The following is a 56047-nucleotide window of genomic DNA, read 5'->3' on the forward strand; positions in this document are numbered from 1 at the left end:
ACCTTGTTGATGTGTCTGTATTACCTCAAATGGGTACTTTTAAACCTACCGGAGTTTGTCCTCAGTTGGTTTTAAATGTCCGACAGGCTCTCGACCGTGAAGGCTTTAGCCATGTAAAAATTATGGTGTCAGGTGGATTTACTGCTGATCGCATAGGGCAATTTGAAGCAGCTAATTTGCCTGTTGATGTGTATGCAGTAGGCAGCAGTTTGTATAACGATAATGTCAATTTCACCGCAGACATTGTTATGTTAGATGGAAAACCATCTGCTAAAGTTGGCAGGAGCTACCGCCCTAACTCCCGTTTGACATTAGTGGAATGAGGATTAAAAAAGTGAAACAACCTTTAACGGTTGTTTCACTTTTTTTGTTCATTATTTAAGTTAGATGCTAAACTAGCAAGTTGTTCAGACATCGCCATAAGCATTTGACTATGTGCCGTCAGGTCTTGAATAGTATTTGCTTGGTGCTCCGTAACTGCATCGATCTGGTTTATTTCAACGCCAATTTTTTCAATCGATTTTTTAATATTATTCAAAATTGTAGTAATCTGAGTTGCCGAACTGGCGCTATTAGTAGCAAGCTTACGGACTTCTTCGGCTACTACACCAAACCCTCTGCCCATCTCACCAACCCTAGCTGCTTCAATTGCGGCGTTCAGCCCTAAAAGGTTAGTCTGACTGGCGACATTTTTAATAAATCCAACAACGGAATCAGTGTCTGCCACCTCTTTATTGGCGGCGACTGACATATCTTTAAGGACTCGCCCGCTGGCAGCCAATTCTTCAGCCTGAGCCAGAATAGACTGGATAGAAGAAGACATATGTGTAGCCGAATTAGATAACTGTTTAGCTGCAGTGGCAAGCATATTTTGGCGTTCCATTGACTCGTGGACAGCAACAGCACCAATAACTACTCCCTGATCGTCAATTACCGGCAGGCTGATAGCAATATAAGGAATACCGTAAACCTCGCTGCTAACTTCAACAACCGCCCGTTGTTTCTGTTGCATTGCTTTGTATGCAGCAGATCCCGATTTAAGTGGTTCACCAACAACAACTTGACCTTCGAGCTCAGGAATCGAGTAAGATACTAACCATTTTTCCCGGTCGCTAACCACCATACCAACTTTTCCGCTTACTAGCTGCGGAATATACTTAGCAATCTTGGTAAAACAGTCCAACATGGAAACTTCTGCCATGTAAATCCCTTCCTTTGTTCCCACAATCGCTATAAACTTCTAAATCACGCTACCATTTACGGCTGGAACCACCGCCGCCACCTGAGCCGCCGCCGTAACCTCCACCCCCACCCCCGCCGCCACCACGGAATCTTAAGAGGGAAAGAATAAGATATGTAATACTGCCGCCAAGAAACACCCAGTCAAAAATGAGTAATGCCAATGCACCCGCTGCCATCGCAAGCTGAGCCCACCATGGCAGAGTGTCCCACCACGATTGATTAGCCGCAGAACGCACTTTAGCCGATTTGGCATCGGTGCTTATATCAAGCTGATACTCTTTGGCAGTTGTACTGACCAATGCCTGATAGCCGTTCCAGATACCTTTATTATAATCATTTGCAGCAAAATAAGGTATCATGTACTCATCTTGTATAGCACCGGTCTTGGCGTCATTAAGCACCCCTTCCAAGCCATAGCCTACTTCTATTCGTGACTGACGGTCATTTACTGCAACCAACACCAGCACACCATTATTTAGCTGCTTATCCCCAATACCCCATCGTCTTAGCACTTCCAGAGCATACTCATCTAAAGATGCTCCTTCCAATGACTTGACTGTCAGCACTACAATTTGAGCCTTAGTCTTAGCAGCCAACTTGCCGCCTAGATTGTTTATTTTACTTTTAGTGTCTGAATCCAATACTCCGGCGTGGTCTTGGACATATACACCTTGCGTCGGCGCCGGAGGGATTTGGGGCTGAGCCGAAGCACAGGTCATTAGTAATAAATATATTACTAAAACAAGCCAAGCCAACCTTTTATTCATAAGTTACCCCCTCGCTCGGCAATTAGAATTTTACTTGGGGAACTTGTTTTGCGCCTTCTTCTGCCTTAAAATATTCCTTTGGCCCAAAGCCCATCATTCCGGCAAATAGGCTTGTCGGGAATGAACGTATTTTTACATTATATCCTTGCACTGCATCGTTATAATCTTTACGAGCTACAGCGATTCGATTTTCAGTTCCGCTAAGTTCATCCATAAGTGCCCGGAAATTTTTATCGGCCTTAAGATTTGGATAGTTTTCCGCAACAACCAATAATCTGCTGAGTGCCGAATTTAGCTCGCTGTTGGCCTGTGCTTTGCCCACTGGTCCCTGTGCCCCGGCTAGCTTCGCACGCGCGTCAGCGACAGCTTGAATGGCCTGTTGTTCGTGCGCAGCATATCCTTTTACAGTATTAACTAAGTTGGGAATTAAATCGGCCCGCCGCTGCAGTTGGTTTTCAATCTGGCTCCATTTACCATTAACATTCTCGTTAATACTAACCAATGTGTTGTAGCTGAAAATAGCACTTACCAATAATGCTCCTACTATGGCGATAATAATCCATACTGCCTTATTCATATAAAAACCTCCTTTGCATTTTAAAGAGAGATACACTATTTATTATATCTAACAGAGTTGAATATATCATGGACTAATAGGTATTTATTTCCTGGAAATATTTTGAAAATCATTACGAAATTGAATGGCTTCCGCAATGTGTCTTGCTTCAATTTGCGCTGCGCCACTCAAATCAGCAATTGTTTGAGCCACTTTAATTATCCGATCATAACCACGGGCGCTTAGATTCATCTTAGTAAAAGCCTGCTTGAGAAGACTCACAGCATCAGACGTTAGATGGCATAGGTTTTTTATATGTTTGTGTTGCATTTGTGCGTTGGCATAGAACCCGAACCTTTTAAGACGTTCATGCTGAATAAGTCTAGCAGCCTCTACCCTGCGGCGAATAATGGCAGACGATTCTTGAGGTATATTTTTTACTAAATCATTATACTCAAGGCGTGGCACATGAATTGTTATATCAAGCCGGTCCAAAAGCGGTCCTGAAATTTTTTTCTGATAACGGCGTATATCACCTGGTGTGCACGAGCAATCCCTGGACGGATCTGAACTAAAGCCGCAGGGACACGGATTTAATGCCGCAATAAGCATCAACTTAGACGGGTACGATAAGGTGGCGTTAACCCGGGAAATGGTAACCTCCCCGTCTTCAAGCGGCTGACGGAGCACTTCCAGCACTGTCCGTGGAAACTCAGGCAACTCATCCAAAAACAATACACCATTATGGCTTAACGTAACTTCACCCGGCCTTGGCATACTCCCACCGCCGATCATCCCAGCAGTTGACACAGTATGATGCGGACTGCGAAACGGTCTATCTGTAACTAAGCCAACATTATTCTTAAGTAATCCGGCAACACTACAAATTTTTGTTACCTCAAGAGCTTCCTGCGGCGTCATATTCGGCAATATTGATGGAATGCGCCTAGCAAGCATTGTTTTACCTGAACCTGGCGGTCCAACCATCATTACATTATGAAAGCCCGCAGCAGCAATCTCAAGAGCCCGTTTTGCAACAATCTGTCCTTGCACGTCTGCGAAATCGAGCGCTACATCGCGGGATTGGTTTTCCGGTAATTGTGGAACTTCTGGAACCAGTAAGTTCTCACCTTTAAGATGACCAGCAACCTCAGCCAGAGTCTCCGGCGCATAGACTGTCAATTCTCCGGCTAATAATGCTTCCTGGGCATTTTCTCGAGCCACAATCATTTCTGCTATATTGTAACCCCGGCAGTTAGCCGCAATTGATATTATGCCCGATATGCCCCGCAGCCTGCCTTCTAAAGACAGTTCGCCAGCAAATACCTGACTGCGACAACTCATTGGATTAACCTGGCCGCTTGCCGCCAGTATTCCTACAGCGATAGGCAAGTCAAGACCTGAACTGTCTTTTTTAATATCTGCGGGTGCTAAATTTACCGTGATTCGACGTGCAGGAAACTCAAATCCGCTGTTTTTAATAGCCGCTCTTACTCGTTCCCGCGACTCACGCACTGCCGTATCAGGCAATCCCACTATATCAAGTCCGGGAATGCCGTTTGCAATATCAACTTCAACTGTTATTAATACACCGTTTAATCCTAATGTAGTTGAGCCATAAGTTTGTGCAAACACTGCTTACCCCCGCAGCTGTTTAGCTGCCAAACGCATTTATAATGTGATTACAATGAACTGTATCCTTCAGCAAGTATATTTCCAGAATGTCAAATCTGCAGGCCATGTCTGTAAAACCACGATGATTTAAAAAGCATAGTGCAGTATTTATTATTTTTTGCTGCTTTCTGAAATTAACAGCTTCAGCAGGAAAGCCGTAAACAGTTGAGCGTCTGGTCTTAACTTCAACAAAAACTAGGTACTCTTTATCCTGCGCTATGATATCTATTTCGCCAGTTTTAGCGCGATATTTGGTAGTGATAATTTTATAACCCAGTTTACTCAAATAGATTGCAGCAGACTGTTCCCCTTTATCACCAACGCCAATATGGTTCATAGTCTCCTCCGCAACCGCTTACTTAGGCTTTTTCCCTAATCGCTGGTCCAAACGGTAAATATACGCCAAAACCTCAGCTACCGCTTGATATAGCTCTGGTGGTACTTCACGATCCAATTCAACAGCCATCAGCATACCGGTAAGCGTTTTATTCTGATATATGGGAATTCCATGTTCTTTTGCGGAATTTAAAATTCTTCCAGCAACAACGCCGGTTCCCTTTGCTACAACAATAGGCGCTTTATTCTCATCATCATAAGTGAGAGCAACTGCTTTAGGTAGCTTGTCACGTTCCGGATCAGTCACACTATCATCTCCTCGGTGGCAAAACAGTTGTCCTATCTGCTAGCTGCTTCAGCAGCCTTAACCGGAGCAAAGCTCCGCCGATGATGTGGACACGGTCCGTATTTTATAAGTGCTTCCATATGTTCTTGTGTGCCGTATCCTTTATGGCGGGCAAATCCGTACTTTGGATACTCGCAGTCAAGCTCATTCATTATTTGATCTCGTTCTACTTTAGCAATAATAGATGCTGCAGCAATCGAAGCGCTAACCTGATCACCACCAATAATTGCTTGATGCGGTACAGCAAGATTAGGCAACGGCACGGCATCAACTAGTACTGCCTGCGGTATCGGAGACAGGCCAGAGGCTGCGCTATACATGCCACCTACAGTGGCCTGGTATATATTAATATCATCAATTGTTTCAACACTGACTATACAAGAGTTTACTGCAAGAGCAGCCTTTTTTATTTCTTGATACAGCTTTTCTCGCTGCGCGGCTGTAAGCTTTTTGGAATCATTTAAGCCTGGGAGATAACAGTCAAGCGGCAAAATAACAGCAGCAACAAGTACAGGGCCTGCTAACGGCCCCCTGCCAGCTTCGTCAATACCTGCAACCAAACAATAACCCTCAGCTTCTAGTTGACGCTCGTACTCATATAGCGCCTGAATTCGCTCCCGCTCGCGCTGAGCTGCCTGGCGACGAGCTTCCCATTTATCCACAAGGCGTTTTACTGAGAGACGGGCATCTGTTTTAAGGCTATTCGTTATATGTAGTGAAATATCGTGCTGAGATAATAGCGCCGTAATCTGCGCCACCGTCATCTGTGTTGTATCCAAAAACGTACTACCTCCAAATCCAGATGCTTTAGTTATTCTTGATAAACCCAACAAATCCTGCCTATTTTCAGACAAAATAATAGAACGGCCACAAATTGTTAGCCGTTCACTTTATGACTTTGTATCAAAAATGTCTTTCATCTGCTGGTACTGTATCAAATTCAGGAGCATCCAGCTGTGCAGGGGTGTCAAGGGTAAATTGGCCAAGCTTGCCTGAACGAAAATCCGTTAGAATAATTCTTCTGACCTTTTCGTAATCTACCACACCGCCGATCTTCAAGCAACCTCGCTTAGCCCCAATTAGTGCTAATAGCTCGCCTGTGTCTTCCGGCAATTGCTCTTCGCTTAGCTTGTATCGTTCACGTAGACGAGAGGAATAGTTCTCTCTGAGTATTTCTAAAAGTTTTAGGATAACTTTCTCCATATCATAGATATCGTCTTTAATTGCACCAGTCACAGCTAATTTAAAGGCGACTTCCTGATCATCCATCCTTGGCCACAATACACCGGGAGTGTCCAGTAACTCAAGGTTCTTACCGACTTTGAGCCACTGCTGCCCGCGCGTTACTCCGGGCTTATCACCTGTTTTAGCTGTTGCTGTGCCTAACAGCCGGTTGATTAGCGAAGACTTCCCCACATTGGGAATTCCCAGAATCATAGCTCGTACGGCCCGGCCTTTTATACCTTTAGCTGTAAGTTTGGCAATTTTTTCACTAGCCTCTAGTTCAACCTTATTTACCAGTTCTTTCGAACCTTTGCCGCTGGCTGCATCTAAAGGGACTGTAGTAAACCCCAAGCCCCGAAAATGTTGAATCCACTCGGTCGTACGCGCCGACTCGGCTAAGTCTGACTTATTCAGCGCCACTACCCTAGGCTTGGTGCCAACAAGTTCGGCAATAATAGGATTTGCACTGCTTATCGGGATACGCGCATCTAACAGCTCAATTACTACATCAATAAGACTTAACTGTTCACGAATCATACGCTGGGCTTTGGCCATATGGCCAGGGAACCAATGAATGTGCATTAAGTCACACTCCTTACCTAAGAACCGGATACTATAGTGTATAGCTACGGCAATGTTTTTATGTGGTCAAGCGGCCAGAAAACCGTAACTGCTTTACCTTTAATTAACTCCAAGGGCACAAAACCTACATCTTTAAACCGACTGTCTTCGGAGTTATTACGGTTATCGCCCATTACATAAATGTGTCCTTCTGGAACTGTGGCCGCAGGATAGGAGCCTCGGGTACGTTCTAATATGTATGACTCGTTCAAAAGCTGTCCATTAAGAAAAACTCTACCATCTTTTATCTCCACAGTATCCCCAGCTACTGCAATTACACGTTTAATAAAATCACGACTGGGATCACGTGGATAACGAAATACTAGCACTTCACCCCGTTCGGGAGTCTTAAACCGGTATATAAATTTATTTACAATAAGTCGTTCGCCGTTTACCAACGTTGGCCGCATAGACGGCCCCTCGACCATGTATAGTTCTACAATAAAATACCGGATAAAAAACGCCAGAACTATGGCTATGAGAATAGATATTATCCAGTCTTTTATTTCTTCACCCAAGTTGGTATTACTCACAGCCTTCCTCCTTTCGGTATAGGAATGCCTTCAATTCACCCCTGTGGGAGATATGAAGAAAAGGGACTGAAATCAGTCCCTGAACACATCAGTTTTTAGCGTTTTTCCCTAATACGAGCTGCCTTACCGGTAAGGTTGCGCAGATAGTAAAGCTTCGCTCTACGAACAATACCGCGACGCATTACTTCAATTTTCTCAATACGCGGAGAATGTACCGGGAAGGTACGCTCAACGCCGATGTTGTAAGAAACACGTCTTACAGTAAAAGTTTCGCGCACACCACTGCCCTGACGGTTAATTACCACACCTTCAAAAACCTGAATACGCTCACGAGTTCCTTCAACAACCTTTACATGCACGCGTACGGTGTCGCCTGCCTTAAAAGAAGGGATATCTTGCCGCAGTTGTTCTTGCTCCAAAATTTGAATAATATTCATTTATATTTCCTCCTTATATCAGACGTTCGTACCATTTGCAGAGGACCGTCCGTATTACACAAAAAATAGTATACCACATATTACCCGGCAACTCAAACTAAAATGCTGTGATTTAAGCATTTTTCCACCAAAATTCGCCTAACAGGCGATCAAGAATGATCGCAACCGCCGCACGAACAGGTAAATGATTATAGCTTCCTGGTCCATAAATAGGTTCTAGTATATAATCGAACTGCTGCATTACTGAATTCTCCATGCCCCAGCCAGTACCGAACAAGAGTAGGCACGGCCTGCCCGTATCACTTATTTCCTGCCGAAGTCCGATATACGAAACAGTATTTGCATACTTACGAGCATCGGTAGTAACAACTAACGGTTTCGCACCTTCCTTAGCCGTAATATAATCAACTGCTGCAGCAATATCTGGAATAACTTCCACTATGCTTAACGCCTCTTTACGGTCAGGATTATACTGTCCACCATAACCTTCCTGCCAATAGTTGATAATTTCCTCAGCTAGCGCCTTTTGGCTATCAAGTGGATGGATAATAAAATATTTCAGCAAGTCATATGTCCGGGCCGTACGGGCAATATCATGGATATCAAAATTAGTAATAGCAGTCGTAACTATCTCGTTATTTTTATTATAAATAGGGTAATGCACTAAACCCAAATATACAGGCAATGCCATATTCAGCCTCCGGCCTGCTCAGACTTTATTTCCTGCAACAGTTTATGATCTTGAGGACTTAATTCAACTTTATCCATCAAGTCCGGTCGACGCTCAAGTGTTGCCTTAAGCGATTCTTTCCGCCGCCATTTCTCAATTTTGGCATGATCACCTGAAAGTAGTATTTCAGGCACTTCCCAGCCGTTAAATTCTCGCGGCCTGGTATACTGCGGGTATTCCAGCAGTCCGTTATAGAAGGAGTCTTGTTGCGCTCCGTCATCGGCACCAAGTACTCCCGGAATCATACGTGCTACTGCATCGGTAATGACCATCGCAGGCAGCTCTCCACCTGTCAGAACATAGTCACCAATTGAAATAGCTTCATGAACTACATGTTCGCGGATCCTCGCATCGATGCCTTCATAGTGACCGCAAATAAATATAAGCTGTTCATACCCGGCAAGCTCCCTGGCTTTAGCTTGATCAAAAGCTTGTCCACCCGGACACATTAGAATTATCCGCTTGCGTGAAACATTACTCGCACTCACGACACTTTCCACAGCGCGAAATACCGGATCTGGTTTCATAACCATACCTGACCCGCCGCCAAAAGGACAATCGTCTACAATATGATGCTTGTCATAAGTAAAATCCCGGGGATTGGTTACATGAACAGATATAAGCCCGCTGTTCTGCGCCCGTTTTAGAATACTATGGCCTAACGGACCGGTAAACATCTCGGGAAACAGCGAAATAATGTCAATACGCATAAACGCCCTCTGTTTAGTCCATTTCTTCCTGAAGTTTTACAACCATCTGCTTGCCGGCAATATCAATTTTCTTAACAACGTCTTTAATAGCCGGAATCAGCAATTCACGCTTGCCTTGCTGCTCAACAACATACACATCATTGCTGCCTGGCTGCAACACATCGGTTATAACTCCTAGCTGCTCGCCTTCTTCAGTAAATACATTAAGGCCAATAATATCGAAAATATAATATTGTCCTTCAGGCAATTTTACTACATCTTCCCGCCCAATTTTAATCAGCTTGCCGCTCAGACGTTCGGCGTCATTCATGGTATTAATTTCAGCAAATTTAAGTAAGATAAACTTTTTATGCGGTCGGGCTGACTCTAGTTTCAATTGGCCTACATCGTCAATAAATACTGTTTTAAGATCATGGAAACGGTCAGGGAAATCAGTAAGCGGGAATATACGAACGTCACCCCGCACACCGTGCGGGGCAACAATTTTACCGATGGTTATCAGATCAGTTTCAGACATATTAACTACGGAAAGCGACGATTTTGCCATCTTCCAGCAAAATTTCGGTTGCCATCAGTTTATGCAAGTCATCACCAACACTTACTGTAACGACTCGATCCATAGTACCCTGAACTATTTCCGCACCGATTTCCAGTTGTGCTGTTTCTTTTAGCTTTTCCAGCATATGATTTTTAAATTCAAAGCGTTTTTGACGTTCAGCATCAATCTGCTGACGTAGACCGACAAGTCCTTGCGCGTCTTGTTTCGCCTGTTCAGTCATCATGCGTTTGGCATGAAACTCAATTTGCTGGAGTTCTAAATCTGCTTTCTTTATGGCTTCCTGAATTTCGGCCGCCAAGTGCGCTTTGAGGTCTTCTGTTACTTTAGCTTTAATGGTCACCGGACACTTAATTGTCAAATTCTCAATGCTAGCCATTTAGTTCCACCCCTTTGGTTGTCAGATTAACAGCTTAATTATAATATTTCCACCATTACTCGTTTGTTTTCCCGGGTGGCGGCAGCTTTAACTACAGTGCGGATAGCTTTGGCGATACGTCCTTGCTTGCCAATTATTTTCCCCATATCATCCGGGGCCACATGCAGTTCATAGACTGTACCCGAATTATCGGTTGTCTCATTAACATTGACTTGTTCCGGGTTTTTCACTAATGCTTTGGCGATAACTTCGACTAATTCTTTCATGTAGTTATCACGCCTCGTTTCTACGCTTCTTTCTTAGTGCGCTTTACTTCATCCCATTTTTTCAGGATGCCTGTTTTACTGAACAGATTTTTAACAGTATCAGTAGGTTGAGCGCCTTTTTGCAGCCACTCAATGGCTTTTTCTTCATCAATCTTGATCACTGCCGGTTCAGTAGTAGAGTCGTAATGACCCAGATTTTCAATAAAGCGTCCGTCCCGCGGCGAACGGGAATCAGCCACTACTACACGGTAAAAAGGACGTTTTTTAGCGCCCATACGCTTTAAGCGGATTTTAACTGCCATTATAAGTCACCTCCTTTATAAAATATCCCAATTTATATTTAAGATGAGTTAAGGCATAAAAGGAAGTTTAAAGCTTGGTTTTTTTCCGCTTTTTTGCATTTCCTGGATGCGTTTCATCATCTTTTTGGCTTCGCCAAACTGCTTTAACAATCTGTTAACATCTTGAACCCGTGTGCCGCTACCAAGAGCAATACGTTTTCGCCGGCTGCCATTAATGATTGATGGGTCGCGCCGCTCTTTAGCCGTCATGGAGCGGATAATAGCAATAATATGCTTTACTTCTTTATCATCAATATCCATCCCTTGAAGCTGTTTAAGCTTACCCATGCCAGGGATCATCCCCAAAATCTGGTCAAGCGGTCCTAATTTGCGAACTTGTTCAATTTGCTCTAGAAAGTCATCCAGCGTAAACTCTTCTTTACGCAGCTTCTTCTGCATTTCCTGAGCTTTTTCTAAATTTATTGCAGACTCAGCCTTTTCAATAAGACTAAGTACATCGCCCATGCCCAAGATGCGCGAAGCCATACGATCAGGATGAAAGGGCTCCAAAGCATCAAGTTTTTCGCCCATACCGGCAAACTTTATCGGTTGGCCGGTAACTGCTTTAATAGAGAGCGCAGCACCGCCACGAGCGTCACCGTCAAGTTTGGTCAAGATAACACCATCAAGGCCAAGATCATTGTTAAAAGACTCAGCTACATTAACCGCGTCCTGACCAGTCATAGCGTCAACTACCAGCAGTATTTCGTGCGGCTTGACAGTCTGTTTAATAGATTTGAGCTCATTCATGAGCTCTTCATTGATATGCAGACGACCGGCCGTATCAATAATCACTATGTCACGGGCCATCATAAGTGCCTGATCAACAGCTTTTTTTGCAATGTTGACCGGGTTTTCCTGCCCCATAGTAAATACGGGAATTTCAAGTTTTTCTCCTAAAACTTCCAACTGCTTTATAGCAGCAGGGCGATAAATATCGGCAGCCACCATGAGTGGTCGTTTGCCTTGGCGTTTTAGAAGATGAGCCAGTTTACCGGCTGTGGTAGTCTTACCTGCCCCCTGTAGACCAACAAGCATAATGACTGTCGGCGGCCGGGACGCAATAGCAATACGGCTTTGCGTCCCCCCCATCAGGTTGGTGAGTTCTTCATTTACAATCTTTATAACATGCTGGGCAGGTGTCAGGCTCTCAAGCACTTCCTGACCTACTGCACGTTCTTTAATTCTAGACACTAAGTCTTTTACTACTTTAAAGTTAACATCAGCCTCCAAGAGGGCCATCCGTACCTCTTTGAGTGCGTCAGCAACATCATTCTCCGACAGTTTGCCTCTGCCACGCAGCTTCTTAAAAGTCTGCTGAAGTTTATCTGCCAAACTTTCAAAAACCATGTATATGTCACACCTCCCGGGTGTCTTCTAGCAACGAATTTAACTTAAGCAAAGCCTGACTCAACTCAGGCATATTACGTACAGTAATCGGCAGTTGTTCTAAACTGCTGACAACTTCAGCAAGCAGCTTGCGCTCATCACTGTAACGAGCAGCTAGTCCAAGCTTTTCTTCATATTCTTCCAATGTTTGTTCAGCCCGTCGCAGGATGTCATGTACGGCTTGACGCGATACACCGAATTCTTCCGCGATTTCTGCCAGCGATAAGTCCTGCAAGTAGTGCATATTAAGGCAATCGCGCTGTTTATCAGTTAAAAGCGCATTATAAAAGTCGTAAAGTTGCCCTACTCTTAACACTTTATTTAACATGCGATCCATACATTCACCTGCTTAAGTGACAAGGTAAATCCCTTTACACCACAAATTATATCTAAAACAGCAAGGCATGTCAAGTAAAATTACTTGTCGGCAAATAGAGCACCCGCAAATTCAGCAGCATCAAACGGTCGGAGGTCATTTACTCCTTCGCCCACCCCTACCCATTTGACAGGCAAACTAAGCTCATTGTTAATAGCGATTACCACTCCGCCTTTAGCCGTACCGTCTAATTTAGTCAGTACTACCCCAGATAGCGTCACAACATCACCGAACAGTTTTGCTTGGTTAATCGCATTTTGACCGGTAGTAGCGTCAAGCACCAATAAAGTCTCATGCGGTGCATCCGGTATTTCCTTTGCTATTACTCTATTAATCTTCTTTAGCTCTTCCATTAAATTCGATTTAGTATGTAGGCGCCCAGCTGTATCAATAATAACTACATCCACTTTACGGGCCTTAGCGGCTTGGACAGCATCAAAGGCTACCGCTGCAGGATCAGACCCTTCAGCATGCTTAATAACTTCAGTACCTGTCCGCTGTCCCCAGATTTCGAGTTGATCAATAGCGGCCGCCCGGAAGGTATCAGCAGCTGCAATAAGTACTTTTTTTCCGTCTTCATGATAATAACTAGCTAATTTACCAATCGTAGTTGTTTTCCCAACACCGTTCACGCCAACAATTAACATTACTGTCGGCGGTCTATGGGAGATTTGTTCGGCCTGGGCTTTGCTAAGCAGCATTGCACTGATTTTAGCTTTTAAGAATGGCTTTAAATCATCAGGCGAATTAATCTCCTTGCTTTTAATACCACTACGAATTTCTGTCATTAATTTAGCAGTAGTTGGTGCACCGACATCTGCTGACAGCAATAGAGCCTCTAAATCATCCAAAAACTCATCATCAATGGCGGCATAACCGATAACCAACTGCTCAATCTTCTCAGTAAAACTTTTTCTGGTCTTTTCCAGACCAGATTTCAATTTATCAAAAAAACCCATCGTTATTCCTCCAAACTATTTAAAGACATGTTTGTTATCCGGCTTTGTCCATAAACTTTACCGAAATCAGTCGGGATATTCCTGACTCTTCCATTGTTACACCATGTAATACACCGGCGGCTTCCATGGTACCCTTGCGGTGAGTAACAACAATGAATTGGGTACTTTGCGCATAATCCCGCAAAAATTCACTGAAGCGCTGCACGTTAGCTTCGTCGAGCGCTGCATCAATCTCATCAACTACACAAAACGGCGCCGGCCGATAAGTTAAAATAGCAAATAAGAGTGCAATTACGGTAAGCGCCCTTTCCCCCCCTGATAAAAGTGCTAGATTCTGCAGCTTCTTTCCCGGCGGCTGCACAATAATATCTATTCCTGTTTCAAGAATATTGGCTGGCTCAATAAGCACAAGCTCTGCCCGCCCACCACCAAATAATCGAATGAAAACCTCACTAAAATATTGGCTTATGGATTTAAACGCAGTATTAAACTGACGCGACATAGTAGTATCTATATCCTTAATTACCGATGTCAGATACTCCTTAGCCCGCAGCAAATCATTCGTCTGCTCATGTAAAAAGTTATACCGTTCCTGAACCCTATTATATTCATCAATAGCTGCAGGATTTATTGGTCCGAGTGCAGCAATTTGGCTTTCAGTGTGAGATATCACTCTCAATAATTGTTCAATATTATCTTGCCGCTTCAGCCCGCGAGCCGCCTCTATCGTCAAAGCAAGCTGTCCGGTAAGCTGCTCATAGCAATTGGTTGCTTCATAGCTATACTTGGTTACGAGAAGTTCTATTTCATGAAGGCGAGCTTGCAAGTCACTACTTTGGCGGCGTAACTCTTTTATCTCTTTATCTAGTTGCTGCGTACTAACCAATAATTCCAGTTTTGCGGCATAATGCACCTGCCGCGCCTCAGCTAAATGGGATTTGGCAAGCAACAGATTCTCCTTGCGTTCTGCTAATGAAGCAAGTTCAGTTTGAGCCTGTCCAATCTCGGCCTGAAGCTGGTTTTTCTCAGCTTTAAGCCGGGTAAGATCAACGTCCAGCGATACTTGCGTCTGTTTGTATTGCTCGCTGGCTGACCGAGTAGCAGCCACATCTTGGTTAGAAACACTCAGCTTAATTTTAGCGTCAGTCAACTCTTCGTTCAGAGCTTGCTGCTCATCTTTAACCGTCTTAAGCTCGTTTTGCCAATCGGCTACCTTAGATTTATGGCTAGTTTCCCGGTTTTCCAAAAAGATAATGGCCGCTTTACTATGCTCAATTTTTTGCTGGCACTCAATAGTTTCACGCTGGCATTCTATAGCCTCGGCACTTATCGTTTTGAGCGTCAGATCACATCGTTCGGCGTCATCTCTAGCCTTATCTATATAAATTGTTAACTCAGCCTGGCGAAGCTCTGCCTCTTTGTATTTGGCCTCAATGCAAGTGAGCTTAGAATTAATTTTAGTGATTGCGGTATGAGTAGCTGTTTTCTCTTGTTCCAACAACGTCTGTTTTTCCCTTAAAGCCTCCAGATTCTGTTTAAGTGTATCAATTTCATTATTTCTGGCAATAAAGCTTGCTTCTTTTCTCCCTACACTGCCGCCAGTAAGTGATCCACCAGGATTCACAAGTTCGCCATCAAGTGTAACAATCCTAGCCGAAAAACCACCGCTCCGGGCAATCTTTAGTGCATCATCAATTGTTTTAGCAATAATTACCCGCCCTAAAAGATAATCGACTACCGGCCGGTACCGGTCGTCAGCACTAACCACATCAGCAGCAAAACCAAGCGCGCCTGACTGACTGGCAGCCAATAGCTCAGCTTCCCTTGGTTTAGTTAATCTAATTGTATTCAATGGTAGAAAAGTTGCCCTACCCAAATTTTGGGTTTTTAAAAAACCAATAGCCTGTTTAGCTGTTTGGTCTGTATCAGTAACAAGGTGCTGTTGAGCGCCCCCGAGCGCTACCTCAATGGCATTGACATATTTATCCGGAACTGTTAGTAGTTGGGCAACGGCGCCGCAAATACCATTACGCCAGGAATGTTGGCTCTTTAATATCCCTTTTATGGCCCGGCCAAAACCTTCTAATTCATACTGCATGCTTGACAAAACATTTAGACGAGATGAAGTTTCATTCACAGTACTGATAAGCTGCTGCTCTTTCTCAGATGCATTTTTAAGCTTATATTCTAATGGAACTGTATCCTGCTGCAAAGACGCAGTCTGTCTTTTTAGCTCTTGCTGCTCAGTAGCAAGACACTCCATTTCATTTTGCAGCTGAATTTTCTTAGTATTAATCTCATTCTGTTGCTGCATATAATTAATATGCTCTTCATTAAGCTTGTTCTGTTTTGCGGCCAAGGCAGCCAAATCGCGCTCATGTGTACGCAAACTGTTACGTTCATTAACTGACTGCTGTAAATGGTCAAAGGTTTTTTCCTGGCCAGTTACTATTTGGTGCTCAATTTGTCTGATACTGGCAATAAGTTGATCATTTCGGCTATTTTTCTCAGTTATCTCTTGTTGGATAGTAAGAACTTGGCGTTGTTTGGCTTCCAGACTGCTCTGTAATTCAGCAAGCCTTGCCCCTGCTGCTTCGTGTTCAGCTACAAGACGTACAGCAGCATCATTAAGGCGCGCTTCAGCCTTACTACCCTGATCGATCCGCTCGCTCAGTATTCCACTTCGGCTATCTAGACGTTCAATTTCAGTCGAGACTTCACTAATCTCTTTATCTGTACAAGCAATCTTTTCATCAGTTTGAGCAATCTTTAGCAACAGTGCCTCTTTTTCGTTATCGGCTGAAACTAATCGGGTATTTGCTGCAATACTTCGGTCTGTCAAATGAGTCTGCTCTAAATTAGCGCTTGCAACCATCTTTTCCGCTTTTTCTAAGCGTTCTAGCAGCACTGTAGCCTGACAGGCCACCAGCTCGGCGCTTAACTTATTAAAAGTATCAGTCCGGGCAGCGTTTTCTTTTAACGGCTCAAGCTGGCTTTCCAGCTCAGAGGTGATATCTTGAACCCTGGTAAGATTTTGTTCTGTGTCATCCAGTTTACGCAGAGAGTCACGTTTGCGCTGTTTATATTTAGTAATGCCGGCTGCTTCTTCAAATAACAACCTGCGTTCCTCAGGCTTACTACTTAGTATTTCGTCAATTTTATTCTGTCCTATTACGGTCATCGACTCGCGCCCTAGACCTGTATCAGCCAGAATATCATGGATATCCTTGAGGCGGCAGGCCGTTTTGTTAATGTAATATTCACTGTCCCCTGATCTAAATACGCGTCTAGTGATTGTAACTTCATTAAAGTCTAACGGCAATCGCCCGTCGCTGTTATCAAAAACTAACGACACTTCTGCTACTCCTAACGGCCTGCGGTTAGCACTTCCTACAAATATGACATCTTCCATTTTAGTGCCTCGTAAAGTACGAAGACTCTGTTCACCAAGCGCCCAACGAATTGCATCAGAAATATTACTTTTACCACTACCGTTCGGACCGACAATCGCTGTTATTCCTTGTCCAAACTCTAATTCTGTTCTTTCGGCAAACGATTTAAACCCATAGGCCTCTAGTCTGCGCAGCAACACAACAATCACCCTTACCTGTATATTTAGGTCAATCAAAATTTTACCACGAGGAGTATGGTAATACAAGTAATATAAAAAAGCCTGCAGCATACGCAAACAGGCTTCTTCACATTAGCTTACATTATTAACGGGGTTCAACAATGAATCTAATGGCGGTACGTTCTTCCCCGTCAATAGTAATCTCCGCAAAAGCTGGTATGGTAATCAAATCAATGCCATTGGGAGCGACAAAACCACGTGAAATCGCAATAGCCTTGATAGCCTGATTAACCGCCCCTGCACCTACTGCCTGTACTTCTGCGGTACCTCTTTCACGCAAAACTGCAGCCAGAGCGCCTGCTACGGATTTAGGATTTGATTGTGCAGATACTTTCAGCACTTCCATTTTTCGCTCTCCTCCTTTGAATTCAGGGCCTATGCTAAAAGGTATTCTGCTTATTTCCTAAAAATTCCTTCTTTTACATGATTTTTAAATCCAATTTATCATATTTTTGTTAAATAGATAGGTTTGTCCACAGTACGCAAGCAAAAGACTCCCCTTTGGGATAAAAGAATCTGCATAAAGGCTAATCTCTGATAAGTTATAGGACTGCTTAAGGCTACTAATATTTCTATTATATTGTCCTCTTACTTTAGAACAATCTTGAGGATGGTGGCGAATAACCAAATTTTCTTCAGAACGTACAGAATTTTGTTCAATAAATCCAGCTAGCATTAAGTAGAAGATATATGAATCTACAAGTTCACCAAAAGCAGGATGATACGGTCCGGCAATCACGGTCTCTTTACTGTCAAGCTCTTCTGAAGCCTGCAACCCAATGCGAATAACTTCAATGCCCTGACGTTCGAAAAGCAGTTTCATATAAGCTGAACGTGCCACCGCCTGTACTAGAGATAGAGGTTGGTAAACACCCCGTTTATAGAATTCGGCAAGTGTAGTACCGCTAATAATCACAACCGGATAAATACGGACAAAGTCAGGGGTAAGTACAAGTGTGTGATGAACAGTCTTAATCAAACTTGCCCAATCTTCACCAGGAAGACCGGGCATAAGCTGCAAACCACAGCGCAACCCAGCATTTTTTAGCAGCGTTACGGCATCATCCACTACCTGGCTATCATGCCCCCGTTCAGCCCTGGCAAGCACCCCATCATCAAGAGATTGAACACCTAACTCAACAATTGTTACGCCCTGCTCAATCAAATTTTTAACCGTTTTCTCGCTTACACAATCAGGCCTGGTGGAGAGACGAATCCCCTGAATACGCCCATTTAGCCGGGCCTCTGTTGCTGGGGCCAGCAAGTCATTTTGGATGTTTTCAGGCAAAGCAGTAAAACTGCCACCATAAAAAGCTACTTCAATGTGCCGTTCTTGATTGATAGTAGCCAATCTCTCATCAATAATTGACCTCACCTGAGTGGCGGTGACAGGCGTTGGCCGACCAGTTATCTTTTGCTGATTGCAAAAAACACATTGATGCCGGCAACCCAGGTGTGGAATAAATATCGGAATAATGTAATGTTTCATAATGCTCCTATACAGAAAGGACGGCCATTCGGCCGCCCTATTTTACTTATTCAGTTATTGTTCCAAGCTTTACCAGCGCCTGTTTAGCCGCCTGCTGTTCGGCCTCTTTCTTACTTTTTCCCCAGCCGGAGCCCATGCGTTCACCGTTAACAACAACAGCGACTTCAAAAGATTTATCATGATCAGGACCGCGTTCACTAATAACTTCATAAGCAATTTTACTGTCGTTATTTTTTTGTACTATCTCCTGCAGCCAGGTTTTATAGTCTTTAAAATAGTCACCGCTCTCTACCAGGGTCAACTCAGATTTCAGCTGGCTTAACACATATCTGGCAGCGCTTTTAAATCCCGCATCAAGATAAACAGCACCAATAATAGCCTCAAACGCATCTGCGAGGATCGATATTCGTTCCCGTCCACCTGATAAAGCTTCCCCTTTACCTAGCAGAAGATACTCGCCAACACCTAACTCCAGAGACCTTTTTGCTAATGTCTGTTCGCACACGACCTGAGCCCGGGCTTTAGTGAGTTCACCTTCGGGTAAATGGGGGCATTGACTAAATAAATAGGAACTGATAATCAAATCCAAAACCGCATCGCCTAAAAATTCCAGACGCTCGTTGTGCCTGACATTAGCGCCTTTGGTTTCATTAGCATATGAAGTATGGGTAAGAGCCTGGTGCAGCAGCTTATAATCACTAAACGTCACTCCCAACGTTCGGCATAACTCGGCTAATGCCTGTAGGCGAGTACCATCCAGCATCCCTTTAGTTTCTTTCATAAAGAGCAGCTTACGCCTGGTACTTTTTCACCAGGATGGTTGCATTGTGGCCGCCGAAGCCAAACGAGTTCGAAAGCGCCACATTAACAACTTGCTCCTGTGCTTTGTTAGGCACATAATCCAGGTCGAGTTCGGGATCTTGGTTTTCATAATTAATGGTCGGCGGAATAATGCTATTAGTGATAGTAAGCACAGTAGCAATTGCTTCAATCCCGCCGGCTGCGCCTAAGAGGTGTCCAGTCATAGACTTTATTGAGCTAACTTTAAGTTTTTTAGCATGCTCACCAAACAATGACTTAATTGCCAAAGTCTCATTTTTGTCATTAAGCGGCGTTGAGGTCCCATGAGCATTTATGTAATCTACTTCATTAGGCTCAATTCCGGCATCTTTAAGGGCCATAGCCATACATTTAGCAGCTTGAGCGCCTTCAGGAGCCGGAGCCGTAATATGATACGCATCAGCATTAAAACCGTAACCGACAATTTCCGCATAAATTTTGGCACCACGCGCTAACGCATGTTCAAGAGTTTCCATAATAACAATACCAGCACCTTCGCCCATAACAAAGCCGCTACGGTCCTTGTCAAAAGGGCGAGAGGCCTTTTGTGGCTCGTCATTACGGGTGGACATAGCTTTCATTGCACAGAACCCGGCTACAGCCGTCGGCGAAATAGCCGCTTCCGTACCGCCGGCAACCATCACATCAGCATCGCCGCGCTGGATTATTTTAAAGGCATCCCCAATCGCATTGGTACCTGTTGCGCAAGCAGTAACGACACAGCTACATGGTCCCTGCAAACCGAAAGTAATTGAGGTTTGGCCTGCAGGCATATTAGCAATCATCATTGGAACAAAGAACGGGCTAATGCGGCCTGGGCCTTTATCAAACAAAGTTTTAAACTGGTCGTGCAGCGTGTCCATGCCACCAATACCAGTGCCAATTAAAGTCCCCATACGGCTACGGTCTTCTTGATCTAAGTTAATTCCTGAATCCTCAAATGCCATTTTGGCGGCAGCAATCGCAAACTGAGTGCACCGGTCCATACGTTTGGCTTCTTTTTTATCAATATATTGGGTCGGATCGAAGTCTTTTACTTCTCCGGCGATTTGAGTAGTATATTCACTGGGATCGAAACGAGTAATGCGGTCAATACCTGATTTACCGGCAAGCAATGCTTGCCAAAAATTATCTGTTCCAATACCGACAGGCGTAATAGCACCTATACCTGTAATTACGACGCGTTTTTTCAAGAAAGGTCACCTCACTAGTTTATTTCTTCAACTTCTTTAAGAAGCCGTACAAAAATTTCTTTGACAGGTAGGATTTCATCTATTTTATGAATATACTCACCGGTAAATACCAACCCGGTATCAACATCCCCCTGCTGGGCCCGAATGAGCGCATTGATTATACAAAAGTTCTGCTCACAATGTTTTAAACAGGCTACGCAAGTTTTAGGACCATCGGTAGTACATTCAAGAATTTTCTTAGCAAAAGGGTTTTTTATAGCACGCCCCGGTAATCCTACCGGGCTCTTTATTAAGACCACATCTTCGTGTTTAGCCTTAAGATAAAATTCTTTTAGAGCCGGAGCGGCGTTAGACTCCACACTAGCGGCAAACCTTGTACCCATTTGTACGCCATCAGCCCCAAGTTTCATTACTTCAACAATATCCCGTCCAGATATTATACCGCCAGCCCCAATAACAGGAATGCTTACAGCATTTTTAATATCAGGTAAAAGTTCATGCACAGATTGGTCAGTACCTAAATGCCCACCTGCTTCTTTTCCTTCGACAATAATTGCCGCGGCACCTAGCTTTTCCGAAATTTTGGCGGCTTTAACCGATGACACAATAGGCACGATTGGAGTACCAGACTTTTTCCCCATAGGGAATACATCGCGAGAAAACCCAGCTCCTGCTACTACCAAATCAATCCCTTCATCAATGGCAGTATCAACATAGCGAGCAAACTCTCTGGCCGCCACCATAATGTTTATACCAATTATTCCCTTAGTTAAGCTACGAGCCAAGCGAATTTCATGACGCAATTCATCAAAGCCCATGCCAGATGCTGCAATAAGTCCGATACCGCCAGCTTCAGCCACTGCCGCTGCCAAACGAGCAGTTGAAAGTCTTATCGCCATACCCCCTTGGATAATAGGAATCTTAGCAACAAGTTGGCCAATTTTAAGCTCCGGAAGTTTCAAGTAACAACTCCTCCAATCAATAACCCTACCATTAGCTACACCAAGCATTACCTTTAAGAAAGTCCCGCGAAAGTTTCCACGGGACTTTCTTCGTCTACATAAGGTAATGTCTCATTCCGACGCCGGTAAAACGTTAAATTACGCCTGCTTTTCCTTGTCTATGTACTCCACAGCGTCTTTTACTGTTTTAATTTTTTCAGCTATTTCGTCCGGAATTTCGATGCTGAATTCCTCTTCAAAGGCCATAATCAGTTCAACAATATCCAGCGAATCAGCGCCGAGATCGTCAATGAAAGTAGAATTCATAGCTACGTCTGCTTCATCAACGCCGAGCTGTTCAACAACGATTTCTTTAACCTTGTCAAAAGTTGTCATGATGGGTGTTCACCTCCTTCCAAGGCAGCTTTTAAACCATATATTACATTACCATACCACCGTCAACATTTAAAGTCTGCCCGGTAATATATTTTGCAGAGTCTGTTGCCAAAAATACTGCGGCAGCAGCTACATCTTCAGCTGTTCCTAGACGATTAAGCGGAATTTTTGTGGCTAAATCGACTTTAACCTGTTCAGACAGTCCATGCGTCATATCGGTGGCAATAAACCCTGGAGCAATAGCATTGACTGTTATACCACGTGATGCCAATTCTTTTGCCATAGATTTGGTAAATCCAATAACACCAGCCTTGGCGGCCGCATAGTTTGCCTGTCCAGCATTGCCCATAAGACCGACAACTGAAGTCATGTTGATTATTTTACCGCTTCTTTGCTTCATCATGAATTTGGATACTGCCTTAGTACAATAGAATACGCCTTTAAGATTAGTATTCATTACTGCATCCCAGTCTTCATCCTTCATGCGCATTAGCAGAGTATCACGGGTTATCCCGGCATTGTTTACCAAAATATCAATTTTACCATAAGCCTCGATAGTTTTCTTAACCAAGGAGTCTACTGCTTCAGCATTGGCGACATCAGCCTGAACAATAATTGCTTGGCCACCATTATCAGTGATGGTTTTACGCACTTCTTCAGCGGCTGCAGCATTACCTGCATAATTGATTACTACTTTTGCACCAACGTTTGCCAACGCAATAGCTACTGCCCGGCCAATCCCTCTGGACGCTCCGGTAACAATTGCCACATGTCCATCTAAATGCATTTTAGCGAACCTCCTTGAAATAATCAAGGATTTTTTCTAAGGAAGCTGCGTCTTCGATATTTAATGTTTCCATCTCTTTTGCTATTTTCTTGGTGAATCCTGTAAGAACCTTACCAGGACCGACCTCAACAAAAGTAGTTGCGCCATGTTCTACAATTTGTGCTACACAATCTTCCCATAGTACTGGACTAGCTGCCTGCTTTACCAGTAATTCTTTGATAGATCCGCCTTGAGTCACAATTTTACCATTAACATTTGCTACGACCGGAATTGCCGCCTCTTTTACATTGACTTTATCCAGTTCAGTGCTGAGTCTTTGGGCTGCCGGTTGCATCAGTGTACTGTGAAACGGGGCGCTTACAGGTAAAGAAATCGCACGTTTTGCACCTGCAGCTTTTAAAAGCTCATTCGCCTTCTCAACAGCTTGGGTGGTACCGGCGATAACAATCTGACCAGGGCAGTTAAAGTTTACTGCCTGTACGGCACCAACCTCAGCTTCTACCTGCTGGCAAATCTCAACAACTTTATCGCGATCAAGTCCCATAATAGCAGCCATACTGCCCTGTCCAAGAGGCACAGCCTCCTGCATAAACTGTCCACGTTTTCTTACTAACTGAACAGCATCGCTAAAAGAGAGCGAGCCAGCGGCAACTAAGGCCGAATACTCACCCAGACTATGTCCAGCCACAATATCAGGTTTAATGCCATGTTGCTTTAGAACTTCATAGCAAGCCACACTCACAGTCAAAATAGCTGGTTGGGTGTTATAAGTCTTCTTAAGTTCTTCTTCCGGACCATTAAAACACATATCGGTAATTGAAAAACCAAGAGCTTCATCAGCTGACTTAAAAATGTCCCGGACTATATCATACTTCTCATACAGCTCTTTTCCCATGCCTACGGCTTGCGAGCCCTGTCCCGGAAAAACAAATGCCAGTTTTCCCATTTCTTTCCCTCCTTATGTATTTGTGAAATATTTATATTTTTCGCGTAAGTTCAGTAATAACTTTAGGAATGTTTTGTACAATATCTTGCATAATTTCATTAACCGGGCGAATTTGGGTTATCATACCAGCTATCTGACCAACCATTACCGAGCCATAATCTACATCACCATCGCGCACAGCCGCTCTAAGCTTGCCAACTCCAAGCTGATCAAGCTCTTCAATTGTCGCACCGCGCTTTTCTAATTCAGCAAACTCACGTGTGAGTTTATTGGCAATAACTCTGACAGGATGCCCTGTCGACACGCCGTTAACAACAGTAGAACGTTCTTTGGCTTTGACAATGGCTGCCTTATAGTTAGGATGAGCAGTGCACTCAACTGAGGCTGCAAACAGGGTTCCAATTTGAACACCCTGAGCGCCCAAAGCCAAAGCAGCCACCACACCGCGGGCATCGCCAATACCACCGGCAGCGATAACCGGCACACTAACGGCATCAGCAACCAACGGCACCAAAGTCATGGTTGTTACTTCCCCAACATGTCCGCCGCTTTCCATGCCTTCGGCAATAATAGCATCAATACCTACACGCTCTAAGCGCTTAGCTAGCGCCACTGATGCTACTACAGGAATAACTTTGGTACCGATTGCTTTTAGTGCTGGAATATATTCACCAGGATTGCCTGCTCCGGTGGTAACCACAGCTACCCGTTCGTCAATGACTACCTGCATAACCTCTTTGACAAACGGTGACATGAGCATAATATTGACACCAAAAGGTTTATCTGTCAAACTCTTAGCCTTGATGATTTCTGCTTTGAGTGCATCAGGCGGCATATGTCCGGCACCGATAAGCCCCAGACCACCCGCGTTAGAGACGGCTGCAGCTAGTTCAGCGGTAGCTACCCAAGCCATGCCTCCCTGCAAAATAGGATATTTGATATTTAGAAGCTGGCAGAGTTTGCTATTTAACAATAGTGTCGGCCCCCTTGCACCATTTTATAACGGCTGAGGCCCAAGTTAAACCAGCACCAAAACCGACCAGGACAACAGTATCGCCCTGCTTTATTTTGCCACTGTGTACAGCTTCATCGAGCGCAATTGGGATAGATGCTGCCGAAGTATTGCCGTATTTATCAACATTAACCATAACCTTATCTAAAGGTAATTTAAGACGTTTGGCCGCTGACTGAATGATGCGAATGTTTGCTTGGTGTGGAATCAGGCAGTCAACATCACCGGAATTGAGCCCGGCGTCCTCCAACGCTTTGACGGCAGCCTCGCCCATTACTTTAACAGCAAACTTAAATACCTCATTACCATTCATATGGACAAAGTGCATCTTTTGCGAAATTGTATCAGCTGTTGCCGGATTGCGCGAGCCGCCAGCAGGAAGTTTCAATAGATCGCCGCCTGAGCCATCTGCGCCAAGGTGGGACGATAAAATACCACAACCAGGGGCGGTTTCAGCCAATACCGCTGCACCAGCGCCATCCCCAAATAGAACACAGGTATTCCGATCACTCCAGTCGAGTATTTTCGAAAGGGTCTCAGCGCCGATAACTAATACTTTTTTATACAAACCAGCCTTGATAAACTGACTGCCGGTTACCATTCCGTAAACAAAGCCGGAACATCCTGCTGACAAATCAAAAGCAGCTGCATTGGTAGCCTTAATATTGGCCTGCACTAGACAAGCTACCGAAGGAAAAAACATATCCGGTGTTGCAGTAGCTACAATAATAAGGTCAATTTCTTCCGCGGTTACACCAGCATCATCAAGTGCTTTCTGAGCCGCCCGACTAGCTAAATCAGAAGTTGCCATACTTGGATCTGCTATTCGTCGTTCCCGAATGCCAGTCCTCTCAACAATCCATTCGTCAGAGGTTTCTACTATGCTTTCTAAATCTTTATTGGTCATTATCTTTTCCGGAACATATGTACCGAGGCCAATAATGCCGACTGCTTTATTATCATTCATTGGTCACAACCCCCTCCTTAGCAATGTTTTCACGAATATGGGCAACAACATCTTGTTCTGTAAACTCTTTAGCAACCCTGATAGCGTTTTTAATCGCTTTAGCTCGGGAACTACCATGACAGATAATAAAACCGCCATTTACACCTAATAGCGGCGCTCCGCCGTATTCAGCATAATCAAGTTTTTTCTTAAGTCCTTGCAAAGCGGGCAATACAAGCATTGAGGCCATTTTCGTCCAAAAACCGCTGCTTTTAATTGATTCTTTTACTAACTGCAAAATAGCGCTAGCTAAGCCTTCACCTAGCTTTAAGACAATATTTCCCACAAATCCATCACAAACAACAACATCTACTGTTCCTTTGGGAATATCGCGCCCTTCAACATTACCAATAAAATTCACGGTATTAAGCTGATTCAACAGTGGATAGGTAGCAAAAACCTGTTCATTGCCTTTGCTTTCTTCCTCTCCAATATTTAAAAGGCCTACTCGGGGCCTTGGAATATTAAGTACATACTCAGCATAAATAGCACCCATGATGGCATTTTGCACCAGATGTTTAGGCTTACTGTCAACATTAGCACCTGAGTCCACGAGAACTGTTGTCCCTGTAAGATTTGGCATAGGTGTAGCAATAGCCGGGCGTTCAATACCTTTAATTCGTCCCAAACCCAATAACGCAGCAGCCACTGCCGCGCCAGTACTACCAGCACATATTGCCACATCGCAGTGCCCTTGTTTAACTAGACTAGTAGCTACAACCACTGACGCATCCTTTTTTTTCCTGACAGCAGCCCCAGGTGATTCATGCATATCAATAACTTCACTCGCGTGATGAACGGTAATTTTTAAATCTTTCCAGTTGCCCTGACGGTCAAGCGATTGGGTAATTTGAGCTTGGTCGCCGACTAAAACAATCTCAAGGTCTTCTTCGGTATACTCTTTGGCAGCTTGTAACGCGCCTAGAACAATTTCATCAGGCGCATAATCTCCGCCCATGGCATCAACGGCAACCTTCATTCAATATCTCCTTTCACAAAACCGATAAAGTAAAAATGTTTAATTACAGTCTTTTTTATTTATGTAGCTCATGATCCAGTGATACCATAATAAACTTAGCACGAAAGACTTCCTGACTGTCATTCCTAGTTTTTACCCAAATAAAATATTTATTGCCTCTTTTTTTTATGACCTCAGCTTTAGACACTAGTTTTTCGCCCTCATGCACGGCAATCTTATACTTAATATTGGCCACCCCTGTTACAGCCATAGGGGCATCAATAATTGCCAGTGCCAAAGAATTGGCCTGGGCAAAAATATAGTGTCCACGTGCTACTTTGTTTTTCTCAAACACCATGTCAGGGGTTACAGTCATTAGAGATATACCTGTTTTACCCAATTCAAGGTCTATCAAATCGCCAACGACGTCGCTACTGGCAATTGTTTTGAGCTTATTCTGCGCTTCTTCGGCCATTTGCTTAGTACGTTCCCTGAGTTCAGGTATACCAAGCTCCAGCCGGTCAAGCCGAATAGTCTGCACACTAACAGTCAAATAGGCTGCCAGTTCCTCGTCAGTAAAGAACGGTGTGCTTAATAGCTTCTCTTTTAACTGTTCTTGTCGTATTTTTTTTTGAACTCGCGCCATTACATCACCTAGTTTTATCAGTAAGTTATATTACCAATTGATAGCATTAATTATAGCTAGTTACTACCAAGATTGCAAGTAAAAAAAGTGAGCAAGATAAAATTTTAATTGCCTTTTATCTTGCTCACTCATTATTTTTTTATTCTGCTGCAACCACAACTTTACCATTATAATGTCCACATTCGGGACACACACGGTGAGGCATTTTCTTTTCGTGACACTGGGGGCATTCTACCAAACCTGGGATAGTAAGCTTCCAATTAGCACGACGCTTGTCGCGGCGGGCTTTAGACATTTTGCGCTTAGGTACTGCCATTTATTTCCACCTCCTTAACAAAATTGGCCAACCTGCATATCTCAGTCCTTAGACAAAAGTTTTTCCAAAACCGCAAGCCTCGGATCAGTTTTAATCGAGTTGCAGCCGCAGGTATTTATGTTTAGGTTGACTCCGCACTCAGGGCATAAACCACGGCAGCTCTCACTGCAAACAGGTTTGATAGGCTCGGCCAACAAAATATTCTCACGGATTAAATCTGTAATATCAATTTCATCACCGCTAAAATAGTTGATTTCCTGAACCAAAGCTTCACCTGATTTCTCAAACTCAGCTTCTCTATATTCTTCACTGAATGCAACATTAAGTATTGTAACCATGTCTTCCAGGCACCGGCTGCAGCATTGATTTATTGTAGCACGGATTTTTCCGGTTACCTCATAAATCATTCCTTTATTTATAATGCAGCCATCAACCACCATACTCTCAACCCAAACTTCCGGATTATCAAGACTTAGCTCTCCGGCTGAGGTTTTAAAAGAAAAGGGTTGCGCACTCCCGGGATCTTTTCTTAACTGGGATATGTTAATTTTCATCATTTTCCACCAACCTTCATCTATTATAGCTACACACCAGAAGTTTGTCAAGGCAATAAGAAAAGCAGGGAACTAAGTGTTCCCTGCCTATCATGCGATGGTTGTGAGGCCGTTATGCAAGGTTGCCGCAAATTGCTTTGGTGTCGCGGGCGATAACAAGTTCTTCGTTTGTCGGGATGACAAAAATTTTAACTTTAGCGCCGTCAACACTGATTTCCTGCGCTTTGCCGCGAACATTGTTTTTGTCAGGATCGATTCGTGTGCCAAGGTATTCAAGACCGTTGGAGATTTTGTCGCGCATGCTGATAGAGTTTTCGCCAAGACCAGCAGTAAATACGATCGCATCAACGCCACCCATAGCAGCAACATAAGATCCGATAAATTTGCGCACCCTGTAGGCAAACATTTCAAGAGCCAGCTCGGAACGCTCGTTACCGGCATTGGCAGCTTCCTCAATATCGCGGAAATCGCTTGATACGCCGGAAACACCAAGTACGCCGGATTTTTTGTTCAAGTAGTTGTCAACTTGATCAGCTGACATGTTTTCTTTCTTCATTAAGAAAGGAATAATAGCAGGGTCAATGCCACCGGAACGAGTACCCATTACAAGGCCCTCAAGCGGAGTAAAGCCCATGCTGGTATCGATGCATTTGCCATGCTTAACAGCCGCTATACTAGCACCGTTGCCTAGGTGACAAGTAATAATGCGGAGGTTGGTCATATGCTCTCCCATGAGTTCAGCAGCCTGCTGCGAAACGTATTTATGGGAAGTGCCATGGAAGCCATAACGTCTGATACCATATTTTTCATATGCATCATAAGGCAGCGCATACAGGAAGGCATATTTAGGCATTGTTTGATGAAAAGCAGTGTCAAAAACACCTACTTGAGGAATACCAGGCATTATTTCAGCGCAAGCATTTATACCCATGATGTTAGGCGGGTTGTGGAGCGGAGCCATTTCAATGCACTCTTCCAAGGCCTGCATAACAGCAGGGGTAATCAACACAGAATCTGCAAATTTCTCGCCGCCATGCACAACGCGGTGACCAACAGCGGCAATTTCGCTCATACTGGCAATTACACCATGTACGGAATCTGTAAGAGCTTCAATAACAAGTTTAATACCAATACTATGGTTACTGATATCGGCATTAATAATTACTTTGCTTTTCCCCTCTGGCTGATGGGTTAGTACAGAACCATCCAAACCGATACGTTCAACCAATCCTTTAGCCAATACAGACTCATCGATCATGTTGACCAGTTGGTACTTAATTGAGGAACTTCCACAGTTAACAACTAAAACTTTCACAACAAAAATCCTCCCTTATTCTTCTTAATATGTATTGGTGTGGCAGGCCACTAGGCCCAATATCGTAAACTTACTTTCCAACAATTTTTATCTTTTCGACACCTGACTTATTTTCCCTTCATCTACCAAAATTATTTAATAAAAAATTTCACAAATAGCAAAATTAATGTAAAATAAGCATGGGTGAAGTGTAATGAATGCAGTAGGCATGATAGTTGAGTACAATCCTTTTCATAACGGCCACTTATGGCATTTAAACGAAGCTAAGCGAATCTCTGGCGCACAATTCGCTATTGGCGTAATGAGTGGCAATTTTCTACAGCGCGGTGAGCCGGCAATGATAGATAAATGGTCGCGAGCCGCTATGGCGGTTAAAGCCGGCGTTGATTTAATAATTGAGCTTCCGGCAGTTTTTACTGTGCGTAGCGCCCAATACTTCGCAACTGGAGGTATTCAGCTTCTCGGCCGCTTGGGAATAGTCAGCCATATTTGTTTTGGCGCCGAATCAGCAGACTTATCCATGCTTACAGCTGCTGCAGAGGCATTATCAGGAAGCGATATCGTCAATACCTTGCGTCAAAAAATGAGGACTGGCCAGACGTATGCCGCCAGCTTAGCCTTGACACTATCCGAAAGCTTGGGTATTGACCCGGGTGTGATCCATTCTCCGAATAATATTCTGGCGATTGAATATTTGCGGGCAATTGCTACCTACGCGCCACAGCTCATTCCCTTGCCAATACAGCGGCTTTCATCTAATTACCATGATAATTTTATTACTTCGAATATCGCCAGCGCTACTGCCATTAGGGCATCAATTACAAAAAACACCTTGCTGTCCCCCGGCAGTATTGCATGGCAAACACTCCCTTCAGCTAGTGCAGAGCAGATTAATACGCTTATTACTACAGGACGCGCTCCCGTAACCCTAGATGCTTTTAGTAATATTATCTTGGCAAAGCTCAGGACTATGCCTCTAAATGAATTATCCTCATTACCTGATGTCACCGAAGGACTCCACAATAAAATCAGCGATTCTGCGCTTAAAGCCTCGACCGTTCAAGAATTATTTTCATTTATTAAAAGTAAGCGTTACCCGTTAACCCGCTTGCAGCGAATTATAGTTCACGCGCTTTTAGGAACAACGAAACCTAAGATTGCCCGCTTCGATCAGTCGGGCCCCCTATATGCCCGTGTACTGGCATTTAATCAGAACGGACGCATGTTATTACGGGAAATTGACAGACATAGTACAGTGCCAGTAATAACAAAAACCTCCCATTTCCTTACCAGTAAACAGCGGCAAAACGATGAGTTAACACTTTTTCAAGACATGTTAGCCTATGATATTACCGCAACAGACATGTATGTACTGGGATACCCTAACTGCCACTGGAGAACAGGTGGTCAGGATTATCAGACTTCGCCTCAATACCTTGCTGACTAGTCAATAGTTTTTTGATTTCGGGGATAACTGCTTCTGCGGCAAGCTCACCCGCTAGAGCACATTCATCCATTGTTTCAAAGGAACTAGGAGATATGTTACCGATGTCAGGTTGAATGAGGACATCACAATGCTGTTGGCGATGTTTACATAACTCTCTTTCCATAATGTCAATTGACTGAATAATGACATCAAACATATTACTTATATTGCCTACCGTACCTGCATGAGCTAGATCCACAGCGACGACTATATCTGCACCCATGCTCCGGACGGTATCAATCGGCGTAGGATTTAGTACGGCGCCATCAACAAATAGCCTATCGTCAATAGCAAAAGGAATAAACACGCCAGGTACTGAGATGCTGGCACGAACAGCCTTAGCCACGTCGCCTTGGGTAAAGACTACTTCCCTCCCGCTGTTTAGTTCAGTAGCCACCACAGCCAATGGCAGCGTGAGCTCTTCAAACGTCTTATGCCTTGTTAAAAGGCGAATAGTGGCCAATGCCCGTTCACCCGAAACAATTCCCATTTGAGGAATGACGAAATCCAGCCAGTGCCGTTTTTTTAAATTTTTGGCCAATTTAAACATGGTTTCAGAATCAAGCCCGACAGCATAGAGCGCACCGATAAGACTGCCAATGCTGCAGCCAGCAATACAATCTATAGGGATGTTGTGCTTTTCAAACACTTTGAGAACCCCAATATGGGCAATTCCTCGCAAACCTCCCGAACCTAGGGCTAAACCTACTTTAGGTCGCACCGCTATCCCCCCAATACAAACTAGTCGCATTTGAAAACCGCATTTTAGTTATATTACCTCTGCCCTGTCAATATATATATTATCAAACCGCACGGCTTGGAGGAGGAGATTAATATATGCGGATTTGGAGCAGTGGCAGGCGTTATCGTTCACGGCTACTTGCATATTGTATGGCCTTTTGTACGGTATTTATAACTGTCGCTATGGTAACGTATCCGAAAGAAGCTTTTGATTCAGCCATTATGGGTTTAAATTTATGGTGGAATGTTGTTTTTCCCGCCCTGCTGCCTTTTTTTATTTTATCGGAGATACTTATGGGAATCGGTGTCGTTCACTTCATCGGCATTTTGCTTGAGCCACTTATGAGACCTATATTTAATGTTCCCGGTGTGGGAGCCTTTGCCATGTCCATGGGCCTTGCATCTGGTTACCCAATGGACGCTGTAATAACCTGTAAATTCCGTAAAAACCAACTGTGTACAGCAGTAGAGGCTGAGCGGCTCCTGTCTTTCACTAATACTGCCGATCCACTATTTATGTTCGGAGCGGTAGCCGTAGGTATGTTTGGCATGCCTGAATTGGGAGCAACGATCGCTTTGGCCCATTATTTATCAAGTTTGCTTGTTGGGATTGCTTTTAGGTTCCATGGTCGAAATCGAGACAGCTATACTCAAGATGCTCCGGCAACGAACGGTAATATCATTATTCGTGCTTTTAGGGCCCTATATAATGCCAGGCAGGAGGATAAACGTTCAACAGGCCAATTACTCGGCGATGCCGTTAAGTCATCGATGAATACCATTATGCTGATAGGCGGCTTTATCATTGTATTCTCTGTGTTTATTCGCATCATGACCGTTGTTGGTATTACTGATATTCTGACTAGTCTTTTTGCATCACTTCTTAGCCTCATTGGTTATAGCACCAACTTAGCACCATCGCTGGTAAGTGGTTTATTGGAGCTCGACTTAGGAACCCTGGCCGCCAGTCAGGCTGAAGCCCCGCTTACTCAGAAAGTCGCCGTTGCAAGCGCAATTATTGCCTGGAGCGGTCTTTCCGTCCATGGACAGGTAGCCAGTATTGTCATCGAATCAGGTATCCGCATGACACCATATATGGTAGGCCGACTGCTACATGCCGTGCTTGCTGCGATAATTACCGTGCAACTGCTCGGACCTGGTCAAGCAGTTACTAAATTCTTGGTAATTCCTGTATCTATGAGCGTGGCTCAGACCAACAGCTGGGGATTATGGCTGACCAGAATTGAACAGACCAGTTACCAGATCGGGGTATTACTTGGCATTATGTTGGTAATGTCAATCGCTTTTCATTTAGCCAGAGGCATCTATGGCTATGTAAAAAGATAAGGAGCTTTAGCTCCTTTTTATTTTCCTTGATTACTCTTGTTTTGTTGCAAATCGCGGTGTCCCTGACGAACAACATCCAGCGTTTTCTCCAAATGGGACGTAACATGCTTAAATACTTCGTCGGCGTATACCACAGCATCCATCTGCAAATCTCTAGCTGTTTTGCGGGCCTGCGTAACAAGTTCATTTGCCTGTTCCTGAGCCTGCTTATTAATAATATTTTCATCAGTCAGCTTAACCACATATAGTTTGGCTTGTTCGACAATGTTTTGCGCTTCTCTTTGTGCTTCATCCAAAATACGCTGCCGCTCGGAAATAATCCGTTTAGCCTCGTCAAGTTCTTTAGGCAACTGTTCACGAAACTCGTCGAGAAACCTAGCCAGATCATCTTCTTCAACTACCCGTTTGTTGGTAAATGGCACACGCGCTGCCTCAACCAGCATAGTTTCCATATCATCCAATAATTTTTCAATACTCATGACTTTCTCCCTTCCCGTTAAACAAAGTCTAGCTTCTTTCGCGAATTCTTTTTATAATTCTTTCTTCTAGACACCCAGGCACCAATCCGGTAATCGGCCCGCCAAACTTGGCTAACTCTTTAATGCCGCTCGAACTGATAAATGAATATTCGCTACTTGTCATCATGAAAATTGTTTCCATTACCGGGTCGATTTTTTTAATGAGCAAGGCTCGTTGAAACTCATATTCAAAGTCACTTAAAGCTCTAAGACCGCGAACGATAAAGCTGCTATTTTGCCGACGCACATAGTCATTTAGCAGACCGGAAAAACTGTCAACTTTTATATTCGGCATATCGTTCGTCGCCAGGTTCAGCATCTCAACCCGTTCTTGCATAGTAAATAAAGGTTTTTTGTTAGGGTTATGAAAAACAGCAACAATGAGCAAATCAAACATCTTACTGGCTCGTAAAAATATATCCAGGTGTCCATTGGTAACTGGATCAAAACTGCCAGGACAAACCCCTATCCGCATTTTAACTGCCTCCTATCGCCAAAGTAATAGTCTCGCGTATGGGTCGCAAAAAAAAAGTCACAAACGTTTCTCCATAACGTTCAGTTCGAATTAGCTTCAAATTTTGCCACTGCGTGTTTATCGATTCGTGTTTCGAGTGTTCAACAACAATTAGTCCCCCATCTACTAAAACGTTACTAGTATCAAGTTTTAGCAGTACAATATTTACCAGTCCCTGGTTATAAGGAGGGTCTAAAAATATAAGCGTAAACGTTTGCCCTGACTGATCTAACTTGTCAAGTGCTTTGACTGAGTCTCCACGTTGGACTTCCGCCAGTTCGCCTAACTTGGCATTACTAATGTTTTCTTTTATGGCCGCAAGACTTACCTGACTATGGTCAATAAACAGTGCATGTGCCGCCCCACGACTTAGCGCTTCTAGTCCTAAATTTCCTGTACCGGCAAACAAATCTAATACGGTTGCTTCTGTGAGCGCATGTCTGTCAGATGGCAATTCTAGATTTGCAAGAATACTAAACATAGACTCTTTCACCCGGTCAGCAGTGGGACGCACATCAAGACCTTTCGGCGTTTTAAGCTTGGTTCCCTTGGCAATTCCGGTTATAATCCGCATATCTACCTCGAATGATGGCTAAATTTCTGTTTAACATAAATATTTTAGCACATTTGCACAGCAGTAGCACTTTTTGCAAAAAAATAATTTATGTTTAGTTCTTATATTATCCCCGGCTTAACATTACCCAAACAAAAATAACCGGCTAACCGGTTATTTTTTTGTTACTACTTATCTGATAACGCGGAAGGCTCCCAAAAATCTTGCTTGATAATAGGGTTTTGACATTGCGGTTAAAGTTACTTCCCCAGCACCTGAACTAGCATGAATAAACTGTCCATTCCCTACATATATGCCGACATGCGAAGGTCCGGGAGCGTACGTACTGTAAAAAACCAAATCGCCTGGTTCGATATCAGATAGCGGTATACGCCGTCCAGTATCATATTGTTCATCGGCTACCCGTGGTAAAGAAATGTTATACCGTCCATAAACATAGTGGATAAATCCAGAGCAGTCAAATCCGCCCTCACCTGAACCACCCCATACATATGGCACACCCAAATATTTCTGAGCAAAACCAGCTATCTGTTGTCCAATTCTTCTGTCAGATTTACCGCGGCTCAATTCAGTATTACCTGAATAATTTCGGATTGCCTGCCACGTTCCCTCTCCAACAATCCCATCAGCCTCAATTCCTACAGTCTGCTGGAACTCGATAACAGACGCTTTCGTGTAAAGACCAAAATTTCCATCAACGCTATATTGATAAAAACCGAGCCTCTTAAGTTCGGCCTGTAAAGTGTAAACGGCCTCACTTTTTTCTCCTTGTTTTAACACAGGCATATCTTGCCCGGAAGCAAAGACCAGGCTATTTGAACCTATTATTAACAAAAATACGCAAATAACTGCAAATAGATTAATCTTGGCTATTCTCAAACGCATACCTCCATCTATTTCTATTTTTCGTGATTACTTTCGACATTTCCAGTTAATTTCCTTCAGGACTAATGACTTATAATAGGAATTTCAAAAGTTTATTTGGAAACTAGCCTCTTTACTGTTGACAATATTATTATGGGTGTGTATACTTTATAAATGTGAGCCGGGGCGTAGCGCAGTTTGGTAGCGCGCTTGGTTCGGGACCAAGAGGCCGCAGGTTCGAATCCTGTCGCCCCGACCAGTTAAAACCAGTAATATAAGGCATCCCGAAACTTATATATGTTATAAAAAACCATAACCATTAGTAAACTTCTAACATTCTTCTAATGAATAACTAAAAAATACATAAAGTAATGAATAATACAAACCATCTTATTGTAAAATAAGATGGTTTCTTTTCTTAGTATCTTATGTTCCTTCCTATATATATGTGTCATTGATAAACTAAAAAGCCGTCCCCCGAAAGATACGACTAAGAATCTAATCATAAAAATTACTCTATTATACTTACCACTCAACCTCTTTAAGGCTACTAGTTACACCCCGCATGCATATCTTCAAGGTCTCGCCAAAGCGCTGGAAGTGGACAACTTCGCGTTGCACGAGAAAGCACAGAGTATCCTTAACTTTATAGAAGAAGTTTCACCCGTCTTATTGAAACCTTCATTATGTTTGAGTTGCTAGATGCTTTGATGTCTAACCGCGATTACATCAAAAATAGTTTTTGGGGGATAATTATAGAACTAGGGTGTAGTTTCGATGTAATTAGTTGTTGAAGCTGTCAACTTATGTCTAAAATGCTCTTTAAAAATTTAGAAGATAGGCGGAATATTATGTTTAAAGTGAATGATTACGTTATATATGGTTCAACGGGAGTATGTAAAATTACAGATATTGGAAGAGATAAATATAGTAGCGATGAAACCGAATATTATATTTTACACCCTGTTCACAACAATAATATGACCATTAAGACCCCTGTGAATAATCCAAGTGTTTTGATGAGACCGATCCTTACAAAAGATGAAGTTTTATCATTAATAACGTCTATGCCAGAGAAGGAAACCTTTTTGATAGATAACAACAGAGAAAGAAGTATTACTTTTAAAGCTGCTCTTAAAACGCACCAAGACGAAGAATTGATAAGAATTATTAAAACACTTTATCTAGAAAAGCAAGCAAAATCTGTCGTCAATAAAAAACTAACTAAAACAGATGAAGACATTATGAATACGGCTGAAAAGCAATTGTATGAAGAATTTGCAATTGCTTTGAACATTTCACCCGACGAGGTTCTTCCCTATATTCTTGAACATATTTCATATCATGAAGAATAATATGATAAATATATATAAGTGTTGGTATAAAGTATCCTACCACTGCTACCAATAAAAAAACGCCAAGCAGTATAGCCGCCTGGCGCTTGATTAAACTAAACATTATAAACAGCCTCTCCTTCCATTAAAATGCCACCTATCGTTGGACGGCATTTTTTTATTTCAATATCACGGTAACAACCGAATCGTCTTTTGCATCAAAAATATCAACAGCCGTATTTTTAGCTACAATAGCATAACGGTCTTCGGCAATAATTTTACCATTTACTAATACAGCCTGCACAGCATCAAAGGTCCATCCGCATCCAATCGGCAGCGCATATACTCCGGATTCATCAGCACGTTTTAATTTGATTATCTTAGCCATTTCACACCTCCACATTATGTTACTTCATTATATGCACCTAACTGTTTTGCAGATACCAGATGAGATGGACTTTTCTTTAGCCCACAAGTTCAAGGCTTTTCCCATACGTTCCGCTTTTTCTCTAACCAGTTTTTGAATGTGACTTACCGCAGTCTCCAAAATAGTTTTTTCCGTATCTTCTACGTCGCCTTGAAGACAATCTTGCAAACCTTAGGCCAAATGAAACTTCAAAAAGTGCAGCCCTTGCACATCGAAACCTACAAGACATATCTCGAAAGCCTGGGGCCTTTCCGATACCTCTATATGTGCAAGAATAATAAACCCTCCCATGGTAGTTATTTTAATCTGAAATGTTCCAGAAGCGACGGACAATAATAAGAAGCCCACTCGCAGCTTAGCTTTAAATTACGCAAACTGGCACCGTTTTTCGTACGGTGTCAGTATTCTTTTTCTTTTGCAGCCATATTTGCACACGACGGCAACCATATGTCTTCTTGCATTGCTCTTGACACTCTGCAATAAGTGCTGCTAGATATGCGTGTCTATCTGGCTTATCAATACGCTTAACGAAATCATAGTAGCCACTTTTTGAAACCCCGAAGAAACGGCACATAACTCTAACTGGATACCGATCTTTATTCTTGTATATGGCAAGATACTTAATTGATGGAATCACCTCCTTCCAGCGATTTGAAGAAAAGAACGCAATAACTCAACTTCCATCTTTAATCTTTTAATTTCCTGATCTTTGTCTTCTTCTGATAGTGTATAACCATTACGTCGCCGACCACACCGCTTAGGAGAAATGCCTGCTATTAGTTGGTTTTCCTTTCTACGTTGCCGCTTTAAATATTGATGTACAACCGTTTTGTCTTTGAAGCCAAAGAATAGAGCGATTTCTCGCTGTGTTTTCCCTGCTTTTATCATTTGATCTATTTCTTTTCCTAGTTTATCAATGTTTGTATATCTTCTCTTTGTCATTAACGACGAACCCCCATTCGTAGTTTCATTTTCCTACGAATGGGGGTATTTTGTCATTGTCCGTTTTTTATGGTTCAGTTCAATCTACCATAGGAGGTCTTTTCTTTCATCTTCCTAATTCGGGGTTCAATTCAGCTATTCCGGGGGGGTTTACTACTTTTACTCATCTTGGAGAATTAGGGAGGCGCTTAATGGCACTGGTTCGGTTGATGTTAAAGCCATCCGGTTTATAAGCATCCTATCTTAACTGCTCTGCAATATCAGGTCTGCCAATTTCTTTTAATTTTTCTCTCGCGTCTTCCAATGTTTTCCCAAGTGATATCCTCTGCTTGTCACTTATTTTAATCAAGATATATTCGCCATTAAAGTCAGTCACTTGTTCACTCATATCGCTATTCACCCAGATTACTGGAGCTCCCGCCATCATATATCCCTCCTACATCTTTGGTAAATTTCCGAAGACTCTAACTTTCCACTCTAAAATAATTTACTGATGAACTCTTCTAGAGTCAAGCTCGGCATTCTTGGCATCATTAAAACTGTCCACCTTCGCCAAATATCCTGTTATACGCTTTACTCTTGTTATTGGTGATTTTTCTATTGCTTTTAATACAACTTCATTACCGTCAAGCTCAAGGCTTACTTTACCTTTTGCTTGCCAATATTGAAATTCCTCTTTGATATAGTACTCCGCCTCCTTTTCACTAAAAACTGCTGAAATTCTACCAAAACATCATTTGCAAGATTCATAGACAACACTCCTCTTAATTTGTATATTTTTCCATATTCTCCATTAAGTCGTATTTCCCTTCCTATTTGTACAATATATTGTAGATTCATCCAAACAAACGACAATATATTGTAGATTCGGAATAGACTCCATATGATACGTTACATAAAAAACACCCATTCATTCTGTATCTGGTCTCTTTACTTCTATAATATGAAAGCCGCCTTCTCAGGCGGCACACACAAGCCATAATCTCATATACTTATCTGTTGCCGTCGAAATATTAGAAACTGATTCTAAGGCTTTGATCGGCCACTTCCCTTCCTTTGCCTTTACCTATTCTGCCATGTCCTAAAAGTTTTTATCTTATGTAGTAACCCCTTTGCTTCACCGTCAAAGGTTAATGCTCGATCGTCCACATATACAATAGCTGGTGGTTTATGGGCCAGAACTTCATCAACTTCTATGCTATGCTTATCCAGCCATGCCTGGACGGCCTCTAGTCCGCCTTCTTGGAAACATCGTGTCGAAACAACAACGATTTTATAATGTTTCCGTATATCGTCTATAGCTTCCTTAATCCCAGCGACTGGAGGGTCAGGAATAACATCTACGCCTTTCCATCCGCTTGTATAGCTATGAATTACACCGTCAAAATCTAAAACCACGGTTTTAGCCATAATAATCATCCCTCCTATATATCTGTATCTGCCGTCGATTCAGCTTCAGTCTGCAGGTCCCTGTCAGTAGATTTTTGAAGCTTACATCGTAGCTCGGCGTTTTCTTTTAACGCCATTAAATACGCTTTTGCAAGTTCCGTTTTGTCCATTTCGCTTATATGCGTAAACAACCTGTCAATGTCACACATCCACAGTACCCTCTTTTCTTTGCATTCAGTACCATACATTTAGTATTACCGAAATTCCATAGCTAAGTCTCCAGTGGTCCACCTTGGATAATGGCGCCCACTCCTACATCCGCTGTTCTCCCCGCGCCGCTACTATCAATACCCTTCTGGCAACTCGAACTACCGTAGCCGGTCAATGGCTATCTGAACCTTATCCCTTACGGGCGAATAGCGCAGTATCCCGGCTCTCCCTCCGTTTATTTATTTGTATTGTTGCATGGCCACCTCCTAGGCTTGGTTAGTTGACCAGCTTTTAGGGTAAACTATCGTCAGGAGGTGTTTTCTTGAAGAATTCTAAACCAGAAGCTAAAAAAGAGGCTCCATATATTACCGGCCAAACCGGAGTTCAGGAGAATCCTGATGCATCCCCTGAAAAAAAAGAACAGCACACAATAAAACCACCCCAAGTCTCTACTCAACATTTTTAAGATAAGTCGGCAACTGTGCCGGCTTTTTTTAACGGTATTACCCTGGGTATAGTCCTTCTATAAAGAGTTCTCCATTCGGCTGGCCTAGCTAGCTTAGCTCACCAATTACATGCTTGCTCTTTGGATGCGAATTACATCGGCGTCCATCTTCAGAGAGGCTTTCCCCATGCAGGAGATTTTGGGATATCTCCATCGAACACAACCTGTTCTCAGCTGTTGGATCATTCGACTGCTACTTCCGTATTGCGAGACAAAGCCCCCTACGAACCCTTAGTCCCCTCTACCGTTAACAAAAAATTTACAGGATTATCGTTACTCCACAGCGAATTGTTTTCTGCATGAAACTTTTGACTAGGAGTGACATTAATGACTTTAAATCCTAAGAGTTGGTCTCTACCAGATATTCCAATGCTCAAATCATTTGGCCAACAATTGGTTGAATTCAATCAGCCTTACACAGCAAAACATATCTTCAATCAACTTATCCAACGTGTCCAGGCCTTTGAAGCTGAATTGGATCAAGAACATGAGGTCGGGATGCGTCTCGTAAGTTTTGGTAAATCAACAGAGTTTAGTGTATCGCGCATCGGATATTTGGATCCAAACTTGATTTGGTTTCAAGGTGTTTTATCCGATAAATCTGATGTTGAGCTTATTCAGCATGTTAGTCAAATTAGTTTTATGTTGATTAAAATTAAACGCCAACCGTCAGAAGAACCGCGGTGTCCGATTGGTTTTTGTTCGAAGTCGTCTTTAACAGCTGACTCTGTTGACGAGGCCCCAAGTGAAATTACTGAGACGCTGCCCGCAACCACGAACACGAAATAGTACAACTATTGTTTTTCACTCGCCCAGCGTCATCATTAGTTCCCAGTACTAATCACAAGCCCGTGCGCCTCGCCGACCTCTTAGTCCCCCATCATTTACCAAATCACAACATGTTCGAGAGTCAATTTATGAATAATATAAAACGGACTCGCATATCATATATTGGGATAGTCTATCAAAAGGGTAAAAGTTTTAATTCGGGAAAACTATTATCAGGAGGTGCTAGTGTGGGTATAGACAAATCAAAAAAGCTGGCTATGGAAAGATTATCTGGATTGCAAACAACTAATGATACTAATTCTGGTGTATCCTCGAGAGGTAACTCAAAAAGCACTGCTTCATCTGATAAATCCGGTAAGAAATAAGCTGTTTCACCCGCCCTTATATAGGCGGATTTTTCTCCCCACTTTTCCAACTTAGAGGAGGTGGTTTCCTTGACTGATAAAAGTGACGTTTTGACTAGCCCGAAAAACACTATGCCTAGACAAGAAAGGAACAATAAGGAAAAGGCTAAAAATCTTACTACCAAAGAAATAGAAGCGGGCCCTCCAGCTGTTGGTGACGATGCTTGGCTGCCGAGTTAGAAAGTTGCAAAACTATATATAATGGGAGGCGATAATTACGGACAACAAAGCTACCCAAACTAATATTAGCCAAGCTCCCAGAGGGATAGAAAGTCCGAACAAAGTGTTTGAGACCAGCGGCATGGAAGCGGCTTTAACTCAAAATACCACTACCCAGCTTCAAGATAGTACCGACAATACAAATACAGATGATCAAACTGGTACTTTTGTCGGTCCTAATGGTACTCCAGTTTCATCATCACTTGGTACAGCGAGAACGGCATTTATGAAAGCAGGCGGCCGCAAGCACACTTTACAAATTGATAAGGAATCATCCACAATTACCTAAGGCAACGGGGCGACTGCCCCGTTTCTACTTTTCGCATACAATATTTAGTAAAAAATTTTGCAAGCCCAAAGGAGGAAGTCATGACAATAATAATTGCTGTTGTAATAGTTATATCTTTAATATTTCTGGTAGTTGCTTATATTGACAGACGGACTTCCCCCTGGCGTTAATTTTATCAACTAGTGTTCCTTATTTTCGAACAACCGTTTCACAATCTTATACTGTTCCACTAGACTAGCCATACAAGGACTAATTAGGCACCTGCAACATGCCGAATTATGTAGGCCTGTTCTTCGTTTGTGTATCCACTATGTAGGAATCTATTTGAAATACCCCGGGTTATTCGGGGTATTTTAAATAGATCCTATTTTATTGTCAGCTTTACAGAAAATACCTCACATACCTAATGGCTTCATTCTTTCTTCCTACCGGGATTCGTCTATTGCAGTGCCGTTTGTGACTACCGCATATTTTCCCCCTTCGACAGGTACGCCATTAAGCAAGCTTGTATCGACCACTTCAAAAGTTAATTCTACCGTTAACGAAAATACACCAGATTCGTCATTCTCTGTAGAATAATTACTTTTTCCATTAAACTCCGCCTTTGACCAAGCTGTCTAAAACAAGATTTTTATAATTACTCCAACCGCTACGGCTCCAGTAAGCCAAACTGCCCATTTAGGCACTTGGTACTTTATAGCTGTTTCTTCTACTTTATCATCGATTTGTGATCCAGTTTTTTTAATTTCTTCTTTAATTTCTTCCTTTAATTTTTCGTCCACAATACCACCTCCCACTATTATTGTATTCTGTAAACCATAAGAATGTTACATATAATCACCATTCTGTCCTGCTAAACCGGAGTTTACCACAGCTACCTGTTATTTAGCCGCTAGTATAAATAACCCAAAAACCGGGTATACTATTACCGGAGTGCGCAACTCCCGCCAGAGCGACTGTAAAGAACAGAGCTCTGGCCTTTCTATTACTCTCGGTCCATTCCCCAACCAATTCTCAATGGCAAGGACTTTTTAACTTCGTTAATTGCTTTATTTTGAGGTGACTTTTCCGCCAAAACGCTTGTCACACATTTATAACACATTTGCCTTACTATGGTTATAAATCCATATAAAGGAGATGTTGTATGAAAAATTAAAATTGTTAATAGCTTGGAAAACGAGGCTAGCTTCCTTGGCACAACAATCTTTATTTGGAAAGATAGATTCTCAAAGCGGACGTTTAGGATGCCCGTTTTTTTGTTGCTGGTATTTATGAGTTAAATTCCAGTAATTTTTTACTGATAGCTAGAGGATTTTTTTAATTGTGGGTTAATATAGCAAGTGAGTACACAATAATCTACAGGTATGCCAGGTTTTCCGAGCAGCCTAACGGCTATAGGATTATTCATATATTTTGGAGGTAAAAATGAAAGATTTACAGCTCGCAAAAGAACAGCGAAGTGCAGTAATTGAGGATATTAAGTGCTACTTTCTTAACGAGAAAGATGAGATGATTACAGATTTATCAGCAGCACTATTGTTAGACTTTATTTTAATGAACATCGGTCCTCATATTTATAACCAGGCAATAAAGGACGCCCACTTCTTGATGAGTGAAAAAGTAGACGACTTATTCGAGCTAGAGAAATCTCTTAGAATAGATAAAAAGAAATAGCATTCCGAGTGGCTAAAGGGAGCAGACTGTAAATCTGCCGTCTTTCGACTTCGGTGGTTCGAATCCACCTCCCTCCACCAACTATATAATATAGGGGCGTCGCCAAGTCGGTAAGGCAACGGACTTTGACTCCGTCATGCGTTGGTTCGAGTCCAGCCGCCCCTGCCAATAAACACAAAACCGAAGCTGAAAGCTTCGGTTTTGTGTTTATTGGCAACTATGGAAATCCCACCTAGCGTGCAGGCGGAATTTCATATCATATCTCTTAGAACTTGAACCGGCTAACAGTTTCTCTTAACTGATCAGCCATTTGGCGTAATGCGTGGCTTGACGCCGAAATTTCTTCCATAGAAGCGGATTGCTCCTCGGTTGCAGCAGATACTGACTGGGCTTGAGCTGCTGCCTCTTTACTAACTGTTTCTATCTGACGAACTGCTTGGATTATTTGCTTACTGCCATTGGCCAAATGTTGAATTGAGCCGGAAATTTCACCCACTTGATCCGAAACGGCTTCTACCGAATTTCTAATGTCATTAAAAGCTGCTCCAGCATTTTGAACAAGAACTGCGCCAGTTTCCACTTCTAGTTTCCCCTTCGCCATGACCTGTACTGCTTTATCAGTATCACCTTGAATTCCAGCAATCATTTCGGCTATTCTCTTTGCCGCATCCTGAGACTGTTCGGCTAGTTTTCGAACCTCATCAGCAACAACGGCAAAACCACGCCCTTGTTCCCCTGCACGGGCTGCTTCGATAGCAGCATTCAGTGCCAATAGATTCGTTTGACCCGCAATCCCAGATATGGTTTCCACAATTTGCCCTATTTCTTTGGACCTGACACCTAATTCAATTATTACTTCTGCAGAATCAGCAACTGTCTTTTCTGCACTTCCCATTTGCTGTACGGCTTTCGCAATTGCTTGTTCACCTTTTTGGGCCATGTCTGCCGCTTTCATTGAGCCTTTGGATACCGAATTAGCGTTTGCGGAAACCTGAGTAATATTGGCTGACATCTCTTCCACTACCGCAGCAGCTTCATCTACTGCCTTAACCTGCATTTCCGCCCCCATTGAAACCTGCGTTATGGCTTGGGCAACCTGCACTGCTGCCTGAGCTGATTGCTCTGCCCCTTCAGTGAAATTAGCTGAAGATGAAGCAACTTGCCCTGATGCCTCAGAAGTTTGGCTAATAACTTCCCTCAAGTTTTCTTCCATGCGATTAAAGGCTTTTATCAAATCACCGATTTCATCGTTGCCCCGATAATGTAAGTCATGTCGCTGAAGGTTTCCGTCTGCTATCTTATTGGCGGCAGACAATACTGTATTTATGGGTGTGGCAATACTGCGCGAAAGCCATAGAGCTATACCGACTGCTAAAACTACGATTATACTATCTAAAATGACTATAGTCATTTCAATTTGATTCTCAGTTTCATGAGTCTGCTGTATCCGCAAATTCATTCGTTCAGTAAGGAAAATAACGAAATCATTCATCTGTTGCTCTGCATCACGGCTTGTTGCGCCGGCTGCGCTCATATAGGCCAGAGATTCTGGTATGCCTTTTTCTGTTCTGATTTGAATAGTCTTCTCTGCAGCCTCGTGGTATTTATTTAAGGCTTTTTTCAATTCAGACAGTTTTTGCTTGCCTTCAGGAGTAATCAATTTTTTTTCAAGATCGCTGAAAACTTGCTCCATTTTTTGCTCGGAAGCGTTATACTCATTAACATATACTTTATCACCAGTCAATAAATATCCTCTTGCATAATAACCTTGGTTTCTCAACTCAAGTGTAAGATCCTTAACTTGGAATACAAGCGGCGTACTACGTGATAATAAGCTATCATAACCATCTTCAATTGCGTTTAACTGAAAAAAAGTATACCCGCATAACCCAGTGAAAGCGATAGCTACGAAAAGAAAGACTGTCAAGATTTTTCTTCCGATTGTAAACCTTACTTCTTTTTTCATTTTTACCTCCAATAATTCTTTATGTAATAGACACCTGTTTAATCTGTTAAAGGCACTGAGACATAAAAAAAACAGGCATAGGCCTGGACGCTTAGATATCTTCTCTTAAGAAAGCAACCTGGCAATCGTAAACACTGTAGTGTTCTTAGACCCATAGTTTTGCGTCCCTGCCTTTCGGCAGGTTTGCCAAACGTATTATTTTAAAAATCCTGGATTATGTCTTCACCGTTCCGCCTGGTATTTGGTAGACTTCATATAACCAGTAGCCTGAGAAGAAGGAGAACGGCGTTGTATTGCTCACTATGCTGAACAATCCTCATAATTATACTTGTTTATTCCGACAATATCAACTATTAATTTCTATAATATAACAAAATTCGTCATTTTAGTTTATTCAACACAGTAATATTTTTTAAGAGCTATATAAATTGGCTTGCAGATTTCTTCTCTCCACCTTACAATTATTTAGGATTGGTTATACAAGGAGGCTATCATATATTGAAAAAGCAAGTTATTATTTGTATTACTCTTTTGCTACTATGGACGAACTCGTGCTTTGCTGGACAAGGTTTACTAAGTCCAGGTCCCCTCGTTGCAGTAGCCGTACATATTGATACTGCGGAAAAAAACATCTTCGGCGTGGATCTCCTGGAAGCAGGAATAAATCGTCTTATTGAAGCTAAATTTAGCCTTGTTATGATGGATGGGATGGTACTCTCGGGAAGCAGTGTTATAAGAGATCTAAAAAGGTCAGGCATTGATGACTTTAATACCGCCGAGCTAGATAAACTCAAGTACTTTGGCCAGACTAATGCTGTATCCTATGTCCTCCTCCTTACCCTTCATCCGCTCGATATTTCCGCCGACATTAAAGCATTCGATGTGAGTAAAGGCGATTATATTATTGGCAAAAAAATAACCCAGCCTAAAGAGGCTGAGTCTAAATCAGGATTTATGGACAACACGCTCACAAAGTTCTCCCGTTTAATTGACAGCGAGCTTGATACGGTACTAAAAGTCATCACAAAATCTTGATAACTCTACTATTGGCACACACCGCATCTCTTACACCCCGCAGCGCATGGCGGGGTATTTTTTTCTGCCTGAGATTGCCGGTATTCCGCCAAAAGGTATCCAGAATCAAAGCCCATACTTAAATTATTCCATGGCAAGACTTCGTCCACACTTCTATTACGGTATAAATAAAAATCTTCATCAACTTCATGAGTTTTGAGTGCTTGTTTCCAGCCCTTCATGCCACCGCCGGTCACAGCTGTATATAACACCTGCCCAAGCCGCCGGTCACCCCGAGCCAACACACTTTGAATATAGGCTTCTTTAGGCTGTTCAATCAGCGTTTCTACCCCTTTTAGTGGTTTCAACGCGCTCTGAATATACTTCAGCTTGCCGGACACTTCCCCAATAGGCGCCATAGATAACCATTGAAAAGGAGTAAATGGCTTAGGGATAAAGGGATTAATGCTTAATGTCAACAAACCCCTACTTCCCAGACTTTCCATGTGTTTTTTAACATTATGAGCCATTTTCACAATGGCTTCAACATCTTGGGTTGTTTCCCCCGGTAGGCCAACCATAATATATAACCTAACATGCGGAATACCGGCTATCGCCGCCGCAGCTATTGCTTGATATAGATGCTCATCACTGATTTGCTTATTGATTACCTTCCGCATCCGCTCGCTGCCGGCTTCTGGTGCCAACGTAATGGTTTTGTGGCCACTGGCAGCCAAAGATTCGACTAATGCCGGCGTTAGGGAGTCGGCCCTCAGAGAAGCAACTGACATGGTCACTCCCTGACTTAGAATCAGTTGGCATAGTTTATCAATCTCAGGATAATCAGATATAGCCGCGCCCATAAGACCAACTTTAGCCCGAAGCAGCTTGGCTTTTTCGACACCTTCAGCAATTTGTGCCAATGACCGTACTCGAGGATTTCGGAAACAGTAACCAGCCATACAAAATCGACAATGTCTGCCACAGCCTCTGGCTACTTCGATCAGATACATATCTTTAAACTCAGTATCAGACGTGATAATAACTGTCTGACCAGGATATCGCCCTAAGTCTTTGACATACCGTCGATTTACCTGCTCCGGCACGTTCACATGCCGTTCATAACGTTCGATAATACCGTCAACGCCGTATACAGGCTGATAGAACCGCGGCACATATATTCCTTCAATTTGGGCAAGGCTGAGCAGGAGTTCTTCCCTTGACAAACCACGCCGCTGGCTGTCATAATAGCTGTTTAAAAAATCTTGAATTACTTCTTCTCCTTCGCCAATTATACAAGCATCAACAAAATCAGCTAATGGCTCAGGATTAAAGGTAGCGCACGGCCCGCCAATAATCACCAATGGATCGCCGTCTTCCCGGTCAGCAGCTAATACGGGAACTTTGCCTGTCCTTAGTATGGAAAGAAGATTAAAATAATCCATCTCAAATGACACAGCAAAAGCAATCAATGGAAATTCATATAATGGAGTTTGATTTTCCAAGCTTAACAGTGGCGTGTTCGTTCGGATATACTCCTCTAGTGTCTTTTTATCAGGCAAAAACAGGCGCTCACAGGCAGTATCGCCCCGGCTGTTTATTTGCTCATAAATAATATGCAATCCCAGATTTGACATCCCAACATGATAGGTATTAGGGTAAACAAGCGCCATAGGCTGGCGGGAACCTGGCGCAAAGGCTAGCGTTCCCTGCTCAGCAGCTACAATTTTTTGCAGGCGTTCTTTCAGATGCCACGACACGTTTATCACATCCACCTGTAATGTCTGCCGATAATCCTGTTACTGGTAACATTACAATAGTATACAAATATATGACTAAAATTATAGCTGATATTCTTATGCCCAAATTTTTTGCGAAACGTCTTCCCATAGTATGACCCGCCCAGAAGTCAACGTTGCTGCAACATCAACCAGGCGCTGGTTCCTTGAGCCGCGAAACGCCAGACCCAAATCACGTTCAGTTTCACTATACAAGCCATCAATTAAGATTTCAGTCTGCTTAAGTAATTGACCTACGCTCTTACGTTTTATGGCCATAGCTGCCAGTTGCTCAAAGGTAAACCCACTGTAAGAAACAATATCAAGGCCCAGGACTTTTAACCGTTTGGCTAAGTGAGACAATGGTCCAGCCTGGAGAAATGGCTCACCGCCAGAAAAGGTCACTCCCCTTAATAGTTTGTTACGGGCAGCACTTCTCTCAATATAGCGAAAAAGACCTTCCAGCTCAGTGGTATAGCCACCGTTTATATCATGGGTGTCAGGATTATGACAGCCCTGGCATTGATGCGGACATCCCTGGGTGAAAACCACCAGCCTTAATCCTGGTCCGTCAACAATGCTTTCTTCCGTTATTCCGGCAAGTCTAATTTCCATATTTATTCCCTGCCTTAGATATGTCTTACACGCTGATTTAACTCATTTAACTTAGCATCATTAAAACGGTCAACAGTACTTAAATAGCCAGTAATACGGCGAACTCGGCGTACACTGGTAGTACCGCATGAAGGGCATTCCTCTGTGTCAATTACTCCAAGATGGCCGCAGCCTTCACAAAAATCAACAGGATAGTTAAAGCCAGCGTAGCCGAAATCACATTTGCTCATATAGCGGATAATCTCTTCTAGAGCCCCCAAGTTATTGACAGGCGGCGCACTAAATTCAACATAGCTTATATGTCCGGCATTAGCATACTTATGATACACGCCTTCAATGCGGATTTTGTCAAAAACGCTTACAGGATAATTAACCGGGATATGGAAAGAATTGGTATAGTATTCTTTATCAGTAACTCCAGGAATGATTCCATACTCACGGCGATCCATTTTAACAAATCGTCCCGACAGTCCTTCAGCAGGAGTAGCCAATAGCGTATAGTTCAAATCATAATGCTCAGCTGCTCTGTCTAGCTTGTCCCGCATAAAAGCAACAATCTCTTCACCCATGATTTGCGCTTCTTCGTTTTCGCCATGGTGATAACCTGTTAATGCAGTCAACGTTTCAGCCAAACCAATAAAACCAACCGAAAGAGTGCCGTGTTTAATAACATCCTCAATGTAATCATTAGGCTTCAGGTTATCTGAGTCTATGTAGATTCCCTGCCCCATCAAGAACGGCATATCGCGAACTTTCAGCTTAGCCTGAACCTGGTATCGATGGTAAAGCTGTTCGCATGTTAAATCAATAAACTTCGCTAAACTCTGGTAAAACTTCATGAAATTGCGCTCAGCCTTAATCGCCAGTCGCGGCAAATTAATCGTAGTAAAACTCAGGTTACCGCGTCCGTCAGTCACTTCTGGACCACAGCGATTGGACATTACTCTGGTACGGCAACCCATATAGCCTACTTGATCTCCGTACGGCTTATTAAACGACGAGTCCATAAAACTAAAGGTAGGGTTAAGGCGTTGAGCTGAAACACGAATCGCCAATTTAAACAAATCGTAATTAGGATCACCAGGATTAAAGTTAACGCCTTCTTGAAGCCGGAAAATAATATTCGGGAAAATTGGGTTTTCGCCCCGCCCTAAACCTTTTTCATAGGCTAATAACACATTCTTGGTTACAATCCGCCCGGCCGGGGAAGTATCGGTACCTACGTTGAGACTAGAAAAAGGTACCTGTGCACCTGCCCGTGAATGCATACTATTCAAATTATAAATCAGCGCCTCCATGGCCTGATATACTTCTTCATTACTGGCTTTTTCCATAAATTTTGCCATATCACGATCAAAAAAAGCGAAAGACTGGCCACCGTGCATATCATTTTGTGAGCTCTGCAAAATAATGGCGGCAAGAGCGGTCGCCGAAGCAGGACGTTTCGGTGATCGAATATAGCCATGGCCGTTATTAAAACCGCTCTGCAGTAATTTTCCCAGCGGAATCTGAACACAAGTCAGTGTCTTTCCATAAAAATCCAAATCATGAATATGATAATCGCCTTTAACATGGGCTTGCGCATATTTTTCTGGAATAAGGCGGTTTAAATAAAAAGACTTACTGGCAGCGCTGGCGATTTGCAGCATCTTGGCTGAGGGTGAATTTGAAACATTGGCATTTTCGCGACTAGTTTCAACCAAGATCTCACCAACAGCATCCATAAGGTCTGATTTAGCCTCCCGCATGCGGGTACGCTTGGCCCTGTGCAAAATATATGCTTTTGCTGTTTTAGCATGGCCTGTTTCAATTAATACCTTTTCAACAGCATCCTGGACATCTTCAACACTAAACAAGCCCCCATTATATTTCTGCTTTAAAAACTTTAATACTTCAAGCGTAAGCTCCAGCGCCAGCTGCCGGTCAGCCCCGCCTACAGCCTTAGCAGCTTTATAAATCGCCTCTGTTATCTTACTTTCATCAAAAGATAGTTCCCTGCCATCACGTTTTTTTATCCTAGCAAACATTACTTTTCCCCCATATATTCAGCTTACTCTTTATGCTGAGCTTTCATAAGGATCTCAAGTTCCTGCATAAAGTTATTAATATCGGCAAATTGTCGGTAGACTGAGGCAAACCGCACATACGCCACCTGATCAATCTCTTTTAAATGCTGCATCACAGCCTCGCCAATTTGGCGGGTTGAAACCTCCCGCTCAATTTTGTTGCGAATTTCCTTCTCAATTTTGCTAACAGCTATTTCGATAACATCAACAGGCACTGGCCGCTTTTCACATGCTCTTACTATCCCCCCGAGCAGCTTGCCTCTGTCAAACATCTCACGGCGTCCATCTTTTTTAATAACCATTAACGGTATTTCTTCCACTACCTCATAGGTAGTAAAACGGCGGGCGCAGACCGAACATTCCCGGCGACGCCTAATGGAATTCCCTTCGTCGGCTGATCTTGAATCAATCACTTTGCTGTCAGCCACTCCGCAAAATGGACAGCGCAAATTATCCACTCCCTTGATTACTCTGCTAAGTATGTTATAATATTTATAGCTCAGCAGACATCCACACTATATCTTGTATCCAAGTAATTAATATACGCCATATGTTGTGTTTTTCCTGCCTACGGGAAAAATTATGCAAAAAAAATCTCTAACCCAATAACATGGTTAGAGATTTTTTTCTGTTAATCATGCTTAAGCTCGCTAAAATTGCCAGCTTCCACCAAAATTACATCCATGCCGATTTTATTAATTTTATCCCAGGGAATAACTACATCTTCGTTACGTCCAAAGAGTCCTAAAAACTTCCCTACGCCTGGCACAACAATCGCGGTAAGCCGGCCACTCTCGACGTCAATTTCTATATCAGTTATATTGCCCATACGTTTGCCATCAATTACATTAATCACTTCTTTTAATTTCAAATCACGTGTACTACCAATAATATTTTTATCTAACATTGGTCAAGCACCTCCCGGTAAAAACATATGATAGATTGGTGGAAATTATGTTCCCATCCTACATATTTACCGCTCAATAAACCATCGCCCTTCGTCGCAAAAGAGATAAACCTCTTTACCAGCAATCCGGCAAGTATATCTTAGTCCCAGCCCACCAGCTTTCAGAGATGCGGCTTGCCGAACATCGAGAACACGATCAACCGTAAATACTCTCCCATCTTCCCAGAGCAGGGATAGCGGTTTTATAATTCCACTGGTATCATGTTCAGCTGTTATCCTCACAAATAGTTTTCCCACTTAAATACCCCTTATAGAACATGTGTTTGTTATTTATATTTTAGAACAAGAGTTCGCTCTTGTAAAGCGGCAATAAATGGGAAAAATCGCTCGATGTTGAATGGTTATATCATCAGGTAAAAAATAGAGCGCCACTAAAAGTTAGTGACCTGACATACACTGATTGTGGTGAAAAAAAGCCGCCCTAAGAAGGCGGACGGCTTCTGACACAACCGAGCTATCTAGCGGGCGGCACTATAGATGAGTTGTGGTTAATGCGGACAGAACAATTATAAGGTTGGACTAAAATCATTATCGAACGAGAATAACAGGATAATTATAATGATGATGATTATGATCAAACTACTACCACCACGGCCACCAAACCCAAATCCCATAGGTAGGCCTCCTTTACTATATATTAAGGGGGAGATATTACATAGTATGATGCCTAGGGCGGTTTGGCGACTGAGCTACTATATAAAAAAGCCCCGGTTGCCCGAGGACTAACTAAAAACACTACTCTGGTTTTCTCTCCAAAGCGCTAGCTATTCGTTGCAGCGCTTTACTTATGCCGGTAAGCTGCATAAGAAAATAGAAAACTACAGCTGCATATAAGATCATAAATAACATTCCGAATGGAAAGAAACTACCGCCACCATAACCCATCAACATCAATCACTCCTTTTTGGGGTTAGGATGGGCTGAACATAATGGGTTTATACTACTAACAATAAATAAATACCATTAAATGTCCAGCGTACTTTTCATAAAGCTGTACACACTTTTATTAGGAGGTGATAGTTATATGACTGAAAAGAAAAAAGCTACTGCACTGATGAACGAAGCCACTGATAACGCCGCGGAATCTTTAGAAGGTGTCAGCTATCAAGACTCCGATGCGGTGACCAAGCAATTCAATGCAAAAATTGATAAGGCGTCTGAACTTGCCAGTGCCAAAGCTCAACAAGGAAAGTAATTGAAAGCGCCGATTAGGCGCTTTTCCTATTACGCTTTTGTTTCTGTTTCTTGCTTTTCCCGCAGGCGTAAAATCGGTACTTGTTTTGCAGGATATATCGCACCTGCTGCCGACTCAATACCAACTTAAATACCGCCCACGGGACGACGTTATTCCCGCAAACTCAATACATAATCCATCTATTACAAACCAAACTATCGTAAAGGAGTGATACTATGGAAACATCCTCAATTAAAATAATGTTAGATATTCCGGTAGACCTTTACGACAATTTAGTAATACGTTCTGGCGATATCGGCGTTAGCAAAGATACTATTTTACTGAACGCCTTACGTCAATATTTAGGTACTGGCGCAGAAAACTATTACCAGGGGGATAAATATCCATTGCCAGCTTCGGATTACATGGCATCCAGTAAAGACGGATGGGTGTTACCGGATTGAATGATTGCCGCCTAATGAGGCGGTTTTATTTTTGGATAAGAGTCAGTCATACGGAAACACTATCATCTGGAGGTGATTCCATGAAGAAATCTGCTGAAAAACTAGAACAACAGATAAACGCATCAGTAGGATACGGCCCTAATAATCCAGAGCCACTATCCTTTAAGGAATCTGAAATCCCGAAAGATAAAGATGCATTACATTCAGCCTCAGAATATATCGACGGTAACAATACCACACCTACTGTTAATCCGACGGGGAAGTAATATCCCATTGTACTGGCCTACTGCTCGTTTCTGTTAACCTGTAGCAAACCCTACTGTGGGTTTTTCCCGTAGCCTCCCCTCTAGTTAATAAATATTGTATTTATCGGCAAACTAGATAATGGAGGTGGTTAATAATGTTTTGTCATAATCATTCACGTCGCGACTGCTGCGGAATGGACGACTCCTCATTATTAAGAGTCCTGGCTGTCGGTGCTATTGTATATGTTGGCTTAAAGGCTGTACATCATTGGCACCATCATCACCGAGACTAAACCTTTAAAACCTGGGCATATACCCAGGTTTTTTATTATCTGGTGATAAATTCATTGGGTATAAAAGAAAAGAGCCCGTGTTTGGGCTCAGGCATTACTCGGTACTTGTAATTGCTTTGCTTTTCTTGCAAACGAGATATAGCTATTCAAGCAATCAATCAGTTCAATACTGTCTTGATTATTTAACTGATCAATGGGTATGTCCCCCATTACATGCCGTATCCATGCGTCTACTTCTCCGATTGCGTAACCTAAGTGTACCATTTGATTTCTTAAAGAATAAATCTCGTCAACCATCCAATCACCCTATAAAATTATTTTTAGCTTAATTCGTCATCGCTTAACAGACATCCTTAAGATAAAAGAACTATTTTCTATGGGCAAAAGGTCCTGTTTTTGAGATAAAAGGTAGTAAATTTCCTCTTAATGTTTCTCCTTAAACCAGAGTAATATAAGAACTGCGTAAATCCCCAGCAGTCCTCCGACAAAATAGTAATTCACAAAAACACCTCCAAGATTAGAATATCCCAAGAGGTATGGAAATAAAATTCCGCCCCAAAGGACGGCTTAGCCATGTTGCTGCTCTATTTACTCATGTATAAAGGTATTAAAATACCCGGTGTTAGAAACACTATTCTAGAGGTGATTTATTTGAGTAATAATACAAATGCGCTCAGCGGTTCAATGAATGATAAAGTCGCTCCCAGTGAAGCTGACCTGGCACAACGGTTACAATCATCTACTCCAACTGATGTTCAATCTGATACCGCTAAGTCTTACATTGAAGCATTAACTAGCGGATTTGATAATACTGCAGGTGGAAATCAAACTCAAAACAAAACTGAACTGGAGCAGGTAGTTAAAGACAGGGCGGCGGACTAGCCGCTCTTTTTATTTGCCCACGGTTGGATTGTTATAGCTTTTTTACCACCTTTATAAATACTATGTAACCAAAACGTTTAAATTGGTACGCATAGCATATAATGGGGTGATCTGACATTATAAACGGTAAAAAAAATAAATTGGGGAATACTATCACCGGAGGTGATTCACTTGAAAAAATCTGCTGAAAAACAGAAACTAGAGTCAAATGCTTCGATAGGGTACGGCCCTAATAATCCAGAGCCACTAGCCTTTAAGGAATCAGAAAATCCGAAAGATCAAGATGCACACTCTGCTGCAAAATACAATACCACACCTGCCGTTAACCCGAGTGTAGAGTTGGTTAATAGGACTGAACCATAGTCTCAGTTTTTTCTTTTATTGAGCAGTAATACTAATAGGACCCGCCGAATTGCTCTGCTAGTTAATTCTTTTTTGTCCGTCTGCCAACTCTTCTCTTCATGCTTATCCACCTTACTGTCACAAGCTACTGCAACATGTCCTGGCTGACCAGTTGGTGTCAGCCATTTTTTTGTAGCACTAAACTTTGACCAGTTCTCGCCCCGCTTGTCCATTTATGAAGCAGCCGGGCTTACCCGGCTTGGTTCGACTGCTCAAGCTTTTTAAAGTACCCTTCTATCCAGCCGCGTTCTATGGCAGCTTTAATCTCCTGGGGCAGGTTATCTACCGGGTACTGTTCTGCCGGGTACCAAGTATCCTCGACCTGACAACCTTTGAATATAAATTTAAGTTCTTGTTTCTTTGCCACCATATCACCCCCGGTAGATTATATGCAGGCATAGCTTGGATACTTTCCTCTAATCCCGCCCGCTCCAGTAAAGCGGCTTGCTCGCTTGTATCCAAATCATTACATGCAGTCAACGG

At 42.8% G+C, this 56047-nt stretch carries 73 protein-coding genes, 2 tRNA genes and 1 riboswitch (1 of these 76 running past the window's edge); of the genes, 19 read left to right on the forward strand and 56 right to left on the reverse strand.

Features of this window, described 5'->3' with window-relative positions; all coding sequences use genetic code 11:
* Positions 1-323, forward strand: the end of a protein-coding gene (locus VN447_RS08680; RefSeq protein ID WP_325524722.1) for a nicotinate phosphoribosyltransferase. It extends 730 nt beyond the left edge of the window; only the last 323 of its 1053 coding nucleotides appear in the window; the start codon falls outside the window, past its left edge; it ends in the stop codon at positions 321-323.
* Positions 324-358: 35 nt separating this feature from the next.
* Here the strand turns inward: VN447_RS08680 and VN447_RS08685 are convergent, their stop codons facing one another.
* From VN447_RS08685 to VN447_RS08855, 35 genes are all read right to left on the reverse strand, one after another.
* Positions 359-1201 (reverse strand): methyl-accepting chemotaxis protein, encoded by an 843-nt coding sequence (locus VN447_RS08685; RefSeq protein ID WP_325524723.1) that lies wholly within the window; start codon positions 1199-1201, stop codon positions 359-361.
* Between the two features lie 49 nt (positions 1202-1250).
* Positions 1251-2009: a TPM domain-containing protein gene (locus VN447_RS08690; protein WP_325524725.1), complete on the reverse strand. Its 759-nt coding sequence runs from the start codon at positions 2007-2009 to the stop codon at positions 1251-1253.
* Between the two features lie 22 nt (positions 2010-2031).
* Entirely contained in the window at positions 2032-2586 is a 555-nt protein-coding gene (locus VN447_RS08695) for a LemA family protein (protein WP_325524726.1), read from the reverse strand.
* 84 nt (positions 2587-2670) lie between these two features.
* The gene (locus tag VN447_RS08700) at positions 2671-4200 is read right to left on the reverse strand and encodes a YifB family Mg chelatase-like AAA ATPase (RefSeq protein ID WP_325524728.1); all 1530 of its coding nucleotides are present in this window, start codon (positions 4198-4200) and stop codon (positions 2671-2673) included.
* Positions 4201-4219: 19 nt separating this feature from the next.
* Positions 4220-4576 (reverse strand): YraN family protein, encoded by a 357-nt coding sequence (locus VN447_RS08705; protein ID WP_325524730.1) that lies wholly within the window; start codon positions 4574-4576, stop codon positions 4220-4222.
* An 18-nt stretch (positions 4577-4594) separates the two neighbouring features.
* On the reverse strand, positions 4595-4882 hold the full coding sequence (locus VN447_RS08710) for an EscU/YscU/HrcU family type III secretion system export apparatus switch protein (protein ID WP_325524731.1): 288 nt from the start codon (positions 4880-4882) through the stop codon (positions 4595-4597).
* Between the two features lie 32 nt (positions 4883-4914).
* Positions 4915-5700, reverse strand: a complete 786-nt coding sequence (locus tag VN447_RS08715) for a ribonuclease HII (RefSeq protein ID WP_325524733.1) — start codon at positions 5698-5700, stop codon at positions 4915-4917.
* 124 nt (positions 5701-5824) lie between these two features.
* Positions 5825-6727, reverse strand: coding sequence for a ribosome biogenesis GTPase YlqF (ylqF, locus tag VN447_RS08720; RefSeq protein ID WP_325524734.1), 903 nt, complete (start codon positions 6725-6727; stop codon positions 5825-5827).
* 44 nt (positions 6728-6771) lie between these two features.
* The gene (gene lepB / locus VN447_RS08725; RefSeq protein WP_325524736.1) at positions 6772-7299 is read right to left on the reverse strand and encodes a signal peptidase I; all 528 of its coding nucleotides are present in this window, start codon (positions 7297-7299) and stop codon (positions 6772-6774) included.
* A 95-nt stretch (positions 7300-7394) separates the two neighbouring features.
* On the reverse strand, positions 7395-7736 hold the full coding sequence (rplS, locus tag VN447_RS08730) for a 50S ribosomal protein L19 (RefSeq protein ID WP_325524737.1): 342 nt from the start codon (positions 7734-7736) through the stop codon (positions 7395-7397).
* A 112-nt stretch (positions 7737-7848) separates the two neighbouring features.
* The gene (locus tag VN447_RS08735; protein ID WP_325524739.1) at positions 7849-8427 is read right to left on the reverse strand and encodes an RNA methyltransferase; all 579 of its coding nucleotides are present in this window, start codon (positions 8425-8427) and stop codon (positions 7849-7851) included.
* A 2-nt stretch (positions 8428-8429) separates the two neighbouring features.
* Positions 8430-9176: a tRNA (guanosine(37)-N1)-methyltransferase TrmD gene (trmD, locus tag VN447_RS08740; protein WP_325524740.1), complete on the reverse strand. Its 747-nt coding sequence runs from the start codon at positions 9174-9176 to the stop codon at positions 8430-8432.
* Between the two features lie 13 nt (positions 9177-9189).
* Positions 9190-9693, reverse strand: a complete 504-nt coding sequence (rimM, locus tag VN447_RS08745; RefSeq protein ID WP_325524742.1) for a ribosome maturation factor RimM — start codon at positions 9691-9693, stop codon at positions 9190-9192.
* Between the two features lies 1 nt (position 9694).
* Entirely contained in the window at positions 9695-10111 is a 417-nt protein-coding gene (locus tag VN447_RS08750; protein ID WP_325524743.1) for a YlqD family protein, read from the reverse strand.
* Positions 10112-10149: 38 nt separating this feature from the next.
* On the reverse strand, positions 10150-10377 hold the full coding sequence (locus tag VN447_RS08755; RefSeq protein ID WP_325524745.1) for a KH domain-containing protein: 228 nt from the start codon (positions 10375-10377) through the stop codon (positions 10150-10152).
* Positions 10378-10397: 20 nt separating this feature from the next.
* Positions 10398-10679 carry a 30S ribosomal protein S16 gene (gene rpsP, locus VN447_RS08760; protein WP_325524747.1) on the reverse strand — a complete coding sequence of 94 codons (282 nt, stop codon included), beginning with the start codon at positions 10677-10679 and terminating at the stop codon, positions 10398-10400.
* 48 nt (positions 10680-10727) lie between these two features.
* Positions 10728-12068, reverse strand: coding sequence for a signal recognition particle protein (gene ffh / locus VN447_RS08765; protein ID WP_325524748.1), 1341 nt, complete (start codon positions 12066-12068; stop codon positions 10728-10730).
* A gap of 7 nt (positions 12069-12075) precedes the next feature.
* The gene (gene ylxM / locus VN447_RS08770) at positions 12076-12444 is read right to left on the reverse strand and encodes a YlxM family DNA-binding protein (RefSeq protein WP_325524750.1); all 369 of its coding nucleotides are present in this window, start codon (positions 12442-12444) and stop codon (positions 12076-12078) included.
* Positions 12445-12524: 80 nt separating this feature from the next.
* Positions 12525-13442: a signal recognition particle-docking protein FtsY gene (gene ftsY, locus VN447_RS08775; RefSeq protein ID WP_325524751.1), complete on the reverse strand. Its 918-nt coding sequence runs from the start codon at positions 13440-13442 to the stop codon at positions 12525-12527.
* A gap of 34 nt (positions 13443-13476) precedes the next feature.
* Positions 13477-17034: a chromosome segregation protein SMC gene (gene smc / locus VN447_RS08780; RefSeq protein ID WP_325524753.1), complete on the reverse strand. Its 3558-nt coding sequence runs from the start codon at positions 17032-17034 to the stop codon at positions 13477-13479.
* A 124-nt stretch (positions 17035-17158) separates the two neighbouring features.
* Positions 17159-17419 (reverse strand): stage V sporulation protein S, encoded by a 261-nt coding sequence (locus VN447_RS08785; RefSeq protein WP_325524754.1) that lies wholly within the window; start codon positions 17417-17419, stop codon positions 17159-17161.
* 84 nt (positions 17420-17503) lie between these two features.
* Positions 17504-18562, reverse strand: coding sequence for an elongator complex protein 3 (locus tag VN447_RS08790; protein ID WP_325524756.1), 1059 nt, complete (start codon positions 18560-18562; stop codon positions 17504-17506).
* A gap of 46 nt (positions 18563-18608) precedes the next feature.
* Positions 18609-19343: a ribonuclease III gene (gene rnc / locus VN447_RS08795; RefSeq protein ID WP_325524758.1), complete on the reverse strand. Its 735-nt coding sequence runs from the start codon at positions 19341-19343 to the stop codon at positions 18609-18611.
* Positions 19344-19353: 10 nt separating this feature from the next.
* Positions 19354-20595 (reverse strand): beta-ketoacyl-ACP synthase II, encoded by a 1242-nt coding sequence (gene fabF / locus VN447_RS08800; protein WP_325524759.1) that lies wholly within the window; start codon positions 20593-20595, stop codon positions 19354-19356.
* A gap of 14 nt (positions 20596-20609) precedes the next feature.
* A complete protein-coding gene (locus VN447_RS08805) occupies positions 20610-21557 on the reverse strand; it encodes a nitronate monooxygenase (RefSeq protein WP_325524761.1) in 948 nt (315 codons plus the stop codon).
* Between the two features lie 138 nt (positions 21558-21695).
* A complete protein-coding gene (locus VN447_RS08810; RefSeq protein ID WP_084575468.1) occupies positions 21696-21932 on the reverse strand; it encodes an acyl carrier protein in 237 nt (78 codons plus the stop codon).
* Between the two features lie 43 nt (positions 21933-21975).
* The gene (gene fabG / locus VN447_RS08815; RefSeq protein WP_325524763.1) at positions 21976-22719 is read right to left on the reverse strand and encodes a 3-oxoacyl-[acyl-carrier-protein] reductase; all 744 of its coding nucleotides are present in this window, start codon (positions 22717-22719) and stop codon (positions 21976-21978) included.
* A gap of 1 nt (position 22720) precedes the next feature.
* Entirely contained in the window at positions 22721-23665 is a 945-nt protein-coding gene (gene fabD / locus VN447_RS08820) for an ACP S-malonyltransferase (RefSeq protein ID WP_325524765.1), read from the reverse strand.
* Between the two features lie 31 nt (positions 23666-23696).
* On the reverse strand, positions 23697-24638 hold the full coding sequence (gene fabK, locus VN447_RS08825; protein WP_325524767.1) for an enoyl-[acyl-carrier-protein] reductase FabK: 942 nt from the start codon (positions 24636-24638) through the stop codon (positions 23697-23699).
* Positions 24628-25644 carry a beta-ketoacyl-ACP synthase III gene (locus VN447_RS08830; RefSeq protein ID WP_325524769.1) on the reverse strand — a complete coding sequence of 339 codons (1017 nt, stop codon included), beginning with the start codon at positions 25642-25644 and terminating at the stop codon, positions 24628-24630. The genes fabK and VN447_RS08830 overlap by 11 nt, the downstream gene beginning before the upstream one ends.
* Positions 25637-26662 (reverse strand): phosphate acyltransferase PlsX, encoded by a 1026-nt coding sequence (gene plsX, locus VN447_RS08835; RefSeq protein WP_325524770.1) that lies wholly within the window; start codon positions 26660-26662, stop codon positions 25637-25639. The genes VN447_RS08830 and plsX overlap by 8 nt, the downstream gene beginning before the upstream one ends.
* Before the next feature lie 55 nt (positions 26663-26717).
* A complete protein-coding gene (gene fapR / locus VN447_RS08840; protein ID WP_325524772.1) occupies positions 26718-27287 on the reverse strand; it encodes a transcription factor FapR in 570 nt (189 codons plus the stop codon).
* Positions 27288-27426: 139 nt separating this feature from the next.
* The gene (rpmF, locus tag VN447_RS08845; protein ID WP_325524774.1) at positions 27427-27603 is read right to left on the reverse strand and encodes a 50S ribosomal protein L32; all 177 of its coding nucleotides are present in this window, start codon (positions 27601-27603) and stop codon (positions 27427-27429) included.
* 41 nt (positions 27604-27644) lie between these two features.
* Positions 27645-28160 carry a DUF177 domain-containing protein gene (locus VN447_RS08850; protein ID WP_325524775.1) on the reverse strand — a complete coding sequence of 172 codons (516 nt, stop codon included), beginning with the start codon at positions 28158-28160 and terminating at the stop codon, positions 27645-27647.
* 109 nt (positions 28161-28269) lie between these two features.
* On the reverse strand, positions 28270-29472 hold the full coding sequence (locus VN447_RS08855) for an acetate kinase (RefSeq protein WP_325524776.1): 1203 nt from the start codon (positions 29470-29472) through the stop codon (positions 28270-28272).
* Positions 29473-29665: 193 nt separating this feature from the next.
* Here VN447_RS08855 and VN447_RS08860 point away from each other — a divergent pair, with 193 nt between their 5' ends.
* Positions 29666-30919 (forward strand): nucleotidyltransferase, encoded by a 1254-nt coding sequence (locus VN447_RS08860; RefSeq protein ID WP_325524778.1) that lies wholly within the window; start codon positions 29666-29668, stop codon positions 30917-30919.
* On the opposite strand, the gene VN447_RS08865 is transcribed toward VN447_RS08860, so the two are convergent.
* The gene (locus VN447_RS08865) at positions 30855-31679 is read right to left on the reverse strand and encodes a patatin-like phospholipase family protein (RefSeq protein WP_325524779.1); all 825 of its coding nucleotides are present in this window, start codon (positions 31677-31679) and stop codon (positions 30855-30857) included. The genes VN447_RS08860 and VN447_RS08865 overlap by 65 nt on opposite strands.
* Before the next feature lie 116 nt (positions 31680-31795).
* Between VN447_RS08865 and ylbJ the strand changes: the two genes are divergently transcribed.
* Positions 31796-33046, forward strand: coding sequence for a sporulation integral membrane protein YlbJ (gene ylbJ / locus VN447_RS08870; RefSeq protein ID WP_325524781.1), 1251 nt, complete (start codon positions 31796-31798; stop codon positions 33044-33046).
* 17 nt (positions 33047-33063) lie between these two features.
* Here the strand turns inward: ylbJ and VN447_RS08875 are convergent, their stop codons facing one another.
* From VN447_RS08875 to VN447_RS08890, 4 genes are all read right to left on the reverse strand, one after another.
* The gene (locus VN447_RS08875) at positions 33064-33525 is read right to left on the reverse strand and encodes an ATPase (protein WP_325524782.1); all 462 of its coding nucleotides are present in this window, start codon (positions 33523-33525) and stop codon (positions 33064-33066) included.
* A gap of 28 nt (positions 33526-33553) precedes the next feature.
* Positions 33554-34039, reverse strand: a complete 486-nt coding sequence (gene coaD, locus VN447_RS08880; RefSeq protein WP_325524784.1) for a pantetheine-phosphate adenylyltransferase — start codon at positions 34037-34039, stop codon at positions 33554-33556.
* 1 nt (position 34040) lies between these two features.
* On the reverse strand, positions 34041-34652 hold the full coding sequence (gene rsmD, locus VN447_RS08885) for a 16S rRNA (guanine(966)-N(2))-methyltransferase RsmD (protein ID WP_325524785.1): 612 nt from the start codon (positions 34650-34652) through the stop codon (positions 34041-34043).
* A 171-nt stretch (positions 34653-34823) separates the two neighbouring features.
* Entirely contained in the window at positions 34824-35531 is a 708-nt protein-coding gene (locus VN447_RS08890; RefSeq protein WP_325524786.1) for a C40 family peptidase, read from the reverse strand.
* Between the two features lie 167 nt (positions 35532-35698).
* On the opposite strand from VN447_RS08890, the gene VN447_RS08895 reads away from it, so the two are divergent.
* Together VN447_RS08895 and VN447_RS08900 are read left to right on the forward strand one after the other, a co-directional pair.
* A tRNA-Pro gene (locus VN447_RS08895) sits at positions 35699-35775 on the forward strand.
* A gap of 592 nt (positions 35776-36367) precedes the next feature.
* The gene (locus VN447_RS08900) at positions 36368-36871 is read left to right on the forward strand and encodes a CarD family transcriptional regulator (RefSeq protein WP_325524788.1); all 504 of its coding nucleotides are present in this window, start codon (positions 36368-36370) and stop codon (positions 36869-36871) included.
* A 157-nt stretch (positions 36872-37028) separates the two neighbouring features.
* On the opposite strand, the gene VN447_RS08905 is transcribed toward VN447_RS08900, so the two are convergent.
* The 6 genes from VN447_RS08905 to VN447_RS08930 all read right to left on the reverse strand — a co-directional run bounded on the left by VN447_RS08905 (position 37029) and on the right by VN447_RS08930 (position 39817).
* Positions 37029-37238 (reverse strand): hypothetical protein, encoded by a 210-nt coding sequence (locus VN447_RS08905; RefSeq protein WP_325524789.1) that lies wholly within the window; start codon positions 37236-37238, stop codon positions 37029-37031.
* A 672-nt stretch (positions 37239-37910) separates the two neighbouring features.
* A complete protein-coding gene (locus VN447_RS08910) occupies positions 37911-38219 on the reverse strand; it encodes a hypothetical protein (RefSeq protein ID WP_325524790.1) in 309 nt (102 codons plus the stop codon).
* 238 nt (positions 38220-38457) lie between these two features.
* A complete protein-coding gene (locus tag VN447_RS08915) occupies positions 38458-38646 on the reverse strand; it encodes a hypothetical protein (protein ID WP_325524792.1) in 189 nt (62 codons plus the stop codon).
* A 60-nt stretch (positions 38647-38706) separates the two neighbouring features.
* Entirely contained in the window at positions 38707-38940 is a 234-nt protein-coding gene (gene nrdD / locus VN447_RS08920) for an anaerobic ribonucleoside-triphosphate reductase (protein ID WP_325524933.1), read from the reverse strand.
* Positions 38941-39281: 341 nt separating this feature from the next.
* Positions 39282-39629 (reverse strand): hypothetical protein, encoded by a 348-nt coding sequence (locus VN447_RS08925; RefSeq protein WP_325524793.1) that lies wholly within the window; start codon positions 39627-39629, stop codon positions 39282-39284.
* A 14-nt stretch (positions 39630-39643) separates the two neighbouring features.
* Positions 39644-39817 carry a hypothetical protein gene (locus tag VN447_RS08930; protein ID WP_325524794.1) on the reverse strand — a complete coding sequence of 58 codons (174 nt, stop codon included), beginning with the start codon at positions 39815-39817 and terminating at the stop codon, positions 39644-39646.
* 323 nt (positions 39818-40140) lie between these two features.
* Between VN447_RS08930 and VN447_RS08935 the strand changes: the two genes are divergently transcribed.
* The 5 genes from VN447_RS08935 (at position 40141) to VN447_RS08955 (ending at position 42024) form a co-directional block, all read left to right on the forward strand.
* Positions 40141-40284, forward strand: coding sequence for a hypothetical protein (locus VN447_RS08935; RefSeq protein ID WP_325524796.1), 144 nt, complete (start codon positions 40141-40143; stop codon positions 40282-40284).
* Positions 40285-40650: 366 nt separating this feature from the next.
* Positions 40651-41112, forward strand: coding sequence for a DUF6173 family protein (locus VN447_RS08940; protein WP_325524797.1), 462 nt, complete (start codon positions 40651-40653; stop codon positions 41110-41112).
* Between the two features lie 227 nt (positions 41113-41339).
* Positions 41340-41477 (forward strand): hypothetical protein, encoded by a 138-nt coding sequence (locus tag VN447_RS08945; RefSeq protein ID WP_325524799.1) that lies wholly within the window; start codon positions 41340-41342, stop codon positions 41475-41477.
* A gap of 69 nt (positions 41478-41546) precedes the next feature.
* Complete coding sequence (locus VN447_RS08950) at positions 41547-41696, forward strand: hypothetical protein (protein WP_325524800.1); 150 nt, start codon at positions 41547-41549, stop codon at positions 41694-41696.
* Between the two features lie 121 nt (positions 41697-41817).
* The gene (locus VN447_RS08955) at positions 41818-42024 is read left to right on the forward strand and encodes a hypothetical protein (protein ID WP_325524801.1); all 207 of its coding nucleotides are present in this window, start codon (positions 41818-41820) and stop codon (positions 42022-42024) included.
* Between the two features lie 617 nt (positions 42025-42641).
* Here the strand turns inward: VN447_RS08955 and VN447_RS08960 are convergent.
* Positions 42642-42806 carry a hypothetical protein gene (locus VN447_RS08960; RefSeq protein ID WP_325524802.1) on the reverse strand — a complete coding sequence of 55 codons (165 nt, stop codon included), beginning with the start codon at positions 42804-42806 and terminating at the stop codon, positions 42642-42644.
* Between the two features lie 643 nt (positions 42807-43449).
* Here VN447_RS08960 and VN447_RS08965 point away from each other — a divergent pair.
* Both VN447_RS08965 and VN447_RS08970 read left to right on the forward strand, forming a co-directional pair.
* Positions 43450-43698, forward strand: coding sequence for a DUF2164 domain-containing protein (locus tag VN447_RS08965; protein WP_325524804.1), 249 nt, complete (start codon positions 43450-43452; stop codon positions 43696-43698).
* Between the two features lie 92 nt (positions 43699-43790).
* Positions 43791-43866 (forward strand) — tRNA-Gln (locus VN447_RS08970).
* 97 nt (positions 43867-43963) lie between these two features.
* On the opposite strand, the gene VN447_RS08975 is transcribed toward VN447_RS08970, so the two are convergent.
* Positions 43964-45664 carry a HAMP domain-containing methyl-accepting chemotaxis protein gene (locus VN447_RS08975; RefSeq protein WP_325524806.1) on the reverse strand — a complete coding sequence of 567 codons (1701 nt, stop codon included), beginning with the start codon at positions 45662-45664 and terminating at the stop codon, positions 43964-43966.
* A 109-nt stretch (positions 45665-45773) separates the two neighbouring features.
* A riboswitch (cyclic di-GMP riboswitch) is annotated at positions 45774-45862 on the reverse strand.
* A gap of 300 nt (positions 45863-46162) precedes the next feature.
* Here VN447_RS08975 and VN447_RS08980 point away from each other — a divergent pair.
* Positions 46163-46699 carry a hypothetical protein gene (locus VN447_RS08980; RefSeq protein ID WP_325524807.1) on the forward strand — a complete coding sequence of 179 codons (537 nt, stop codon included), beginning with the start codon at positions 46163-46165 and terminating at the stop codon, positions 46697-46699.
* A gap of 8 nt (positions 46700-46707) precedes the next feature.
* Here VN447_RS08980 and VN447_RS08985 read toward each other — a convergent pair whose 3' ends face one another.
* The 7 genes from VN447_RS08985 to VN447_RS09015 form a co-directional block, all read right to left on the reverse strand.
* Positions 46708-48438, reverse strand: coding sequence for a TIGR03960 family B12-binding radical SAM protein (locus VN447_RS08985; protein WP_325524808.1), 1731 nt, complete (start codon positions 48436-48438; stop codon positions 46708-46710).
* A 96-nt stretch (positions 48439-48534) separates the two neighbouring features.
* Complete coding sequence (nrdG, locus tag VN447_RS08990; protein WP_325524810.1) at positions 48535-49071, reverse strand: anaerobic ribonucleoside-triphosphate reductase activating protein; 537 nt, start codon at positions 49069-49071, stop codon at positions 48535-48537.
* 14 nt (positions 49072-49085) lie between these two features.
* The gene (gene nrdD / locus VN447_RS08995; protein ID WP_325524811.1) at positions 49086-51098 is read right to left on the reverse strand and encodes an anaerobic ribonucleoside-triphosphate reductase; all 2013 of its coding nucleotides are present in this window, start codon (positions 51096-51098) and stop codon (positions 49086-49088) included.
* A 23-nt stretch (positions 51099-51121) separates the two neighbouring features.
* Positions 51122-51586: a transcriptional regulator NrdR gene (gene nrdR, locus VN447_RS09000; protein WP_325524813.1), complete on the reverse strand. Its 465-nt coding sequence runs from the start codon at positions 51584-51586 to the stop codon at positions 51122-51124.
* A gap of 182 nt (positions 51587-51768) precedes the next feature.
* A complete protein-coding gene (locus VN447_RS09005) occupies positions 51769-52044 on the reverse strand; it encodes a YlmC/YmxH family sporulation protein (protein ID WP_325524815.1) in 276 nt (91 codons plus the stop codon).
* A 66-nt stretch (positions 52045-52110) separates the two neighbouring features.
* Positions 52111-52341 carry a hypothetical protein gene (locus tag VN447_RS09010; RefSeq protein ID WP_325524816.1) on the reverse strand — a complete coding sequence of 77 codons (231 nt, stop codon included), beginning with the start codon at positions 52339-52341 and terminating at the stop codon, positions 52111-52113.
* A 498-nt stretch (positions 52342-52839) separates the two neighbouring features.
* Positions 52840-52995 (reverse strand): hypothetical protein, encoded by a 156-nt coding sequence (locus tag VN447_RS09015; RefSeq protein WP_325524818.1) that lies wholly within the window; start codon positions 52993-52995, stop codon positions 52840-52842.
* Between the two features lie 133 nt (positions 52996-53128).
* Between VN447_RS09015 and VN447_RS09020 the strand changes: the two genes are divergently transcribed.
* From VN447_RS09020 to VN447_RS09045, 6 genes are all read left to right on the forward strand, one after another.
* A complete protein-coding gene (locus tag VN447_RS09020; protein ID WP_325524820.1) occupies positions 53129-53299 on the forward strand; it encodes a hypothetical protein in 171 nt (56 codons plus the stop codon).
* 215 nt (positions 53300-53514) lie between these two features.
* Complete coding sequence (locus VN447_RS09025) at positions 53515-53742, forward strand: hypothetical protein (protein ID WP_325524821.1); 228 nt, start codon at positions 53515-53517, stop codon at positions 53740-53742.
* 80 nt (positions 53743-53822) lie between these two features.
* Entirely contained in the window at positions 53823-54008 is a 186-nt protein-coding gene (locus VN447_RS09030) for a hypothetical protein (RefSeq protein WP_325524823.1), read from the forward strand.
* Positions 54009-54142: 134 nt separating this feature from the next.
* The gene (locus VN447_RS09035) at positions 54143-54280 is read left to right on the forward strand and encodes a hypothetical protein (RefSeq protein ID WP_325524825.1); all 138 of its coding nucleotides are present in this window, start codon (positions 54143-54145) and stop codon (positions 54278-54280) included.
* 573 nt (positions 54281-54853) lie between these two features.
* Complete coding sequence (locus tag VN447_RS09040) at positions 54854-55162, forward strand: hypothetical protein (RefSeq protein WP_325524826.1); 309 nt, start codon at positions 54854-54856, stop codon at positions 55160-55162.
* A gap of 171 nt (positions 55163-55333) precedes the next feature.
* Positions 55334-55525, forward strand: a complete 192-nt coding sequence (locus tag VN447_RS09045) for a hypothetical protein (RefSeq protein WP_325524828.1) — start codon at positions 55334-55336, stop codon at positions 55523-55525.
* A gap of 229 nt (positions 55526-55754) precedes the next feature.
* On the opposite strand, the gene VN447_RS09050 is transcribed toward VN447_RS09045, so the two are convergent.
* Positions 55755-55934: a hypothetical protein gene (locus VN447_RS09050; protein ID WP_325524829.1), complete on the reverse strand. Its 180-nt coding sequence runs from the start codon at positions 55932-55934 to the stop codon at positions 55755-55757.
* Between the last annotated feature and the right edge of the window lie 113 nt (positions 55935-56047).

The sequence above is a fragment of the Sporomusa sp. genome (genome assembly GCF_035561155.1).
In the GTDB taxonomy this organism is placed as follows: domain Bacteria; phylum Bacillota; class Negativicutes; order Sporomusales; family Sporomusaceae; genus Sporomusa.

Coding starts and splice junctions, on each gene's coding strand:
- VN447_RS08860 (WP_325524778.1), top strand. CDS start 29,666: ATGAATGCAGTAGGCATGATAGTTGAGTACAATCCTTTTCATAACGGC.
- VN447_RS09015 (WP_325524818.1), bottom strand. CDS start 52,995: ATGTTGATGGGTTATGGTGGCGGTAGTTTCTTTCCATTCGGAATGTTA.
- VN447_RS08910 (WP_325524790.1), bottom strand. CDS start 38,219: ATGACAAAGAGAAGATATACAAACATTGATAAACTAGGAAAAGAAATA.
- rpsP (WP_325524747.1), bottom strand. CDS start 10,679: ATGGCAGTTAAAATCCGCTTAAAGCGTATGGGCGCTAAAAAACGTCCT.
- VN447_RS08940 (WP_325524797.1), top strand. CDS start 40,651: ATGACTTTAAATCCTAAGAGTTGGTCTCTACCAGATATTCCAATGCTC.
- VN447_RS08830 (WP_325524769.1), bottom strand. CDS start 25,644: ATGAATGATAATAAAGCAGTCGGCATTATTGGCCTCGGTACATATGTT.
- rnc (WP_325524758.1), bottom strand. CDS start 19,343: ATGAAAGAAACTAAAGGGATGCTGGATGGTACTCGCCTACAGGCATTA.
- VN447_RS09040 (WP_325524826.1), top strand. CDS start 54,854: ATGTTGCTGCTCTATTTACTCATGTATAAAGGTATTAAAATACCCGGT.
- rplS (WP_325524737.1), bottom strand. CDS start 7,736: ATGAATATTATTCAAATTTTGGAGCAAGAACAACTGCGGCAAGATATC.
- VN447_RS09035 (WP_325524825.1), top strand. CDS start 54,143: ATGTTTTGTCATAATCATTCACGTCGCGACTGCTGCGGAATGGACGAC.
- VN447_RS09030 (WP_325524823.1), top strand. CDS start 53,823: ATGAAGAAATCTGCTGAAAAACTAGAACAACAGATAAACGCATCAGTA.
- ylxM (WP_325524750.1), bottom strand. CDS start 12,444: ATGGATCGCATGTTAAATAAAGTGTTAAGAGTAGGGCAACTTTACGAC.
- nrdD (WP_325524811.1), bottom strand. CDS start 51,098: ATGTTTGCTAGGATAAAAAAACGTGATGGCAGGGAACTATCTTTTGAT.
- VN447_RS08900 (WP_325524788.1), top strand. CDS start 36,368: ATGTTTAAAGTGAATGATTACGTTATATATGGTTCAACGGGAGTATGT.
- VN447_RS08705 (WP_325524730.1), bottom strand. CDS start 4,576: ATGAACCATATTGGCGTTGGTGATAAAGGGGAACAGTCTGCTGCAATC.
- VN447_RS08915 (WP_325524792.1), bottom strand. CDS start 38,646: ATGATGGCGGGAGCTCCAGTAATCTGGGTGAATAGCGATATGAGTGAA.
- rimM (WP_325524742.1), bottom strand. CDS start 9,693: ATGTCTGAAACTGATCTGATAACCATCGGTAAAATTGTTGCCCCGCAC.
- fapR (WP_325524772.1), bottom strand. CDS start 27,287: ATGGCGCGAGTTCAAAAAAAAATACGACAAGAACAGTTAAAAGAGAAG.
- rsmD (WP_325524785.1), bottom strand. CDS start 34,652: ATGCGGATTATAACCGGAATTGCCAAGGGAACCAAGCTTAAAACGCCG.
- ffh (WP_325524748.1), bottom strand. CDS start 12,068: ATGGTTTTTGAAAGTTTGGCAGATAAACTTCAGCAGACTTTTAAGAAG.
- VN447_RS08690 (WP_325524725.1), bottom strand. CDS start 2,009: ATGAATAAAAGGTTGGCTTGGCTTGTTTTAGTAATATATTTATTACTA.
- VN447_RS09050 (WP_325524829.1), bottom strand. CDS start 55,934: ATGGTGGCAAAGAAACAAGAACTTAAATTTATATTCAAAGGTTGTCAG.
- plsX (WP_325524770.1), bottom strand. CDS start 26,662: ATGAAGGTTGCCGTTGATGCCATGGGCGGAGATTATGCGCCTGATGAA.
- VN447_RS08810 (WP_084575468.1), bottom strand. CDS start 21,932: ATGACAACTTTTGACAAGGTTAAAGAAATCGTTGTTGAACAGCTCGGC.
- ylqF (WP_325524734.1), bottom strand. CDS start 6,727: ATGCACATTCATTGGTTCCCTGGCCATATGGCCAAAGCCCAGCGTATG.
- ftsY (WP_325524751.1), bottom strand. CDS start 13,442: ATGGGTTTTTTTGATAAATTGAAATCTGGTCTGGAAAAGACCAGAAAA.
- VN447_RS08755 (WP_325524745.1), bottom strand. CDS start 10,377: ATGAAAGAATTAGTCGAAGTTATCGCCAAAGCATTAGTGAAAAACCCG.
- trmD (WP_325524740.1), bottom strand. CDS start 9,176: ATGCGTATTGACATTATTTCGCTGTTTCCCGAGATGTTTACCGGTCCG.
- VN447_RS08685 (WP_325524723.1), bottom strand. CDS start 1,201: ATGGCAGAAGTTTCCATGTTGGACTGTTTTACCAAGATTGCTAAGTAT.
- rpmF (WP_325524774.1), bottom strand. CDS start 27,603: ATGGCAGTACCTAAGCGCAAAATGTCTAAAGCCCGCCGCGACAAGCGT.
- VN447_RS08750 (WP_325524743.1), bottom strand. CDS start 10,111: ATGGCTAGCATTGAGAATTTGACAATTAAGTGTCCGGTGACCATTAAA.
- VN447_RS09005 (WP_325524815.1), bottom strand. CDS start 52,044: ATGTTAGATAAAAATATTATTGGTAGTACACGTGATTTGAAATTAAAA.
- VN447_RS08850 (WP_325524775.1), bottom strand. CDS start 28,160: ATGATGAAAATTAACATATCCCAGTTAAGAAAAGATCCCGGGAGTGCG.
- VN447_RS08965 (WP_325524804.1), top strand. CDS start 43,450: ATGAAAGATTTACAGCTCGCAAAAGAACAGCGAAGTGCAGTAATTGAG.
- VN447_RS08955 (WP_325524801.1), top strand. CDS start 41,818: ATGGAAGCGGCTTTAACTCAAAATACCACTACCCAGCTTCAAGATAGT.
- VN447_RS09020 (WP_325524820.1), top strand. CDS start 53,129: ATGACTGAAAAGAAAAAAGCTACTGCACTGATGAACGAAGCCACTGAT.
- VN447_RS08875 (WP_325524782.1), bottom strand. CDS start 33,525: ATGAGTATTGAAAAATTATTGGATGATATGGAAACTATGCTGGTTGAG.
- VN447_RS08925 (WP_325524793.1), bottom strand. CDS start 39,629: ATGGCTAAAACCGTGGTTTTAGATTTTGACGGTGTAATTCATAGCTAT.
- ylbJ (WP_325524781.1), top strand. CDS start 31,796: ATGCGGATTTGGAGCAGTGGCAGGCGTTATCGTTCACGGCTACTTGCA.
- VN447_RS08930 (WP_325524794.1), bottom strand. CDS start 39,817: ATGTGTGACATTGACAGGTTGTTTACGCATATAAGCGAAATGGACAAA.
- fabD (WP_325524765.1), bottom strand. CDS start 23,665: ATGGGAAAACTGGCATTTGTTTTTCCGGGACAGGGCTCGCAAGCCGTA.
- VN447_RS08975 (WP_325524806.1), bottom strand. CDS start 45,664: ATGAAAAAAGAAGTAAGGTTTACAATCGGAAGAAAAATCTTGACAGTC.
- coaD (WP_325524784.1), bottom strand. CDS start 34,039: ATGCGGATAGGGGTTTGTCCTGGCAGTTTTGATCCAGTTACCAATGGA.
- nrdG (WP_325524810.1), bottom strand. CDS start 49,071: ATGGAAATTAGACTTGCCGGAATAACGGAAGAAAGCATTGTTGACGGA.
- VN447_RS08785 (WP_325524754.1), bottom strand. CDS start 17,419: ATGGAAGTGCTGAAAGTATCTGCACAATCAAATCCTAAATCCGTAGCA.
- VN447_RS08905 (WP_325524789.1), bottom strand. CDS start 37,238: ATGGCTAAGATAATCAAATTAAAACGTGCTGATGAATCCGGAGTATAT.
- VN447_RS08735 (WP_325524739.1), bottom strand. CDS start 8,427: ATGGCATTGCCTGTATATTTGGGTTTAGTGCATTACCCTATTTATAAT.
- VN447_RS09025 (WP_325524821.1), top strand. CDS start 53,515: ATGGAAACATCCTCAATTAAAATAATGTTAGATATTCCGGTAGACCTT.
- VN447_RS08695 (WP_325524726.1), bottom strand. CDS start 2,586: ATGAATAAGGCAGTATGGATTATTATCGCCATAGTAGGAGCATTATTG.
- VN447_RS08790 (WP_325524756.1), bottom strand. CDS start 18,562: ATGAAACATTACATTATTCCGATATTTATTCCACACCTGGGTTGCCGG.
- fabG (WP_325524763.1), bottom strand. CDS start 22,719: ATGCATTTAGATGGACATGTGGCAATTGTTACCGGAGCGTCCAGAGGG.